The organism is Variovorax sp. Soil_C_26, from assembly GCF_057657075.1.
On the sequence record NZ_JBDGJC010000006.1, the window covers coordinates 330,243 to 384,524 of the forward strand.

60 protein-coding genes and 1 tRNA gene (1 of these 61 cut by a window edge) are annotated in these 54,282 nt (G+C 67.6%); 36 read left to right on the top strand and 25 right to left on the bottom strand.

The window, feature by feature from the left end:
* Window positions 1-38 precede the first annotated feature (38 nt).
* The 5 genes from AC3A6G_RS19340 to AC3A6G_RS19360 all read left to right on the top strand — a co-directional run bounded on the left by AC3A6G_RS19340 (window position 39) and on the right by AC3A6G_RS19360 (window position 4,038).
* Window positions 39-890: a PA4780 family RIO1-like protein kinase gene (locus AC3A6G_RS19340; protein WP_487874372.1), complete on the top strand. Its 852-nt coding sequence runs from the start codon at window positions 39-41 to the stop codon at window positions 888-890.
* Window positions 891-979: 89 nt separating this feature from the next.
* Window positions 980-1,945 carry a LysR substrate-binding domain-containing protein gene (locus AC3A6G_RS19345; RefSeq protein ID WP_487860958.1) on the top strand — a complete coding sequence of 322 codons (966 nt, stop codon included), beginning with the start codon at window positions 980-982 and terminating at the stop codon, window positions 1,943-1,945.
* 143 nt (window positions 1,946-2,088) lie between these two features.
* Window positions 2,089-2,664: a Dps family protein gene (locus tag AC3A6G_RS19350; protein WP_487860959.1), complete on the top strand. Its 576-nt coding sequence runs from the start codon at window positions 2,089-2,091 to the stop codon at window positions 2,662-2,664.
* Complete coding sequence (ubiA, locus tag AC3A6G_RS19355; RefSeq protein WP_487860960.1) at window positions 2,661-3,560, top strand: 4-hydroxybenzoate octaprenyltransferase; 900 nt, start codon at window positions 2,661-2,663, stop codon at window positions 3,558-3,560. The genes AC3A6G_RS19350 and ubiA overlap by 4 nt, the downstream gene beginning before the upstream one ends.
* Before the next feature lie 10 nt (window positions 3,561-3,570).
* Window positions 3,571-4,038 carry a MaoC/PaaZ C-terminal domain-containing protein gene (locus AC3A6G_RS19360; RefSeq protein WP_487874373.1) on the top strand — a complete coding sequence of 156 codons (468 nt, stop codon included), beginning with the start codon at window positions 3,571-3,573 and terminating at the stop codon, window positions 4,036-4,038.
* Window positions 4,039-4,044: 6 nt separating this feature from the next.
* On the opposite strand, the gene proC is transcribed toward AC3A6G_RS19360, so the two are convergent.
* On the bottom strand, window positions 4,045-4,902 hold the full coding sequence (proC, locus tag AC3A6G_RS19365) for a pyrroline-5-carboxylate reductase (RefSeq protein ID WP_487864606.1): 858 nt from the start codon (window positions 4,900-4,902) through the stop codon (window positions 4,045-4,047).
* Window positions 4,903-5,313: 411 nt separating this feature from the next.
* Between proC and rplN the strand changes: the two genes are divergently transcribed.
* The 18 genes from rplN to AC3A6G_RS19455 all read left to right on the top strand — a co-directional run bounded on the left by rplN (window position 5,314) and on the right by AC3A6G_RS19455 (window position 14,212).
* Window positions 5,314-5,682 (top strand): 50S ribosomal protein L14, encoded by a 369-nt coding sequence (rplN, locus tag AC3A6G_RS19370; protein WP_009124801.1) that lies wholly within the window; start codon window positions 5,314-5,316, stop codon window positions 5,680-5,682.
* A 12-nt stretch (window positions 5,683-5,694) separates the two neighbouring features.
* Window positions 5,695-6,027 carry a 50S ribosomal protein L24 gene (gene rplX, locus AC3A6G_RS19375; protein ID WP_487860963.1) on the top strand — a complete coding sequence of 111 codons (333 nt, stop codon included), beginning with the start codon at window positions 5,695-5,697 and terminating at the stop codon, window positions 6,025-6,027.
* Window positions 6,028-6,038: 11 nt separating this feature from the next.
* Window positions 6,039-6,578 carry a 50S ribosomal protein L5 gene (gene rplE, locus AC3A6G_RS19380; RefSeq protein ID WP_487860964.1) on the top strand — a complete coding sequence of 180 codons (540 nt, stop codon included), beginning with the start codon at window positions 6,039-6,041 and terminating at the stop codon, window positions 6,576-6,578.
* A gap of 8 nt (window positions 6,579-6,586) precedes the next feature.
* Window positions 6,587-6,892 carry a 30S ribosomal protein S14 gene (rpsN, locus tag AC3A6G_RS19385; RefSeq protein WP_021012929.1) on the top strand — a complete coding sequence of 102 codons (306 nt, stop codon included), beginning with the start codon at window positions 6,587-6,589 and terminating at the stop codon, window positions 6,890-6,892.
* A 20-nt stretch (window positions 6,893-6,912) separates the two neighbouring features.
* Window positions 6,913-7,308: a 30S ribosomal protein S8 gene (rpsH, locus tag AC3A6G_RS19390; RefSeq protein WP_487860965.1), complete on the top strand. Its 396-nt coding sequence runs from the start codon at window positions 6,913-6,915 to the stop codon at window positions 7,306-7,308.
* A gap of 24 nt (window positions 7,309-7,332) precedes the next feature.
* Window positions 7,333-7,866 (top strand): 50S ribosomal protein L6, encoded by a 534-nt coding sequence (rplF, locus tag AC3A6G_RS19395; protein ID WP_487874374.1) that lies wholly within the window; start codon window positions 7,333-7,335, stop codon window positions 7,864-7,866.
* Window positions 7,867-7,880: 14 nt separating this feature from the next.
* Window positions 7,881-8,246: a 50S ribosomal protein L18 gene (rplR, locus tag AC3A6G_RS19400; RefSeq protein ID WP_487861094.1), complete on the top strand. Its 366-nt coding sequence runs from the start codon at window positions 7,881-7,883 to the stop codon at window positions 8,244-8,246.
* Window positions 8,247-8,264: 18 nt separating this feature from the next.
* Window positions 8,265-8,783 carry a 30S ribosomal protein S5 gene (gene rpsE / locus AC3A6G_RS19405; RefSeq protein ID WP_319428114.1) on the top strand — a complete coding sequence of 173 codons (519 nt, stop codon included), beginning with the start codon at window positions 8,265-8,267 and terminating at the stop codon, window positions 8,781-8,783.
* A gap of 35 nt (window positions 8,784-8,818) precedes the next feature.
* A complete protein-coding gene (gene rpmD, locus AC3A6G_RS19410; RefSeq protein WP_009124818.1) occupies window positions 8,819-9,004 on the top strand; it encodes a 50S ribosomal protein L30 in 186 nt (61 codons plus the stop codon).
* Between the two features lie 11 nt (window positions 9,005-9,015).
* Window positions 9,016-9,447, top strand: a complete 432-nt coding sequence (rplO, locus tag AC3A6G_RS19415; RefSeq protein WP_487860967.1) for a 50S ribosomal protein L15 — start codon at window positions 9,016-9,018, stop codon at window positions 9,445-9,447.
* A 26-nt stretch (window positions 9,448-9,473) separates the two neighbouring features.
* Window positions 9,474-10,787, top strand: coding sequence for a preprotein translocase subunit SecY (gene secY, locus AC3A6G_RS19420; RefSeq protein WP_487860968.1), 1,314 nt, complete (start codon window positions 9,474-9,476; stop codon window positions 10,785-10,787).
* 50 nt (window positions 10,788-10,837) lie between these two features.
* Window positions 10,838-10,951 (top strand): 50S ribosomal protein L36, encoded by a 114-nt coding sequence (gene rpmJ / locus AC3A6G_RS19425; protein ID WP_038201958.1) that lies wholly within the window; start codon window positions 10,838-10,840, stop codon window positions 10,949-10,951.
* Window positions 10,952-10,975: 24 nt separating this feature from the next.
* Window positions 10,976-11,341, top strand: coding sequence for a 30S ribosomal protein S13 (gene rpsM / locus AC3A6G_RS19430; RefSeq protein ID WP_013544105.1), 366 nt, complete (start codon window positions 10,976-10,978; stop codon window positions 11,339-11,341).
* Window positions 11,342-11,353: 12 nt separating this feature from the next.
* Window positions 11,354-11,758, top strand: a complete 405-nt coding sequence (gene rpsK, locus AC3A6G_RS19435; RefSeq protein ID WP_009124825.1) for a 30S ribosomal protein S11 — start codon at window positions 11,354-11,356, stop codon at window positions 11,756-11,758.
* A 130-nt stretch (window positions 11,759-11,888) separates the two neighbouring features.
* Window positions 11,889-12,512: a 30S ribosomal protein S4 gene (rpsD, locus tag AC3A6G_RS19440; RefSeq protein WP_487860969.1), complete on the top strand. Its 624-nt coding sequence runs from the start codon at window positions 11,889-11,891 to the stop codon at window positions 12,510-12,512.
* 130 nt (window positions 12,513-12,642) lie between these two features.
* Complete coding sequence (locus AC3A6G_RS19445) at window positions 12,643-13,632, top strand: DNA-directed RNA polymerase subunit alpha (protein ID WP_056576973.1); 990 nt, start codon at window positions 12,643-12,645, stop codon at window positions 13,630-13,632.
* 86 nt (window positions 13,633-13,718) lie between these two features.
* Window positions 13,719-14,117 carry a 50S ribosomal protein L17 gene (rplQ, locus tag AC3A6G_RS19450; RefSeq protein ID WP_487860970.1) on the top strand — a complete coding sequence of 133 codons (399 nt, stop codon included), beginning with the start codon at window positions 13,719-13,721 and terminating at the stop codon, window positions 14,115-14,117.
* A gap of 18 nt (window positions 14,118-14,135) precedes the next feature.
* Window positions 14,136-14,212: transfer RNA gene (locus tag AC3A6G_RS19455), tRNA-Met, on the top strand.
* Between the two features lie 135 nt (window positions 14,213-14,347).
* Here the strand turns inward: AC3A6G_RS19455 and AC3A6G_RS19460 are convergent.
* From AC3A6G_RS19460 to AC3A6G_RS19490, 7 genes are all read right to left on the bottom strand, one after another.
* Complete coding sequence (locus tag AC3A6G_RS19460) at window positions 14,348-14,746, bottom strand: RidA family protein (protein ID WP_487874375.1); 399 nt, start codon at window positions 14,744-14,746, stop codon at window positions 14,348-14,350.
* Complete coding sequence (locus AC3A6G_RS19465) at window positions 14,743-16,368, bottom strand: AMP-binding protein (RefSeq protein ID WP_487860972.1); 1,626 nt, start codon at window positions 16,366-16,368, stop codon at window positions 14,743-14,745. The genes AC3A6G_RS19460 and AC3A6G_RS19465 overlap by 4 nt, the downstream gene beginning before the upstream one ends.
* A 4-nt stretch (window positions 16,369-16,372) precedes the next feature.
* Window positions 16,373-17,566, bottom strand: coding sequence for an acyl-CoA dehydrogenase family protein (locus AC3A6G_RS19470; RefSeq protein ID WP_487860973.1), 1,194 nt, complete (start codon window positions 17,564-17,566; stop codon window positions 16,373-16,375).
* 4 nt (window positions 17,567-17,570) lie between these two features.
* The gene (locus AC3A6G_RS19475; protein ID WP_487860974.1) at window positions 17,571-18,425 is read right to left on the bottom strand and encodes an enoyl-CoA hydratase family protein; all 855 of its coding nucleotides are present in this window, start codon (window positions 18,423-18,425) and stop codon (window positions 17,571-17,573) included.
* Window positions 18,422-18,898: a MarR family winged helix-turn-helix transcriptional regulator gene (locus tag AC3A6G_RS19480; RefSeq protein WP_487860975.1), complete on the bottom strand. Its 477-nt coding sequence runs from the start codon at window positions 18,896-18,898 to the stop codon at window positions 18,422-18,424. The genes AC3A6G_RS19475 and AC3A6G_RS19480 overlap by 4 nt, the downstream gene beginning before the upstream one ends.
* An 86-nt stretch (window positions 18,899-18,984) precedes the next feature.
* On the bottom strand, window positions 18,985-21,333 hold the full coding sequence (locus tag AC3A6G_RS19485) for a bifunctional salicylyl-CoA 5-hydroxylase/oxidoreductase (RefSeq protein WP_487860976.1): 2,349 nt from the start codon (window positions 21,331-21,333) through the stop codon (window positions 18,985-18,987).
* A gap of 71 nt (window positions 21,334-21,404) precedes the next feature.
* Window positions 21,405-21,575: a hypothetical protein gene (locus AC3A6G_RS19490; RefSeq protein ID WP_487874376.1), complete on the bottom strand. Its 171-nt coding sequence runs from the start codon at window positions 21,573-21,575 to the stop codon at window positions 21,405-21,407.
* Window positions 21,576-21,588: 13 nt separating this feature from the next.
* Here AC3A6G_RS19490 and AC3A6G_RS19495 point away from each other — a divergent pair, with 13 nt between their 5' ends.
* Window positions 21,589-22,752 (top strand): class I SAM-dependent methyltransferase, encoded by a 1,164-nt coding sequence (locus tag AC3A6G_RS19495; protein WP_487874377.1) that lies wholly within the window; start codon window positions 21,589-21,591, stop codon window positions 22,750-22,752.
* Between the two features lie 16 nt (window positions 22,753-22,768).
* Entirely contained in the window at window positions 22,769-23,092 is a 324-nt protein-coding gene (locus AC3A6G_RS19500; RefSeq protein ID WP_487860978.1) for a DUF1840 domain-containing protein, read from the top strand.
* A gap of 137 nt (window positions 23,093-23,229) precedes the next feature.
* Here the strand turns inward: AC3A6G_RS19500 and AC3A6G_RS19505 are convergent, their stop codons facing one another.
* Together AC3A6G_RS19505 and AC3A6G_RS19510 are read right to left on the bottom strand one after the other, a co-directional pair.
* Window positions 23,230-24,246, bottom strand: a complete 1,017-nt coding sequence (locus AC3A6G_RS19505) for a Bug family tripartite tricarboxylate transporter substrate binding protein (RefSeq protein WP_487860979.1) — start codon at window positions 24,244-24,246, stop codon at window positions 23,230-23,232.
* A 72-nt stretch (window positions 24,247-24,318) separates the two neighbouring features.
* Entirely contained in the window at window positions 24,319-25,248 is a 930-nt protein-coding gene (locus AC3A6G_RS19510; protein ID WP_487860980.1) for a LysR family transcriptional regulator, read from the bottom strand.
* A gap of 110 nt (window positions 25,249-25,358) precedes the next feature.
* On the opposite strand from AC3A6G_RS19510, the gene AC3A6G_RS19515 reads away from it, so the two are divergent.
* Complete coding sequence (locus AC3A6G_RS19515; protein ID WP_487860981.1) at window positions 25,359-26,120, top strand: SDR family oxidoreductase; 762 nt, start codon at window positions 25,359-25,361, stop codon at window positions 26,118-26,120.
* Here AC3A6G_RS19515 and AC3A6G_RS19520 read toward each other — a convergent pair whose 3' ends face one another.
* From AC3A6G_RS19520 to AC3A6G_RS19540, 5 genes are all read right to left on the bottom strand, one after another.
* Window positions 26,121-26,543: a MarR family winged helix-turn-helix transcriptional regulator gene (locus AC3A6G_RS19520; protein ID WP_487860982.1), complete on the bottom strand. Its 423-nt coding sequence runs from the start codon at window positions 26,541-26,543 to the stop codon at window positions 26,121-26,123.
* A gap of 16 nt (window positions 26,544-26,559) precedes the next feature.
* Window positions 26,560-27,543, bottom strand: coding sequence for an alpha-ketoacid dehydrogenase subunit beta (locus AC3A6G_RS19525; RefSeq protein WP_487860983.1), 984 nt, complete (start codon window positions 27,541-27,543; stop codon window positions 26,560-26,562).
* On the bottom strand, window positions 27,534-28,559 hold the full coding sequence (locus tag AC3A6G_RS19530) for a thiamine pyrophosphate-dependent dehydrogenase E1 component subunit alpha (protein ID WP_487860984.1): 1,026 nt from the start codon (window positions 28,557-28,559) through the stop codon (window positions 27,534-27,536). Before AC3A6G_RS19530 ends, AC3A6G_RS19525 begins: the two co-directional genes overlap by 10 nt.
* Window positions 28,560-28,633: 74 nt before the next feature.
* On the bottom strand, window positions 28,634-29,545 hold the full coding sequence (locus AC3A6G_RS19535) for a LysR family transcriptional regulator (protein WP_487874378.1): 912 nt from the start codon (window positions 29,543-29,545) through the stop codon (window positions 28,634-28,636).
* Window positions 29,546-29,610: 65 nt separating this feature from the next.
* Window positions 29,611-30,042, bottom strand: coding sequence for a VOC family protein (locus AC3A6G_RS19540; RefSeq protein WP_487860986.1), 432 nt, complete (start codon window positions 30,040-30,042; stop codon window positions 29,611-29,613).
* A 249-nt stretch (window positions 30,043-30,291) separates the two neighbouring features.
* On the opposite strand from AC3A6G_RS19540, the gene xylF reads away from it, so the two are divergent.
* The 5 genes from xylF (at window position 30,292) to AC3A6G_RS19565 (ending at window position 37,078) form a co-directional block, all read left to right on the top strand.
* Complete coding sequence (xylF, locus tag AC3A6G_RS19545; protein ID WP_487860987.1) at window positions 30,292-31,314, top strand: D-xylose ABC transporter substrate-binding protein; 1,023 nt, start codon at window positions 30,292-30,294, stop codon at window positions 31,312-31,314.
* An 8-nt stretch (window positions 31,315-31,322) separates the two neighbouring features.
* Window positions 31,323-32,516 carry a sugar ABC transporter permease gene (locus tag AC3A6G_RS19550; protein WP_487860988.1) on the top strand — a complete coding sequence of 398 codons (1,194 nt, stop codon included), beginning with the start codon at window positions 31,323-31,325 and terminating at the stop codon, window positions 32,514-32,516.
* Between the two features lies 1 nt (window position 32,517).
* Complete coding sequence (locus tag AC3A6G_RS19555; RefSeq protein WP_487874379.1) at window positions 32,518-33,294, top strand: ATP-binding cassette domain-containing protein; 777 nt, start codon at window positions 32,518-32,520, stop codon at window positions 33,292-33,294.
* Between the two features lie 28 nt (window positions 33,295-33,322).
* Entirely contained in the window at window positions 33,323-34,495 is a 1,173-nt protein-coding gene (locus AC3A6G_RS19560; RefSeq protein ID WP_487874380.1) for an ROK family transcriptional regulator, read from the top strand.
* Between the two features lie 120 nt (window positions 34,496-34,615).
* Window positions 34,616-37,078 (top strand): membrane-bound PQQ-dependent dehydrogenase, glucose/quinate/shikimate family, encoded by a 2,463-nt coding sequence (locus tag AC3A6G_RS19565; protein WP_487874381.1) that lies wholly within the window; start codon window positions 34,616-34,618, stop codon window positions 37,076-37,078.
* A 98-nt stretch (window positions 37,079-37,176) separates the two neighbouring features.
* Here the strand turns inward: AC3A6G_RS19565 and AC3A6G_RS19570 are convergent, their stop codons facing one another.
* The gene (locus AC3A6G_RS19570) at window positions 37,177-38,421 is read right to left on the bottom strand and encodes a helix-turn-helix domain-containing protein (RefSeq protein ID WP_487874382.1); all 1,245 of its coding nucleotides are present in this window, start codon (window positions 38,419-38,421) and stop codon (window positions 37,177-37,179) included.
* 142 nt (window positions 38,422-38,563) lie between these two features.
* On the opposite strand from AC3A6G_RS19570, the gene AC3A6G_RS19575 reads away from it, so the two are divergent.
* On the top strand, window positions 38,564-40,708 hold the full coding sequence (locus AC3A6G_RS19575; protein WP_487864617.1) for a PQQ-dependent dehydrogenase, methanol/ethanol family: 2,145 nt from the start codon (window positions 38,564-38,566) through the stop codon (window positions 40,706-40,708).
* Between the two features lie 79 nt (window positions 40,709-40,787).
* Here the strand turns inward: AC3A6G_RS19575 and AC3A6G_RS19580 are convergent, their stop codons facing one another.
* Complete coding sequence (locus AC3A6G_RS19580) at window positions 40,788-41,762, bottom strand: tripartite tricarboxylate transporter substrate-binding protein (protein ID WP_487860994.1); 975 nt, start codon at window positions 41,760-41,762, stop codon at window positions 40,788-40,790.
* 163 nt (window positions 41,763-41,925) lie between these two features.
* Between AC3A6G_RS19580 and AC3A6G_RS19585 the strand changes: the two genes are divergently transcribed.
* Both AC3A6G_RS19585 and AC3A6G_RS19590 read left to right on the top strand, forming a co-directional pair.
* The gene (locus tag AC3A6G_RS19585) at window positions 41,926-43,389 is read left to right on the top strand and encodes an NAD-dependent succinate-semialdehyde dehydrogenase (RefSeq protein WP_487874383.1); all 1,464 of its coding nucleotides are present in this window, start codon (window positions 41,926-41,928) and stop codon (window positions 43,387-43,389) included.
* Window positions 43,390-43,558: 169 nt separating this feature from the next.
* Entirely contained in the window at window positions 43,559-44,128 is a 570-nt protein-coding gene (locus AC3A6G_RS19590) for a type 1 glutamine amidotransferase domain-containing protein (protein ID WP_487860996.1), read from the top strand.
* Here AC3A6G_RS19590 and AC3A6G_RS19595 read toward each other — a convergent pair.
* Window positions 44,073-45,317 carry a citrate synthase gene (locus AC3A6G_RS19595; protein WP_487874384.1) on the bottom strand — a complete coding sequence of 415 codons (1,245 nt, stop codon included), beginning with the start codon at window positions 45,315-45,317 and terminating at the stop codon, window positions 44,073-44,075. The two genes, AC3A6G_RS19590 and AC3A6G_RS19595, sit on opposite strands and share 56 nt — an antisense overlap.
* 81 nt (window positions 45,318-45,398) lie before the next feature.
* On the opposite strand from AC3A6G_RS19595, the gene AC3A6G_RS19600 reads away from it, so the two are divergent.
* Complete coding sequence (locus AC3A6G_RS19600; RefSeq protein ID WP_487874385.1) at window positions 45,399-46,520, top strand: citrate synthase/methylcitrate synthase; 1,122 nt, start codon at window positions 45,399-45,401, stop codon at window positions 46,518-46,520.
* 91 nt (window positions 46,521-46,611) lie between these two features.
* Window positions 46,612-47,658: a hypothetical protein gene (locus tag AC3A6G_RS19605; protein ID WP_487874386.1), complete on the top strand. Its 1,047-nt coding sequence runs from the start codon at window positions 46,612-46,614 to the stop codon at window positions 47,656-47,658.
* Here the strand turns inward: AC3A6G_RS19605 and AC3A6G_RS19610 are convergent.
* The 7 genes from AC3A6G_RS19610 to AC3A6G_RS19640 all read right to left on the bottom strand — a co-directional run.
* On the bottom strand, window positions 47,649-48,896 hold the full coding sequence (locus AC3A6G_RS19610; protein WP_487874387.1) for a phenylacetate--CoA ligase family protein: 1,248 nt from the start codon (window positions 48,894-48,896) through the stop codon (window positions 47,649-47,651). The genes AC3A6G_RS19605 and AC3A6G_RS19610 overlap by 10 nt on opposite strands.
* Before the next feature lie 17 nt (window positions 48,897-48,913).
* On the bottom strand, window positions 48,914-49,726 hold the full coding sequence (locus AC3A6G_RS19615; protein WP_487861001.1) for an ABC transporter ATP-binding protein: 813 nt from the start codon (window positions 49,724-49,726) through the stop codon (window positions 48,914-48,916).
* 128 nt (window positions 49,727-49,854) lie between these two features.
* Complete coding sequence (locus AC3A6G_RS19620) at window positions 49,855-51,171, bottom strand: ABC transporter substrate-binding protein (protein ID WP_487861002.1); 1,317 nt, start codon at window positions 51,169-51,171, stop codon at window positions 49,855-49,857.
* Between the two features lie 50 nt (window positions 51,172-51,221).
* On the bottom strand, window positions 51,222-52,286 hold the full coding sequence (locus AC3A6G_RS19625; RefSeq protein ID WP_487861003.1) for a branched-chain amino acid ABC transporter permease: 1,065 nt from the start codon (window positions 52,284-52,286) through the stop codon (window positions 51,222-51,224).
* A 10-nt stretch (window positions 52,287-52,296) separates the two neighbouring features.
* Window positions 52,297-53,226 (bottom strand): branched-chain amino acid ABC transporter permease, encoded by a 930-nt coding sequence (locus AC3A6G_RS19630; RefSeq protein ID WP_487861004.1) that lies wholly within the window; start codon window positions 53,224-53,226, stop codon window positions 52,297-52,299.
* Window positions 53,227-53,240: 14 nt separating this feature from the next.
* Complete coding sequence (locus tag AC3A6G_RS19635; protein WP_487861005.1) at window positions 53,241-54,023, bottom strand: ABC transporter ATP-binding protein; 783 nt, start codon at window positions 54,021-54,023, stop codon at window positions 53,241-53,243.
* Window positions 54,024-54,043: 20 nt separating this feature from the next.
* Window positions 54,044-54,282, bottom strand: partial view of an AMP-dependent synthetase/ligase gene (locus tag AC3A6G_RS19640; protein ID WP_487874388.1) — the final stretch only. The gene runs 1,729 nt beyond the window's last position; the window shows 239 of its 1,968 coding nt (coding positions 1,730-1,968); its start codon lies off the right edge, out of view — the gene reads right to left on this strand; the stop codon is at window positions 54,044-54,046.

Genomic DNA, 54,282 nt, shown 5'->3' on the forward strand with positions numbered 1-54,282 from the left:
GCGCGGCAGTTCGCCCAGGCTTCGCCCGAGGTGCGTGCATGAAGACGCCCCAAAGACTTCGGGGCCTGGTCGACGAAGGCCTGATCGACAGCGTCGTTCGCCAGCTCATGAGCGGCAAGGAAGCGATGGTCTACGTCGTGCGCTGCGGCGAGGAGACGCGCTGCGCGAAGGTCTACAAGGAAGCCGACAAGCGCAGCTTCCGCCAGGCGGTCGACTACACCGAGAACCGGCGCGTGAAGAACTCGCGCGAGGCGCGCGCCATGGCCAAGGGCACGCGCTTCGGCCGCCAGGTCAGCGAGGCCAACTGGCAAAGCGCCGAGGTCGATGCGCTTTACCGCCTTGCCGCAGCCGGCGTGCGGGTGCCCACGCCGCACAACTTTCTCGACGGCGTGCTGCTGATGGACCTGGTGACCGATGCCGCCGGCGACGCCGCCCCGCGCCTGAACGACGTGGCCTTCTCGCCCGAAGACGCACTGCAGCACCACGCGAGCCTGCTCAAGGAAGTGATGCGCATGCTCAGTGCCGGCGTGGTGCACGGCGACCTGTCGGAGTTCAACGTGCTGCTGGCGGCAGACGGCCCGGTGATCATCGACCTGCCGCAGGCGGTGGATGCGGCGGGCAACAACCACGCCAAGCGCATGCTGCTGCGCGACGTCGAGAACCTGCGCAACTTCTTCGGCCAGTTCGCACCCGCGCTGCTGCACACGCACTACGGCGATGAGATCTGGCAGCTCTACGAGCGCGGGCTGCTGCGGCCCGAGACTGAATTGACGGGGTTGTTCGAGCGCGACGACCGCCCAGTCGATGTGGGCGCCGTGCTGCGCGAGGTGGACGATGCGCGCGCGGAGGAGGCGGCGCGGCTGCTGCGGATGCAGGCGCCGCGGCCATAGCGCACCTGAAGGCGGATTCGACGTTCGGCAGGGCGATTCCCGCGCTGGGGAACGCCGGTCACGCCCCTTGCGCATAATTGACGCAAGCTATGACTCTGACCGAACTCAAATACATCGTTGCGGTGGCCCGGGAGCGGCACTTCGGCAAGGCCGCCGAAGCCTGCTACGTCTCGCAGCCGACCCTCTCCGTGGCCATCAAGAAGCTCGAGGACGAACTCGAGGTCAAGCTCTTCGAGCGCAGTGCCGGCGAAGTCACCGTCACGCCGCTCGGCGAGCAGATCGTGCAGCAGGCGCAGAGCGTGCTCGACCAGGCCGCGAGCATCAAGGAGATCGCCAAGCGCGGGAAAGACCCGCTCGCCGGCCCGCTGAACCTGGGCGTGATCTACACCATCGGCCCCTACCTGCTGCCCGACCTGGTGCGCCAGGTGATCGCGCGCACGCCGCAGATGCCGCTGGTGCTGCAGGAGAACTTCACCGCCAAGCTGCTCGAGATGCTGCGCGCCGGCGAGATCGACTGCGCGATCATGGCCGAGCCCTTTCCCGACACCGGCCTGGCGATGGCGCCGCTCTACGACGAGCCCTTCATGGCGGCGCTTCCGGCGAAGCACAAGTTCGCCGACCGCGAGGCCATCACCTCCGAGGAACTGCAGAACGAGACCATGCTGCTGCTCGGCACCGGCCACTGCTTTCGCGACCACGTGCTCGAGGTCTGCCCCGAGTTCGCGCGCTTCTCGAGCAATGCCGAAGGCATCCGCAAGAGCTTCGAGGGTTCGTCGCTCGAGACCATCAAGCACATGGTGGCCTCGGGCATGGGCGTGACGCTGGTGCCGCGCCTGTCGGTGCCGGCCGAGGCGCTCAAGCCCAAGGCGAGGGGGCGCAAGGACAGCGAGCAGATGGTGCGCTACCTGCCGGTGCGCGACGCGAACGATCGTGATCCGCCGACCCGGCGCGTGGTGCTGGCCTGGCGGCGCACCTTCACGCGCTACGAGGCGATCGCCGCGCTGCGCAATGCCATCTATGCCTGCGAGCTGCCGGGCGTCAAGCGGCTGTCATAGGAAGTGCGCAGAACGCGAACTTTGCCTACGCCGGCACCGTTCGAATTCGTTGATCGCTGGGATAGAGTGACGCTGTTGCGAAGCTGCGCGCCGGCTTTCACAATCACGAGTCCCCTCAAAGCCTGAAGAAAGAGATTCACGCCATGGCAAAAACCCCCAAGAAAACACCGTCATCCTCCTCGTCGGGCAAGGTGCCCAAGAAGGGCGACGCCTCCGTGGCCCAGGAGTCCGGCAGCCGCAATGCGCCGATCATCAACATCGGCATCGAGCGCCAGGACCGCGCGGCCATCGCCGAGGGCCTGAGCCGCGTGCTCGCCGACACCTACACGCTCTACCTGACCACGCACAACTTCCACTGGAACGTGACCGGTCCGCACTTCAATTCGCTGCACGCCATGTTCATGACGCAGTACACCGAGCTGTGGGGCTCAACCGACGTGATCGCCGAGCGCATCCGCGCGCTGGGCCACTACGCGCCCGGCTCGTATGCCGAGTTCAGCAAGATCGCCACTGTGCCCGACGTGCCGCAGCAGCCGCCCAAGGCGATGGAGATGGTGCGCATCCTCGTGAAGGGCCACGAGACCGTGTCGCGCATCGCGCGCGAGTTCATCCCCGTGGCCGAAGAGGCCGGCGACGACCCGACGGCCGACATGCTCACCGCGCGCTGCACGGTGCACGACCAGACCGCCTGGATGCTGCGTTCGCTGCTCGAAGATTGACGACCCGGCCTGCACCCCACGGCCTCACGCCCGCGCCGCGCCGCGGGCGTTTTGCCGTGTACCTCGACCTGATCCGCTGGAACCGGCCCGCGGGCTGGCTGCTCCTGCTGTGGCCCACGCTCGGCGCGCTGTGGTTTGCCGCCGACGGCTGGCCCGGCTGGCACCTGCTCGCGGTGTTCGTGCTCGGCACCGTCCTGATGCGCAGCGCGGGCTGCTGCGTCAACGATGTGGCCGACCGCGATTTCGACCGCCATGTGAAACGCACCGCAGCGCGCCCCGTGACGAGCGGCGCGGTCTCGGTGCGCGAGGCGCTGGCCGTCGGCGCGGTGCTCGCGCTCGGCGCCTTCGCGCTGGTGCTCACGACCAACCGGCTCACCGTGTACGCATCGTTCGCGGCGCTTGCGGTCACGCTGATCTATCCGTATGCCAAGCGCTTCGTGTCGATCCCGCAGGCGGTGCTCGGCATCGCGTTCAGCTTCGGCATCCCGATGGCCTTCGCCGCGGTGCAGGCCTCGGTGCCGGCTTTTGCCTGGTGGCTGCTCGCGGGCAACCTGTTCTGGGTGCTGGCCTACGACACCGAGTACGCGATGGTCGACCGCGACGACGACCTCAAGATCGGCATGAAGACCTCGGCCATCACCTTCGGCCGCTTCGACGTCGCGGCGGTGATGGCGAGCTACGCCGTCTTCCTGGCTATCTGGGCCTGGGCCGGCGCCAGCCGCTCGCTGGGCGTGGCGTTCTTCGCAGGCATCGCCGTTGCCGCGGGGCAGGCGCTGTGGCATTGGCAACTCATCCGCGGGCGCACGCGCGACGGCTGCTTCAAGGCCTTCCGGCTCAACCACTGGCTGGGCTTCGCCGTGTTCGCGGGCATCGTGGCCGGCTATGCCCTCGGCTGAAACGGCCCCCATGCTTGAGCGTCTCCTTCAGAAGGTCGGCCGGGAAGGGAGTTCCGAATGGCATGCCATCAGCCAGGCCATGGTCGACCGGTACGCGGCGCTGTCGGGCGACGGCGAAGGCGAGTGGATCCACCTCGATCCCGAGCGCGCGGCGCGCGAGGCCGGCTACGGCGGCACGATCGTGCCGGGCTTCTTCCAGGTCTCGCACCTGATCCGGCTGACCGCCGAAGCCATGCGCACGCTGCTGCCCTTCGACGCGAACCATGCGCTGAACTACGGTTTCGACCGCCTGCGCTTCGTCCGGCCGATGCCGGTCGGCGCGCGCTTTCGGGCGCGGGTGCGCATTCTCGGCGCGACGCCCAAGGGCGACGACGGATTCCTGCTGAAGGAAGAGGTGCTGCTCGAGCTCGAGGATGGCACCGTCACGCTCGCGGCCGAGTGGCTGTTCTTTCTCGGGCCGGGCGCGCTGCCGGCGTGACCGGGCTCAGCTGCGCCCGAACTCCTCGCCGAGCTCGATGGCCCGCTGCTGCGCGGCCCGGATCGCGGTCTTGAATTGCGACTTGACGTCGGCGCCCTCCAGCGACGTGAGGGCCGCGTAGGTCGTGCCGCCCTTGGACGTCACGCGCTCCCGCAGCACCGAGGGCGGTTCGGTTGCGCTGTGCGCCAGCGCCGAGGCGCCAGTGAACGTGCCGATGGCCAGGCGCTGCGCCTGCTCGGGCGAGAGGCCCATTTCGACGCCGGCCTCGGTCATCGCCTCGATGAAATAGAAGACGTAGGCCGGCCCCGACCCCGACATGGCGGTGACCGCATCGAGCGCCGGTTCGGCGTCGACCCAGAGCAGCTCGCCCGTGGGCGCCAGCAGCTGGTCGACCAGTGCGCGGTCGTCCGCACTGACGCCCGCGCGCGCGTAGAGGCCGGTCATCCCCTGGCCGACCAGCGCCGGGGTGTTGGGCATGGCGCGCACCACGCGCTCGGTGCCGAGCCAGCGCGCGATGCTCCCCGACGGAATGCCGGCCGCCACGCTCAGGTGCAGCGCGTTCCCGGCGAAGGGCCGCACCGGCCCCGCGGCATCGGCGAAAGCCTGCGGCTTCACGGCCCAGACCACCACGGCGCAGCGCGCCAGGGCTTCGCCGGCCTCGGCCTGGGCCGCGATGCCGAACGACTGCGCGAGCTTCGTGCGCGCGGCTTCGAAGGGCTCGACCACCTCGAATGCGCCGGGCGACATGCCTTGCTGCACCAGGCCGCCGATGATGGCGCTGGCCATGTTGCCGCCGCCGATGACGGCGATCGGGGGAAGGGATGCTGGTTCGAGGCGCGAGAGGAAGGGGGCGGCGATGGTCATGGTCGATCTGAAGTGGCGAATGTGCCGCAAGGCGGGTTGTCTTCGGCGGATGGAAATTGTCGTCGCACCGGCCGCTTCTGCATCTGTTTGCCAGCGGACCGACGGGCGGCGAAGACGTCTGCAAGTGCACGCTTCTTCCTTTCGCCTTAAAATCTCGGGTCTTCTTGCCTTTCGAGCCCGTGGAATGCGCAAAGACGCGCAGCAAACGGGGGCAAAAGAAAAGTCCGCACAGAAGGCAGTTGACATGCCTCGTTGTGCGTGCCACAATCGTGGGCTTCGCTTCAAAAAGGCGAAGCTTTCAGCCCAAAGCGGAAATGCCTCGAGTGGTTCGAGGTGTGGACGACGGGCCCAAGACTGACCGAAGTGCATCCCTTTTGGATGTGCAACGGTACAAGTTGGGAACTACTAGCAATGATCCAAACTGAATCCCGGCTCGAAGTGGCCGACAACACGGGCGCGAAATCCGTCCTGTGTATCAAGGTGCTCGGTGGCTCCAAGCGGCGTTATGCCAGCGTGGGCGACGTCATCAAGGTCAGCATCAAGGAAGCCGCTCCGCGTGGTCGCGTCAAGAAGGGCGAGATCTACAGTGCAGTGGTGGTCCGCACCGCCAAGGGCATCCGTCGCGCCGACGGTTCGCTCGTCAAGTTCGACGGCAATGCCGCCGTGCTGCTCAATGCCAAGCTGGAGCCGATCGGCACCCGCATCTTCGGACCGGTGACGCGCGAACTGCGCACCGAGAAGTTCATGAAGATCGTGTCGCTGGCACCCGAAGTTCTCTAAGGACACAACGCCATGAACAAGATTCGCAAAGGCGACCAGGTCATCGTGTTGGCCGGGCGCGACAAGGGCAAGCGTGGCACCGTCACGCTGCGCAAGGACGATTCGCACGTGATCGTCGAAGGCGTGAACATCGTCAAGAAGCACGCCAAGCCGAACCCCCTCAAGGGTACAACCGGCGGCATCGTCGAGAAGACCATGCCCATCCATCAATCCAATGTGGCGATCTTCAATGCCGCGACCGGCAAGGCCGACCGCGTGGGCATCAAGGTCACCCAGGGTGCCGACGGCAAGCGCGTGGCTGTTCGCGTCTTCAAGTCGAGCGGCGACGAAATCAAGTTCGCCTAAGAGGTACTCACATGGCACGTCTCCAACAACACTATCGCGAGAAAGTCGCGAAAGACCTGACCGAGAAGTTCGGCTACAAGTCGCCGATGCAGGTCCCTCGCCTCACCAAGATCACCCTGAACATGGGTGTCGGTGAAGCTGTCGCCGACAAGAAGGTCCTCGACAACGCCGTTGCCGACCTGACCAAGATCGCCGGCCAGAAGCCCGTGGTCACCAAGTCGAAGAAGGCCATCGCCGGTTTCAAGATTCGCGAGAACCAGCCGATCGGCTGCATGGTCACGCTGCGTGGCGTGCAGATGTACGAGTTCCTGGATCGTTTCGTGACCATCGCGCTGCCGCGTGTTCGCGACTTCCGTGGTATCTCGGGTCGTGCCTTTGATGGCCGTGGCAACTACAACATCGGCGTCAAGGAACAGATCATTTTCCCTGAGATCGAATACGACAAGGTCGATGCCCTGCGCGGTCTCAACATCAGCATCACGACGACGGCCAAGACTGACGAAGAAGCCAAGGCGCTTCTCGCTGGTTTCCGTTTTCCGTTCAAGAACTGAGGCGCACCGTGGCTAAACAATCCCTGATCCAACGCGAACTCAAGCGCGACAAGCTGGTCGCCAAGTACGCTGCGAAGCACGCGGAACTGAAGGCAATTTCCAACGACGTGAAGAAGAGCGACGAAGAGCGCGCTGCTGCCCGCCTGGGCCTGCAAAAGCTCCCGCGCAACGCGAATCCCACGCGTCAGCGCAACCGCTGCGAAATCACCGGTCGCCCGCGTGGCACCTTCCGTCAATTCGGTCTGGCCCGCGCCAAGATCCGCGAACTGGCTTTCAACGGCGACATCCCCGGTGTCACCAAGGCCAGCTGGTAAGCCAGGCAGGAGCAAACAACATGAGCATGAGTGATCCCATTGCCGACCTGCTGACGCGTATCCGCAACGCGCAGATGGTGGCGAAGCCCACTGTGTCGGTCCCGTCTTCGAAGGTGAAGATCGCGATCTCGCAGGTCCTGAAGGACGAAGGCTACATCGACGGTTTCCAGGTCAAGACCGAAGACGGCAAGACCGAGCTTGTCATCACCCTGAAGTACTACGCTGGCCGTCCGGTCATCGAGCGCATCGAGCGCGTGAGCCGTCCCGGCCTGCGCGTCTACAAGGCCAGTGCTTCCATTCCGCAAGTCCAGAACGGCCTGGGCGTCGCGATCGTCACGACCCCCCAGGGTGTGATGACCGACCGCAAGGCGCGCGCTACCGGTGTCGGTGGCGAAGTGCTGTGCTACGTCGCCTAACCGAGACATCGAGGAGTCACTGAAATGTCCCGAGTAGGAAAAATGCCGGTCACCATCCCCGCAGGCGTGGATGTGTCGATCAAGGAAGACCAGATCAGCGTCAAGGGTGCGGGCGGCACGCTCAACCTGGCGCGCAATGCCCTGGTCAAGGTCGTCAGCAATGACGGCAAGCTGAGCTTCGAGCCGGCCGACGAATCGCGTGAAGCCAACGCGATGAGCGGCACGATTCGCCAGCTGGTGAACAACATGGTGGTTGGCGTGACCAAGGGCTTCGAGAAGAAGCTCAACCTGGTCGGCGTCGGCTTCAAGGCTGCAGCGTCCAACAACAAGTTGAACCTGCAAGTCGGCTATTCGCACCCGGTCAACATCGACATGCCGCAAGGCATCACGGTGGCCACTGCGACCCCGACCGAAATCGTGATCAAGGGTGCTGACCGTCAGCGCGTTGGTCAAATCGCCGCTGAGATTCGCGCTGTTCGTCCGCCTGAGCCCTACAAGGGTAAGGGTATCCGTTATTCGGACGAGAAGATCGTGATCAAAGAGACCAAGAAGAAGTAAGGGGCAGCAAAATGATGTTGACCAAAAAAGCACAGCGCCTTCGCCGCTCGCGCCAGACCCGCATCCGCATCGCGACGCAAGGTGTGGCCCGTCTGACGGTGAACCGTACCAACCTGCACATCTATGCCACCGTCATTTCCGACGACGGCACCAAGGTGATTGCCACCGCATCGACGGCCGAAGCCGAAGTGCGCGCTGCAATCGGCGGTTCGGGCAAGGGCGGCAATGCCGCCGCTGCAACGGCGATCGGCAAGCGCATCGCTGAAAAGGCGAAGGCTGCCGGCGTCGAGAAGGTCGCCTTCGATCGCGCTGGTTTCGCGTACCACGGCCGCGTCAAGGCGCTGGCCGACGCTGCCCGCGAAGCCGGCCTGCAGTTCTAAACGGACACGAGATTCAAAATGGCAAAGATTCAAGCAAGAACGCAGAACGAAGGCCCTGAAGACGGTTTGCGCGAGAAGATGATCGCGATCAACCGCGTCACCAAGGTGGTGAAGGGCGGTCGTATCCTCGGTTTCGCAGCACTCACCGTCGTGGGCGACGGCGATGGCCGCGTCGGCATGGGCAAGGGCAAGTCCAAGGAAGTGCCCGCTGCAGTGCAGAAGGCGATGGAAGAAGCCCGTCGCAACCTGGCCAAGATCTCGATCAAGAACGGCACGCTGCATCACCGCGTGACGGGCCATTGGGGCGCTGCCTCGGTGGTCATGATCCCGGCCCCCAAGGGTACCGGCATCATCGCCGGCGGCCCGATGCGCGCCGTGTTCGAAGTCATGGGCATCACCGACATCGTGGCCAAGAGCCATGGTTCGTCGAACCCCTACAACATGGTTCGTGCCACGCTCGACGGGTTGAAGAACTCGACGACCGCGTCCGCAGTGGCTGCCAAGCGCGGCCTGACCGTCGAAGAAATCTTCGCCTGAGCGCAAGCTCTCGCAAGGCTGAAGGAAGCATTCAAATGACGACGCAACAACAAACCCTCAAGGTGCAATTGGTCAAGAGCCCGATTGGCACCAAGGAATCGCATCGCGCGACGGTGCGCGGCCTCGGCCTGCGCAAGCTCAACAGCGTGAGCGAGCTGCAGGACACCCCGGCGGTGCGCGGCATGATCAACAAGATCAGTTATCTGGTCAAAGTTCTGTAAGAGAGACTGATATGGAACTCAATGGCATCAAGCCGGCAGCCGGCGCCAAGCACGCCAAGCGCCGTGTCGGTCGCGGTATCGGCTCCGGTATCGGCAAGACCGCAGGCCGCGGTCACAAGGGTCAGAAGTCGCGCGCAGGCGGTTTCCACAAGGTCGGCTTCGAAGGCGGTCAAATGCCGCTGCAGCGCCGTCTGCCGAAGCGCGGTTTCAAGTCGCACCTGCTGAAGTTCAACGCCGAAGTCACGCTGACTGCCCTCGAGCAGCTCGGCCTGGCCGAAGTCGACGTCCTGGCGCTCAAGCAAGCCGGCCTCGTGGGCCAGCTCGCCAAGGTCGTCAAGATCATTAAGACCGGTGAACTCACCAAGGCCGTCAAGCTGACGGGCGTGGGTGCGACCGCTGGTGCCAAGGCTGCTATCGAAGCAGCCGGCGGCAGCGTCGCCTGATCACACTGGACTGAAAGAAGTTCTTCGTGGCAACTAACGCGGCAACGATCGCAAAGACAGGCAAGTTCGGTGACCTGCGTCGCCGGCTCGTCTTCTTGCTGCTCGCGCTCGTGGTCTATCGGATCGGCGCGCACATTCCTGTGCCGGGCATCAACCCGGACCAGCTGGCAGCGTTGTTCCAAGGCCAGCAGGGCGGCATCCTGAGCCTGTTCAACATGTTCTCGGGCGGGGCGCTGTCGCGCTTCACCGTGTTCGCGTTGGGGATCATGCCGTACATCTCGGCGTCGATCATCATGCAGTTGATGACCTACGTGGTTCCTACCTTCGAGCAATTGAAGAAGGAAGGCGAGGCTGGCCGCCGCAAGATCACGCAGTACACGCGCTACGGTGCACTCGCCCTGGCGGTGTTCCAGTCGTTCAGTATCGCGGTGGCGCTCGAGTCGTCGGCCGGCCTGGTGATCTCGCCCGGTTTTGGCTTCCGCATCACTGCCATGGTGAGCCTGACGGCGGGTTCGATGTTCCTGATGTGGCTCGGCGAGCAGATCACCGAGCGTGGGCTGGGCAACGGCATCTCGATCCTGATCTTCGCGGGCATTGCAGCTGGTCTGCCGTCTGCCATCGGCGGACTGCTGGAACTGGTGCGCACCGGTGCCATGCATGTGATCGTCGCACTCCTCATCGTCGCGGTGGTGGCCCTGGTGACCTACTTCGTGGTGTTCGTCGAACGCGGCCAGCGCAAGATCCTCGTGAACTATGCGCGGCGCCAGGTGGGCAACAAGGTGTATGGCGGCCAGTCGTCGCACCTGCCCCTGAAGCTCAACATGGCCGGCGTGATTCCGCCGATCTTCGCGTCGTCGATCATCCTGCTGCCGGCCACGGTGGTGGGCTGGTTCAGCACCGGCGAAGGTGGTTTCAGCTGGATCAAGGACATTGCGAGCGCACTGCGCCCGGGCGAACCGATCTACGTGCTGCTGTACGCTGCTGCGATCGTTTTCTTCTGCTTCTTCTACACGGCACTCGTGTTCAACAGCAAGGAAACGGCCGACAACCTGAAGAAGAGCGGTGCGTTCATTCCGGGCATTCGCCCGGGTGACCAGACGGCGCGGTACATCGACAAGATCCTGGTTCGCCTGACGCTGGCCGGTGCGGTGTACATCACCTTCGTCTGCCTGCTGCCCGAGTTCCTGATCCTGAAGTACAACGTTCCGTTCTACTTCGGCGGTACCTCCCTGTTGATCATCGTGGTCGTCACGATGGACTTCATGGCTCAGGTGCAGAACTACATGATGTCCCAGCAGTACGAGTCGCTGCTGAAGAAGGCCAATTTCAAGACTTCGTAAGGCACAGGGCACTGGGCCCGCCGGGTTGAACAGAGTTTTAGGAGAATGAAATGAGAGTTTCGGCTTCGGTCAAAACCATTTGCCGTAATTGCAAGATCATCCGCCGCAAGGGTGTGGTGCGCGTGATCTGTACCGACCCGCGCCACAAGCAGCGCCAGGGTTGATTGAAAGAGTATTAGAGGACGCACATGGCACGTATTGCTGGCATCAACATTCCGCCGCACAAGCACGCTGAAATCGGCCTGACGGCCATCTTCGGCATCGGTCGCACCCGCGCCCGTCAGATCTGCGAAGCGAGCGGTATCGAATATTCGAAGAAGATCAAGGACCTGACCGACGCCGATCTCGAGAAGATCCGCGATCAGATCGCCTTGTTCACCATCGAAGGCGATCTGCGTCGCGAGACGACGATGAACATCAAACGCTTGATGGACATCGGCTGCTATCGCGGCTTCCGTCACCGTCGCGGCCTGCCGATGCGCGGTCAGCGCACGCGCACCAATGCCCGCACCCGGAAGGGTCCGCGCAAGGCTGCGCAGTCCCTGAAGAAATAAGGATAGACCAGCATGGCTAAAGCACCTGCAAACAACGCCGCACAGCGCGTTCGCAAGAAGGTTCGCAAGAACGTCGCGGACGGTATCGCCCACGTGCATGCCTCGTTCAACAACACCATCATCACGATCACCGATCGCCAGGGCAACGCCCTGTCGTGGGCTTCGTCGGGTGGCCAGGGCTTCAAGGGCTCGCGCAAGTCGACCCCGTTCGCTGCGCAGGTGGCTTCCGAAGTGGCCGGCCGTGCTGCGGTCGAACAAGGCATCAAGAACCTCGACGTCGAGATCAAGGGCCCAGGCCCCGGTCGCGAATCGTCGGTGCGCGCACTGGCTGCGCTCGGCATCCGGATCAATTCCATTGCCGACGTGACGCCCGTTCCGCACAACGGCTGCCGTCCCCAGAAGCGTCGCCGCATCTGAGCGTCAGTCCGCAAGGCGCAGCCGGCTTTTGAGCGGCTGCGCATTTGTTTTTTTACTAAGCCCACCGCCATCCGCGCCCGCGCCGATGGCTCCCGCAGGCAACTGCGGCAGATGACACAAAGGAAAACTCGTGGCACGCTACCTCGGCCCCAAGGCCAAACTCTCTCGCCGTGAAGGCACCGACCTCTTCCTGAAGAGCGCCCGTCGCTCGATCCAGGACAAGGCCAAGTTCGACTCCAAGCCGGGCCAGCACGGCCGCACTTCGGGCCAGCGCACTTCCGACTACGGCCTGCAGCTGCGCGAGAAGCAGAAGGTCAAGCGCATGTACGGCGTGCTCGAGAAGCAGTTCCGCCGCTACTTCGAGGAAGCCGATCGTCGCCGTGGCAACACCGGCGCCAACCTGCTGTTCATCCTCGAATCGCGCCTGGACAACGTGGTCTACCGCATGGGCTTCGGCTCGACGCGCGCCGAAGCACGCCAGCTCGTGTCGCACAAGGCCATCACGGTGAACGGCCAGTCGGTCAACATTCCGTCGTACCTCGTGAAGACCGGCGACGTGATCGCCGTTCGCGACAAGTCGAAGAAGCAGACCCGCATCGCCGAAGCGCTCCAGCTGGCCCAGCAGGTCGGCATGCCGGCCTGGGTCGAAGTGAACGCCGACAAGGCCGAAGGTACCTTCAAGAAGGTGCCGGACCGTGACGAGTTCGCAGCAGACATCAACGAATCGCTGATCGTCGAACTGTATTCGCGTTAAACGCACGACGACGGGCCGCTTCGCGGCCCGCACTTGTATTTTTTGTTCCCATCGGGAGGCCCCTTCTCCCGACGGGTGCTTCACCAGCCTTACCGGTGTAACGAGCCGGGGGTATTGAGAGGAAGTCTGCATGCAAACCACCCTGCTGAAACCCAAGACCATTCAGGTCGAGCAACTCGCCGCCAACAAGGCCAAGGTCACGCTCGAACCTTTCGAGCGCGGCTACGGCCATACGCTCGGCAACGCGCTGCGCCGCGTTCTGCTGTCGTCGATGGTCGGTTATTCGGCCACCGAAGTCACGATCGCAGGCGTTCTGCATGAGTACTCGTCGATCGACGGCGTCCAGGAAGATGTCGTCAACATCCTGCTGAATCTCAAGGGCGTGGTGTTCAAGCTCCACAACCGCGACGAAGTCACGCTGAGCCTGCGCAAGGACGGCGAAGGCCCGGTGCTGGCCTCGGACATCCAGACCCCGCACGATGTCGAGATCATCAATCCCGACCACGTGATCGCGCACCTGTCGCAAGGCGGCAAGCTCGACATGCAGATCAAGGTCGAGAAGGGCCGCGGCTACGTGCCCGGCACGATGCGCCGCTATGCCGACGAGCCGACCAAGTCGATTGGCCGAATCGTGCTCGACGCTTCGTTCTCGCCCGTCAAGCGCGTGAGCTACACGGTCGAAAGCGCCCGTGTCGAACAGCGTACCGACCTCGACAAGCTGCTGGTAGAGATCGAGACCAACGGTGCGATCTCGGCCGAAGACGCGGTGCGCGCCTCGGCTAAAATCCTGGTCGAGCAACTCGCCGTGTTCGCACAGCTCGAAGGTGGCGAACTGGCCGCATTCGATGCGCCGGCACCGCGCAGCGCACAGCAGTTCGATCCAATCCTGCTGCGCCCTGTCGACGAGCTCGAGCTCACCGTGCGTTCGGCCAACTGCCTGAAGGCCGAGAACATCTACTACATCGGCGACCTGATCCAGCGTACCGAGAACGAGCTGCTCAAGACCCCGAACCTGGGTCGCAAGTCGCTCAACGAGATCAAGGAAGTGCTCGCCTCGCGCGGCCTGACCTTGGGCATGAAGCTCGAAAGCTGGCCGCCGGCCGGCCTCGACAAGCGTTGATTTTTTAGAGGCCCTCCCAAAGGGGTCAGTGCACCGGGCAGTACCTGATACGGCTGCCTGTTTTTATAAAGTTAGGAAAAAGCACCATGCGTCACGGACACGGACTCCGCAAACTCAACCGCACCAGCTCGCACCGCCTTGCGATGCTGCAGAACATGATGAACTCGCTCATCGAGCACGAAGTCATCAAGACCACGGTCCCCAAGGCCAAGGAACTGCGCCGGGTCATCGAGCCGATGATCACGCTCGCCAAGAAGCCCACGCTCGCCAACAAGCGCCTGGCCTTCGACCGCCTGCGCAACCGCGACAGCGTCGTCAAGCTCTTCGGAGACCTTGGCCCGCGTTTCGCAGCGCGTCCGGGCGGCTACACCCGCATCCTGAAGATGGGTTTCCGCGTGGGCGACAATGCACCCATGGCGCTCGTCGAACTGGTCGACCGTCCTGAAATTAAAGAAGAAGCAGCCGAGCAAAGCGCTGCCGAATAAGGTATAATTCCATCTTGCCGCGCGATGGAGCAGCCTGGTAGCTCGTTGGGCTCATAACCCAAAGGTCGCAAGTTCAAATCTTGCTCGCGCAACCAATTTAAAAAGCCCTTTGAGAAATCAAAGGGCTTTTTTTCTTTGCAGGGCAGAAGGCGCCGAATTGCGCTTCGATTTGTCAAACAACAAGCCCTCGCAATGAGGGCTTTGTCATTTCCGACGGGCGTGGGCCGGGCTCAGTCCGGAACGACGGCCGTGACCTCGATCTCGACCTTGGCCCGCTGTTCCACCAGCGCCGCCACCTGCACACAGGTCATTGCCGGGAAGTTGCGGCCCATCGCGTCGCGGTACACCGGCCCGAGTTCGGCGAGACGGCGGCTGTACTCGTCGCGGTCGGTCACGTACCAGGTCATGCGCACCATGTGCTCGGGACCGGCGCCGCCCGCGCGCAGCACCTCGGCGATGTTGCGCAGCGCCTGGCCGCACTGGTCGATGAAGTCGTCCGACTCGAACTGCTGCTGGCCGTTCCAGCCGATCTGCCCGCCGACGTACAGCGTCGTGCCGCGCGCGGCGATGCCGTTCGCGTAGCCCTTGGGAGGCAACCAGCCCTCGGGCTGAAGAAGTGTGTGGATCATGGTGTGGTGTTGTTCAGTTGTCTCAGTTTGAATCGCTGGAGCTTGCCGGTTTCGGTGCGCGGCAGTACAGCCACGAACGCGATCTCCCGCGGGTATTTGAATGGCGCGATGGTTGCCTTCACATGGTCCTGCAGCGCCTTGACGAGTACCGCATCGCCCACGTGGCCGGGCTTGAGCACGCAGAACGCCTTCACGATCATGCCGCGGTCGTCGTCGGGCTTGCCGACCACGCCGCACTCGGCCACGGCCGGGTGCTTGAGCAGGGCGTCTTCCACTTCAGGCCCGCCGACGTTGTAGCCGGCCGTGATGATCATGTCGTCGGCGCGCGCCTGGTAGAAGAAGTAGCCGTCGTCGTCCTGCACGAACGAGTCGCCGGGGTAGTTCCAGCCGTTCTTCACGTAGTCGGACTGCCGCGGGTCGTCGAGGTAGCGGCAGCCCACCGGCCCCTGCAGCGCAAGCTTGCCGACGGTGCCGCGCGGCACTTCGTTGCCGTCGTCGTCCACCACCTTGGCGGTGAAGCCGGGCACCACCTTGCCGACGGCGCCGCGGCGCACCTGGTCGCCTGCGGCGGAGATGTAGATGTGGAACACCTCGGTGCCGCCGATGCCGTCGAGCATCTCTATGCCGGTGGCCTCCTTCCAGAGCTGGCGTGTCGCGTCGGGCAGCGCCTCGCCGGCGCTCACGCAGATGCGCAGGCCCGGCGCGCCGTGTTGGCGCACGAAGGGCGCCATCTGGCGATAGAACGTGGGCGCGGTGTAGCAGATGGTCGCGCCGACCTCGTTGATCAGCTTCACGAGCCCTTCGGGCGTGAACGGCGCATCGGCAAAGTACACCGACGCGCCAGCCCACATCGGGAATACCAGCAGCCCGCCGAGCCCGAAGGTGAAAGCCAGCGGCGGCGAGCCGATCACGATGTCGTCGCTGCGCGCTTGCAGCACATGGCGCGGCCAGGTATTGCACATCGCGAGCACGTCGCGGTGCGTCGTTACCGGCGCTTTCGGCTTGCCCGTGGTGCCCGAGGTGAACGCCAGCAGCGCAATGTCGTCCGCCGCCGTGGGGCAGGCCGTGAACACGCCGCTCTTCTTGGCTGCACGCGCCGACAGCGAATCCGGCGCGTCGGGCTGGTTGAACGCGATCACCGACGCGAGCACCGGATGCTCGCGCTGAGCGAGCACCAGTTCGTCGAGCAGGCGCGCGTCGCACAGCGCAGCCACGGGCCGCGCCTTCTCGATGATCTCGCCCAGTTCCTTGGCGCGCAGCAGCGGCATGGTCGCGACCGCGATCAGGCCGGCCTTGACCACCGCCAGCCACGCGAGCGCCATGGCCACCGAATTGCCGCCGCGCAGCAGCACGCGGTTGCCGGGCACCAAACCCAGGTCGTCGGTGAGCACCTGCGCGATGCGGTTGACCTCGATGGCCGCCTGCGAATACGTCAGCACGCCCGCGGGCGAGCGCAGCATGGGCCGGTCGCCGAAGCCCTTGGCGGGCGCCTTGTCGAGCAGTTCTTCGACCAGGTTCAGCTGGTCGGGCAGCTGCAGCTCAGGCAGCTCGTAGCGAAAGACCGGCAACTGCCCGGCAGGCGGCAGGCGGTCATGAACGAAGCGGTCGACTTGGGCAGACACGGCATCACCCCCGCAGCACGGACTTGCCGATGATGAGTTGCTGGACCTCCGTCGCGCCTTCGTAGATGCGCAGCGAGCGGATGTCACGGTAGAGGCTTTCGATCTTCGTGCCCACCTTCACGCCGAGGCCGCCGTGCATCTGCAGCGCCATGTCTATCACGCGGCTCGCGTTTTCAGTGGCGCACATCTTGGCCATGGCCGCGGCGGCCGACACGTCGCCCACGGCCGGTGCGCCACGCTGCTCGGCGTCGTCGCGCATCCATGCCGCGCGGTAGGTCAGCAGTGCCGCACCGTCGATCAGCGCGGCCATCTCGCCGAGCTTGGCCTGCGTGAGCTGGAAGTCGGCGAGCGTCTGGCCGAACATGCGCCGGCCCTTGGCATGCGATACGGCTTCGGCGAGCGCGCGGCGCCCCATGCCGAGCGCAGCGCCCGCCACCGAGGCGCGAAAGATATCGAGCGTGCGCATCGCAAGCTTGAAGCCGCCATTGAGTTCACCCAACTGCGCACTGCGCGGCACGACGCAATCGTCGAAGCGCAGCGTGGCGAGCGGATGCGGCGCCATCACGTCGATGTGCGCCGACGTGTCCAGGCCCTTCGCCGTGGCATCGACGATGAACGCGGTGATGCCGCGCGTGCCCGCCGTCGGCTCGGTCTTCGCGAACACGCAATAGAAGTCGGCAATGCCGCCGTTGCTGATCCAGGTCTTCTCGCCGTGGAGGCGCCAGCCGTCCGCGGTAGCTTCGGCGCGCATTGCCATGGCAGCCACGTCGGAGCCCGCCTCGGGTTCGCTCAGCGCGAAGGCTGCGATCTTCTCGCCCTTGCCCACCGCGCCGAGGTACTGCGACTGCTGCTCGGGCGTGCCCGCGAGCGTGATCGCGCCGCTGCCCAGCCCCTGCATCGCGAACGCGAAGTCGGCCAGCGGCGAGTGGTAGCCGAGCGTCTCGCGCAGCAGCACGAGTGCACGCGAGTCGAGCCGGTCGAGCGCGCCGCCCGCGCTGCCGGGCACGGCATAGCGCAGCCAGCCGGCGTCGCCGAGGCGGCGCACCCATTCGCGACAGGCCGCGCGGTCGTCGCGCTCGTCGATCTCCTGTGCGGCGCACCAGGGCAGCAGGTCGCGTGCGAGCGCGCGATGGGCCTCGTCGAAGAAGGGCAGCGCGAGGTGCGTCGTCGAGGGCGGCGCGGGAATCTTGGTCATCATGGTTTCAGTCCCCACCGAACACCGGCTTCTGCTTGGCCGAGAAGGCCTCGTAGGCGCGCCGGAAGTCCTCGGTCTGCATGCAGATCGCCTGCGCCTGGGCCTCGGCCTCGATCGCCTGGTCGATCGTCATCGACCATTCCTGCGCGAGCATCGTCTTGGTCATGCCATGCGCGAAGGTCGGGCCTTCGGCAAGGTCGCGCGCCACCTTGGTGGCGGCCGCGAGCAGCGCATCGCTTTCGTGCAGCGCGTTGAAGAAGCCCCAGGCATGGCCCTCTTGCGCGGTCATCGCGCGGCCGGTGAACAGCAGCTCCGACGCGCGGCCCTGGCCGATCACGCGCGGCAGCAGCGCGCAGGCGCCCATGTCGGCACCCGCGAGGCCCACGCGCGTGAAGAGGAAGGCTGTGCGCGTGGCCGGCGAGCCGTAGCGCAGGTCGCAGGCCAGCGCGATCATCGCGCCGGCGCCGGCGCACACGCCGTCGATCGCGCCCACGATGGGTTGCGGGCAGGCGCGGATCGCCTTGACCAGGTCGCCCGTCATGCGCGTGAACTCGAGCAGCTCGGGCATGCGCATGCCGGTAAGCGGTCCGATGATCTCGTGCACGTCGCCGCCCGAGCAGAAGTTGCCGCCTGCGCCGGTGACCACGATCGCCTTCACGTCGGTGGCGTAGGCCAGCGCGCGGAACAGGTCGCGCAGTTCGGCGTACGAGTCGAAGGTCAGCGGGTTCTTGCGCTCGGGGCGGTTCAGCGTGACGGTGCCCACGCCGTTCTCGCAGTGCCAGGCGAAGTGCTTCGCGGTATAGGCCGCCTTGGCCTCGAATTGCGCGCGCATGGGATTGCCTGCGCCGATGTAGTGCTTCATTCGGTCTCCACCAATGGGTTCTGTGAGTGTTGCTTGACCTTGCCGAGCAGCTTGTGAAGCTGCGCGATCTCCTTGCCGCTGAGGCCCGCGAAGGCATCGACGATCCAGTCCTCGTGCTGTTCGGCCATCTCGTTGAAGAGCTTGCGTCCGCGCGGCGTGAGCCGCACGCGCCAGGCACGGCGGTCGCCCTCGACGTCGACGCGCTCCACCAGCCCTTCGGTCACGAGCTGGTCGGTGATGCCGGTGACGTTGCCGCCCGTCACCATCATGCGGCGCGAGAGCTCGTTCATCTTCAGGCCATCGGGCGCGCGCTCGAGCTGCGCCATCAGGTCGAAGCGCGGCAGCGTGGTCGCGAACTGCGCGCGCAGGCCATTGCGCACCTGCTTCTCGACCAACTGGGTGCAGGTGAGAAGCCGCAGCCAGAGGCGCAGGGCCTCGGGGTGCTCGCTGTGGGCGCGTGCTTCGAGGTCCATGTCAGTGCCGCCCGGCCGCCCGTAGGCACTGACGCGCCCCCTCGGGGGGAAGCGATACGCGAAGCGATGAGCGTGGGGGCGTCATATCAGAGGGTCTCTTCGGCGTTCTGCGCGGCGATCGCGGCATTCGCCGCCGCAGCCATCTGCTGCTGCTTGGCGATCTCGCGGTACATCTGGTCGCGCCCGCTCAGGTACTGCTTCGGCCAGTCGACGTCGCGGCTCTGCAGCTTGGCGGCCTCGTGCAGCGTCCAGGCCGGGTCGGCCAGGTGCGGCCGCGCGATCGCGCAGAGGTCGGCGCGCCCGGCCGCGATGATGCTGTTGGCCTGGTCGGCCTCGGTGATCGCGCCGACGGCGATGGTCGCGATGCCGACCTCGTTGCGGATGCGGTCGGCGAACGGCGTCTGGTACATGCGGCCGTACACCGGCTGGGCGGCGCGCGTGGTCTGTCCCGACGACACATCGATGAAGTCGGCGCCGGCTTCCTTGAAGAGCCGGGCCACCGCCACTGCCTCGGCATCGGTGTTGCCGCCCGGCGCCCAGTCGTGCGCCGAGATCCGCACGCTCATCGGCTTGTCCTCGGGCCAGGCGGCGCGCATGGCGCGGAACACCTCGAGCGGATAGCGGCAACGCGCCTCGATGCCGCCGTTGTATTCGTCGGTGCGCAGGTTGGTGAGCGGGCTGATGAAGGACGACAGCAGGTAGCCGTGCGCGCAGTGCAGTTCGAGCCAGTCGAAGCCGCATTCGACCGCGCGGCGGGTGGAGGCGACGAACTGCTCGCGCATCTCGTCCATCTGCGCGCGGGTCATTTCGGCCGGCAGCTGGTTCTGGTCGCCGTAGGCCACGGCGCTGGCGGACAGCAGCGGCCAGTTGCCGCTCTCGAGCGGCTCGTCGGTGCCTTCCCAGCCCACGCGCGTCGAGCCCTTGGCGCCGCTATGGCCGATCTGGATCGCGATCTTCGCACTCGATTGCGCGTGCACGAAGTCGACGATGCGCCGGAACGCCGCCTGCTGTGCGTCGTTGTAGAGGCCGGTGCAACCGGGCGTGATGCGGCCTTCGGGTGTCGGGCTGGTCATTTCGACGAACACCATCGCGGCACCGCCGAGCGCGCGTGCGCCCAGGTGCACCAGCAAGAAGTCTTGCGGCACGCCGTCGACCGCGCTGTAGGTGGCCATCGGCGAGACCAGGATGCGGTTCTTCAGCGTGAGGCCGCGCACCTTGTAGGGCAACAGCATCGGCAGCGTCGGCTTGCCGCCCGCCAGCCACTGCTCGTAGCCGCCGAGCCAGGCGGTGTCGCGCAGCCGCAGGTTCTCGTGGCTGATGCGCTGCGAGCGCGTGAGAAGCGAATAGGCGAACTGCTCGATCTGCATGCCGGTGTAGCGCGGCACGTTCTCGAACCACTCGGTCGAGTTGCGTGCGGCATTCTGGATCTTGAGCACCTCGACGCTGCGACGCGCCTCGTAGCCTTCGAGCACATGGTCGACCGTGCCGCCCGCGGCAAACTCATCGGCCAGGTCGATGGCGTCCTCGAGCGCGAGCTTGGTGCCCGAGCCGATCGAGAAATGCGCCGTATGCGCCGCGTCGCCCATCAGCACCACGGGCACCGAGCGGCCTTCGACGTCGATGCGGTGCGTCCAGCGCTCGCACACCACGCGCGGAAAGCGGATCCAGTTGGCCGAGCCGCGCAGGTGCGTGGCGTTGCTGATGAGCGCATGGCCGCCGAGGTATTTGGCAAACAGCTTCTCGCAGAAGGCGACGGCCTCGGGCTGCTCCATCTGGTCGAGCCCATGGGCCTTCCATACGGCCTCGGGCGTCTCGACGATGAAGGTCGATGTCTTGTCGTCGAACTGGTAGGCGTGCGCCTGGAACCAGCCGTGCTCGGTTTCTTCGAAGGCGAAGGTGAAAGCGTCGAAGGTCTGGTGCGTGCCGAGCCACACGAAGCGGCAGTTGCGCAGGTCGACGTCGGGCTTGAACACATCGGCATAGCGCTGGCGGATGCGGCTGTTGAGGCCATCGCTCGCGATCACCAGGTCGGCGTTGTATTTGGCGGCCATGGCCTGGTCGTCGGCCACGTCGGTCTCGAAGACCAGCTGCACGCCAAGCGCGAGGCAGCGCTCCTGCAGGATGTTCAAGAGCCGCTTGCGCCCGATGCCGCAGAAGCCGTGGCCGCCCGAGCGCACCTGGCCGCCCTTGAAGAACACCTGGATGTCGTCCCAGTGGTGGAACTCGTTGCCGATGAGCTCCGCGGTGTCCGTGTCGGCGGCGGCCAGGTTGGCGAGCGTCTGGTCGCTGAGCACCACGCCCCAGCCGAAAGTGTCGAAGGGCCGGTTGCGTTCGACCACGGTGATCTCGAGTGCGGGGTTGCGTGCCTTCATCAGCAGCGCGAAGTACAGGCCGGCGGGGCCGCCGCCGATGCACAGGATGCGTTGGAGGTCCATGGCGGGGGCGGCAGAGGCGCCGGGGGCAAGGCTGTTCATGGTTGAATAGTTTAGGCATAAACAATCTGCTGTCAATCGGTGCACTCATCCGTGATGCTGGCGCGGGCAACTGCATGCAAAAGAATCAAAAAATCAATACCATGGCGCACCATGCAAAGCTTGATACCCAAGATCGAGTCGCAGCTTGCGTCGCTGCCGGTGCCTATCGCACTTGAATTGCCTGACGGGCGCAGGGTTTCCAAACCGGGGTCGCGTGTGACCCTGGCATTCAGGGAGTGGTCGGCCCTGGCCCAGCTCGCCGCGCGCCAGGTGGGCGCCATCGGCGAGGCCTATGTGGAGGGCAAGGTCCAGATCGAAGGCGCGATGCGCGACATCATCGATGCGACGGTCGGCATGCTGCCGGGCAACCCGGCCGAAACAGACACCATCTGGTGGACCCGCCTGCTGCGGCTCGCCAAGTCCCGCGGCTCGCATTCGCTCCACAAGGACGCGGAGCAGATCCAGTTCCACTACGACGTCTCCGACGATTTCTACGCGCTGTGGCTCGACCCGCGCCGGGTCTATTCGTGCGCCTACTTCCGAACGCCCGACCTCACGCTGGCCCAGGCGCAGGAGGCCAAGCTCGACCACATCTGCCGCAAGCTGATGCTGCAGCCGGGCGAGCGCTTCCTCGACATCGGCTCGGGCTGGGGCGGGTTGCTGCTCTGGGCGGCCGAGCACTACGGCGTGGACGCGACCGGCATCACCCTGTCGAAGAACCAGCATGCGCACGTGCAGCGGCTGATCGAAGAAAAAGGCCTGCAGCATCGCGTGCGCGTCGAACTGCGCGACTACCGCGAGCTTCCGCTCGACGCGCCCTTCGACAAGATCTCATCGGTTGGCATGTTCGAGCACGTGGGTTCGGCCAACATGCCGACCTATTTTCGCCAGGTCTACGCACTGCTCAAGCCGGGCGGCCTGGTGCTGAACCACGGCATCACCTCGGGCCAGCTCGACTACCGCCAGCTCGGGGCGGGCATGGGCAACTTCATCGAGAAGTACATCTTCCCGGGCGGCGAGCTGCTGCACGTGACGCACGTGCTGCGCGAAACGGCTGCCGCGGGCCTCGAGATGGTCGACACCGAAAGCCTGCGTCCGCACTATGCGCGCACGCTCTGGGCCTGGTCGGATGCGCTCGAGGCGCAGCTCGACACCGCGCTCGAGGTGCTCAGGCGAACCGGTGGGCGCCAGGGCGAGAATGCCGAGCGCATCGTGCGCGCCTACCGGCTCTATCTCGCGGGTTCGGCGATGAGCTTCGAGCAGGGCTGGATCTCGCTGCACCAGATGCTTTCCACCCGGCCCGACGGCAAGGTCGACCGCGGCGCGCTGCGCGGCGCGCAATCGGTGTACCCTTTTGCCCGTGACTACATCTACAAGTGATCAAGGAAGGACCTGCATGCTCTATCGATTCCAGTCCCGCGCCACGCCGGAGTTCGTGATGCTCGAGGCGCACGCGCGCCAACTGCTCGACGTCGTCGGCAAGCCGGCTGCGCCCCAGGGCGTCATCACTGTCGAACAGATCCCGGCCGCCATTGCCGCACTGGAGTCCGCTGTGGCCCGCGAGTCCGGCAATGCGCACAACCATGACGACCACGTCGTCGAAGGCCATGACGACGATGCCGAAAAGCAGCATGTCGGCCTGCACCAGCGCGCGGCCCCGTTGCTTCACATGCTCAAGGATTCACTCGCCGAGCAAAAGGACGTCACCTGGACGACCTGACGCGGGAAAAAGGCCCTCGCGCCGCGCAAGCCGCGGCCTGAGCCAGGGCACCCGTGGAACCGGCTTTGCCGGGCCACTGGGTGCGCCCCCCAGTGGGGGAGGCGGCTACACGAAGTGAGCCGCTTCGGGGGGTGTCCTTAGTCCACTTTCGCGCCGGAGTCCTTCACGACCTTTGCCCACTTCACGTGCTCGCTGGCGATCAGCTTCGTGAAGTCGGCCGGCGTGTTGCCGCTCGGGATTGCGCCCTGGGCGAGCATCTTCTCCTTGATGGCCGGCGTGGCGAGCGACTTCGCCACTTCCTGCTGAATGCGGTTCACGATCTCGGGCGACGTGCCGGCCGGTGCGAGCAGGCCGAACCACGAACTCGCCTCGAAGCCCTTGAGTGCCGGTCCGCCCGCCTCTTCGACGGTCGGAACGTCGGGCAGGGCCGGTGAGCGCTGCGCGCTGGTCACGGCCAGGGCGGTGAGCTTGCCGCCCTTGATCTGCGCCATCGATGAAGGCAGGTTGTCGAACATCACGTCGGCGTTGCCGGCCACCATGTCGAGCAGCGCCGGGCCCGAGCCCTTGTACGGGATGTGCGCCATGAAGGTGCCCGTCATGCTCTTGAAGAGTTCGCCCGCCAGGTGGATCGAGGTGCCGTTGCCGCTCGACGCCATGTTGAGCTTGCCCGGGTTCGCCTTGGCGTACTTGATGAAATCCTGCACGTTGCGGATGTTCAGTTCCTTCGCTTTCTCGGCATTCATCTCCATCACGTTCGGCACCGCGGCCACCAGCGTGACGGGCGCGAAGTCCTTGATCGGGTCGAACGCCAGCTTGGGATAGAGCGCCCGGTTGATGCCGTGCGTGCCCACGGTGCCCATCAACAGCGTGTAGCCGTCGTTCTGCGAACGAGCCACGATCTCGGCGCCCACGTTGCCGCCGGCGCCGGCACGGTTGTCGACGATGAACTGCTGGCCGAAGGCCTTCGAGAGCTCGGGCGCCACGGCGCGCGCGAGGATGTCGGTGGTGCCGCCGGCCGCAAAGGGCACGACGATGCGCACCGGCTTGGTGGGCCAGGTGCCCTGGGCCCACGAGGGCATGGCCACGAGGGCTGCTACGGCTGCGGCGGAGGCTGCAAGTGCAGCGCGGCGGGTCGGTTTGAATGAAAAAGTCATACGGCGTTTGTACAGGCTAACGATGGCAGGCGCCGCAGGTAAAACCCCGGGCGTCCGGTGGGAAATTCTTCTTCAGGCCGCGTGCATGCGCGCGGCGAAGCCTTCGCTTCGAAAGCGTTCCAGGATGAAGTCGATGAACACGCGCGTCTTGGCGGGCAGCAGCTTTTTGCTGGGGTAGTAGAGCCACAGCGCGCCCGCGTCGAAGTGCCAGGCGGGCAGCAGGCGCACCAGCGCGCCGCTTCGCAGGCCGCGCTCGACGAAGGGCATCGGCAGCATCGCCACGCCCAGGCCCATGAGCGCGGCATGCGCGATCGCCTCCGGGTCGTTGAAGATCGCGCGCGGGCGCGGCTGCTCGACCGTGGCCCGGCGGCCATCGGCATGCTGCAGCGTCCAGCTGCGCAGGCGGCCCGTCGGCGAGGAGCGGCGCACCAGCGCATCGAGCTGGGCAAGGTCGGCCGGCTCCGCGGGCAGGGCGCGGTTCGCGAAGTAGGCGGGCGCGGCCACCGCGACCACATGGATGCGCGCCAGCTCGCGCGCCACCAGCCCGGGCGGGAGCTCGATGCCGCCGCCGATCGCCGCGTCGAAGCCTTCGCCCACGAGGTCCACCTGCCGGTTGTCGAAATGCCAGTCGGGCAGGATCGCCGGATAGCGTGCCAGGAAGTCGCCCATCATCGGCAGCACATGCTCGCGGCCGAAGGCCTGGCCCATGCTGACCTTGAGCGTGCCGGCGGGTTGGCCGTCCTGGTGCGTGATGCCGGCCACCGCGTCCTGCAGCGTCGCGAGCGCCCCGCCGATCTGCCGCAGGAAGCGCTCGCCGCCTTCGGTCAGCGTGAGGCGTCGCGTGCTGCGCTGGAACAGCCGCACGCCGAGACTGGCCTCGAGCCGTGCCACGTTCTTGCTGACGGCGGCCGGCGTGAGCCCGAGCCGCCGCGCCGCGGCCGAGAAGCTGCCGCTATCGGCACTCTGCACAAAGGATTCGAGGTGGTTGAGAGGGGGCGCCATCACGCTATTTTTCAACCCTTGGTTGAATCTGATTGCGCTGATTATGGGCTACCGCAAAGGTAATCGAATGCCCAAACTGAGCCTGTCCATTCACAAAACAAGGAATCCACATGGCTCCCAATTCGACCCTTTCCCGGCCCCTTTCGGGCAAGACCGCTTTCGTGACCGGCGGCTCGCGCGGCATCGGTGCCGCCATCGTGCGCCGGCTCGTCCAGGACGGCGCGGCCGTCGCTTTCAGCTATGCCAGCTCGGCCGGCCCGGCCGAGGCGCTCGTGCGCAGCATCGAGGCCGAGGGCGGCCGCGCGCTGGCGCTCAAGATCGACAGCGCCGACGCCGCCGCGCTCACCGCGGGCATCGACGATGCCGCGCGCCGGCTCGGCCGCATCGACGTGCTGGTCAACAATGCCGGCGTCTTCCTGCCCGGCACCGTCGACGACATGCCGCTCGCCGATTTCGACCGCACCTGGCAGGTCAACGTGCGCGCGGTGTTCGTCGCGGCCCAGGCCGCCGTGCGCCACATGGGCGAGGGCGGCCGCATCATCAACATCGGCAGCACCAATGCCGAGCGCGCGCCCTGGCCCGGCTTCAGTGCCTATGCCATGAGCAAGTCGGCACTCAAGGGCCTGGTGCAGGGCCTCTCGCGCGACCTGGGACCGCGAGGCATCACGGTCAACAACGTGCAGCCAGGTCCGGTCGACACCGACATGAACCCGGTCGATGGCCCCAACGCCGCCGCGATGCACGGATTGATGGCCGTGGCGCGCCATGCGCGGCCCGAAGAGATCGCCGCGATGGTGGCCTACCTCGCAGGGCCCGAGGCGGGCTTCGTGACCGGCGCCAGCCTCAACATCGACGGCGGCTTCGCGGCCTGATCAACCGGCGCGCTGCACGGCCGCGACGAGCTTGTCGAGCGTGGCGTCGAGCCGCGCCAGCTCGTCGCCCGACACGCCCGCGAACAGCTCGGCCTCGCGCTCGCGCCCCAGCGCACTCACGATGGCATGCAGCGCCTTGCCGGCCGCCGTGAGGTGAAGCCGCGCGCGGCGCTGGTCGGTCGGGTCGTGGTGGCGCTGCATGCGCTTGTGGCGCCGGAGGCCCGCGAGCGCGCGGCTCACGGCCATCTTGTCGAGCCCCGTCAGTTCGGCCACCTGCGTGGCGGTGAGCCCGGGCTGCGCGCCGAGCACTGCCATCGCGCGCCATTCGTTGAGCGTGAGCTGGTGCTCGCGCCCCACGCGCTCATGAAAGGGCCGCGCGGTCAGGTTGACCACCCGCACCAGCTTGAAGAACAGCGGGTCCACGGCGCCACGGGCCTGTTCAGCGCCCCTGGCCGACCAGCTTCCTCGCCGCCGCCGCGATGGCTTCGGCGCCCACGCGCGACGCGGCCTCGAGCACCGGCGCATAGCCGACCGGGATGCGCGGCGCACCGAGCCGCGCCACGCGGCAGCCCGTCGCCTCGGCGGCGCTCGCGGCGATCTCGGCGCCGAAGCCAGCCACCTGCACCGCCTCGTGCACCACCAGCAGGCGCCCGGTGCGCGTGCACGAACCGAGCACCGTCTCGCGGTCCCAGGGCCAGAGGGTGCGCAGGTCGATCAGGTCGACCGCGATGCCTTCGGCCGCCAGCGTTTCGCAGGCGGCGGCGCAGGCCTGCATCTGGCGGCTCCAGCTCACGAGCGTGAGCGCATCGCCTTCGCGCACGCGGCGCGCCAGGCCGAGCGGCACGGCCAGATCTTCGTCGACCTCGCCGCGCAGGCCCCAGAGCGTCTTGTGCTCGATGTAGGCCACCGGATCGCCGCACTGCATCGCCGCGCGCAGCAGGCTGTAGTTGTCTTGCGGCGTCGAGGGGCACACCACCACCAGCCCCGGCAGGTGGGCGAACCAGGCTTCGAGCGATTGCGAATGCTGCGCGGCCGACGCATCCCAGATGCCGCCCGGCATGCGCGCCACCAGCGGCACGCGGCCCTGGCCGCCGAACATGAAGCGGTTCTTGGCGGCCTGGTTCACGAGTTCGTCCATGCCGCAGAGCGCGAAGTCGACCACGCGCATCTCGACCACCGGGCGCAGGCCCGCGAGCGCCATGCCGACGCCGGCGCCCATGATCGCGGCCTCGCTGATCGGCGTGTCGATCACGCGGCCTTCGCCGAAGCGCTGCTGCAGCCCCTTGTACTGGCCGAAGATGCCGCCGCGGCCCACGTCCTCGCCGAGCACCACCACGCGGGCGTCGGCCTGCATCTCGCGCGCCACCGCGCGCACCGCGGCCTCCGAATAGCTGAGTTCCTGCTTGTCGATCGTCAATGCCATTGCCCGGCTCCGGTGGTCTGCACGTCGGTGAATGCGGCGCCGGGCTCGGGCCAGGGCGCCGCGTCGGCCGCGGCCAGCGCGGCGGCGACCTCGTCGCGCGCCGCGTTCTCGATCGCGTCGAGCACGGCCGCATCGACGCCGGCCGCGAGCAGCCGGCCGCGGGCGCGCGCGATGGGATCGGTCTCGAGCGCCGCGGCCAGCTCGGCCGGGTCGCGGTACGCCGCCACGTCGACCGACACGTGCCCTTTCACGCGGTAGGTCAGCGCATGCAGCAGGCGCGGCCCGCCGCCGCCGCGCACCTCGCCCACCAGCGCCGCCGCGGCCTCGTGCACCGCGAACACGTCGTTGCCGTCGACCTGCGTGGCCGCGATGTCCATCGACGCCGCGCGCGCCGAGGCGCCGTCGCCGGCCCTCATCGGCCCGCTTGCCGTGGTGGCGCTCCAGCGGTTGTCCTCGCAGACGAAGAGCACGGGCAGCGCATACACCCGCGCCCAGTTCAGGGCTTCGAGGAACGGGCCGCGGTTGATCGCGCCGTCACCGAAGAAGCAGGCGGTGATGCCGCCGTCCACCGCGCCCAGCAGCTTCTGCGCATGCGCCGCGCCCACGGCGATCGGCAGGCCCGCGGCCACCACGCCGTTGGCGCCGAGCATGCCGACCGAGAAGTCGGCAATGTGCATCGAGCCGCCCTTGCCGCCGTTGAAGCCCGAGGCTTTGCCGAACAGCTCGCACATCATGCGAGAGAGGTCGGCGCCCTTGGCGAGCGTGTGGCCGTGGCCGCGGTGCGTGGAGGTGAGGTAGTCGCTTGTGCGCAGGTGCGCGCACACGCCCGCGGGCACCGCCTCCTGGCCGGTCGACAGGTGCAGCGGCCCGCGCACATGCGCGCTGCCGGCGGCTTCCTGGCCATAGGCGCTCACGCCGCCCTGGCTGGCCGTCTCGGCGGCATTCTCGAACGCTCGGATGCGCACCATCGTTCGGTAGAGCGCCTCGCCGGCGGGGATGTCGTTGCGCTTGTCCATCTTGTCTCCAGCGCCTGTGGGATCGGCGTTGCGGCAAAAATCGTATCAAGCGTGACGAGGTGGCGAAACCGGGCTTACCCCGTGCCCTTGCTGTTGCGGCCCGCTGCCGCCGAACCCTTGCGCACTGCCTCCTGCAGGCATTGCGCAAGCCGGCCCACCACGGCCGGGCTGGACTGCGGCGCGCGCTGCAGCAGGCCGACCTCGCGGTGGAAGGTGGCCTGGCCGAGCGAGATCGTGCGCACGCCGGCCGGCAAAGGCAGGTGCGCCTCGACCATCGGCACGAGCGCCACGCCCAACCCCTTGGCTGCCATGTGGATGAGCCCCGGGATCTCGTCGACCTCGATCGACTCGTTGACGGCGATGCCCTCGCGCCGCAGGAACCGCTCGACCATGCGCCCGCCGAAAGAGGCGCGGTCGTAGCGCAGGAAGGGCTGTTCCTGCAGCAGGCGTCGCCAGTCCCTTCCCGGCAGTGCCTCCGGTGCGGCGAGCACGTAGCGCTCGCGCACCAGCGTCTGCCAGCGCAACTCCGGCGGCATGCCGAAGGGCGGCCGGATGATCAGCGCCGCGTCGATCGTGCCCGCGTCGAGGTCGTCCATCAACCGCATCGACACGCCCGGCGACACGTGCACGCGCAGCGACGGCGCAGCCTTGCGCAGCTTCGCGAGTGCGCGCGCAAGGAGCGTCGACTGGGTCGAGGCAATGGCGCCGATCCGCAGCAGCCCGCCTTCTGCACCATCGTCCGCCGGAGGCTCGCCGAGTCGGTCGTACAGGGCACAGATCTCCACCGCACGCGCCAGCGTGCTCTCCCCGGCCGCATTCAGCGTGGCGGAGCGGCCGGTCCGGTCGAAGAGCGCGAAGCCGAGCGAGTCTTCGAGCCGCTTGATCTGGCTGCTGACGGCCGACTGCGTCAGCCCGATCCGCTCGCCCGCCGCGACGAAGGTGCCGTGGCGGCAGACGGCGATGAAGGTCTTGAGTTCACTGATCATCCACCGAGCATCGCAAGGATCGATGCCCAACTCAAGGATCGATCGACATGCATGATCGATGCGCCTCAGGTCGCGAACAGCGCATCGAGGTTGGCGAACGATTTCATCTCGATCGCATTGCCCGAGGGATCGAGAAAGAACATCGTGGCCTGTTCCCCGGGCTCGCCCTTGAAGCGGATGTAGGGCTCGATGATGAATTCGACGTGGCGTGCCGCGAGCCTGTCGGCCAGGGCCTGCCACTGGTCCATCGGGAGGATGGCGCCGAAGTGCCGCACCGGCACAGCGTGCCCGTCGACCGCGCCATGCGCCTTGTGGCCGCATTCGTCGGGCGCGAGGTGCGCCACGATCTGGTGGCCGTGAAAGTCGAAGTCCACCCATTCCGGCGCGCTACGGCCTTCGGGGCAGCCGAGCAGCCCGCCATAGAAGGCGCGGGCTTCGGCGATGTCGCGCACGGGAAAAGCCAGGTGGAACGGAATGCGGGCGGGGGAGGGGTGCATGGTTCGGCTCCTGTGTGGAATGCGGAAACCCGAAACTCTACGCAGCGCAAGGCATGAATGAAAACGATATGTTTCGTTGCTGAGCATCACCGATTTCGATGAAACGAAAGTTGGCGTGCGCCCGAAAACCGGGCACCGCCGCCCCGGGAATTCCCGGGTGCCCAGCACCTCCGCACGATGGGATAGTTAATTCGCCGGTCGAACTAACTAATTTCTTACATTGTTGGGCGCGCGCCCAAGGAGACACCGATGCACCTCAAGCACTCCCTGGCCGCCATGGCCTTCGGCCTCACTGCGGCGAGCGCGCTGGCGCAGACCGTGGTCGGCGTGAGCTGGTCCAACTTTCAGGAAGAGCGCTGGAAGACCGACGAGGCCGCGATCAAGGCCCAGCTCGAGAAGCTCGGCGCCAAGTACATCAGCGCCGACGCGGGCGGCTCGCCCGAGAAGCAGCTCGGCGACATCGAGGGCCTGATGGCCAAGGGCGCCAAGGCGCTGATCGTGCTGGCGATGGACAAGGACGCGATCCTGCCCGCCGTCACCAAGGCCACGCGGCAGAAGGTGCCGGTGGTGGCGTACGACCGCCTGATCGAGGCGCCCGGCGTCTTCTACATCACCTTCGACAACGTCGAGGTCGGGCGCATGGAGGCGCGCGAGGTGTTCAAGGTCAAGCCCAAGGGCAACTACGTGATCATCAAAGGCTCGCCGAGCGACCCGAACGCCGACTTCCTGCGCGCAGGCCAGCAGGAGGTGCTCGATGCCGCGGTGAAGAAGGGCGACATCAAGATCGTGGGCGACGAATACACCGAGGGCTGGAAGCCCGAGGTCGCGCAGAAGAACATGGAGCAGATCCTCACCAAGGTCGGCAACAAGGTCGATGCCGTGGTGGCGGCCAACGACGGCACCGCGGGCGGCGCAGTGGCGGCGCTCACGGCCAAGGGGCTGCGCGGCATTCCGGTGTCGGGCCAGGACGCCGACTTCGCGGCGCTCAACCGCATTGCGCTCGGCACCCAGACCGCGACCATCTTCAAGGACTCGCGCGAACTCGGCCGCGAGGCCGCCAATGCCGCGATCGCGCTGTCGCAGGGCAAGCCGGCCGAGAAGGCCGCGACCTGGAATGCCGGGCCGAAGAAGATCGCGCTGCAGTCGCGCCTGCTCACGCCGGTGCCGATCACGCGCGACAACCTCGACGTGGTGGTCAAGGCCGGCTGGATCAAGAAGGACGAACTCTGCAAGGGTGTGCCCGCGGCCAACGCGCCGGCCGCCTGCAAGTAAGCAGGCAGATGGGCGATCCAACGACGCCGGGCCTCTGGCGGCGCACCGGCATCGACCTGCGGCTGGCGCTGATGAGCGTGCTGCTGGTCGCGATGGGCGTGGTCTTCAACATGCTCTCGGGCGGCGTGTTCCTGTCGCCCGAGAACCTCTACAACGTGGCGCAGCAGACGGCGGTGGTGGGCATCGTGTCGACCGTGATGGTGCTGGTCATCGTGGCGCGCCACATCGACCTGTCGGTCGGCTCGGTGATGGGCTTCGTCGGCGTGCTGATCGCCTACCTGCAGTACACCTCGGGCTGGTCGTGGCCCGCGGCCTGCCTCGCGGGGCTCGCAGTGGCGCTCCTGGTCTCGATCTACCAGGGCTGGCTCACGGCGATGCTCGGCGTGCCCTCGTTCGTCGTCACGCTCGGCGGACTGATGTCGTTCCGCGGTGCGGCGTTCCTGGTGGCCGACGGCAAGACCCAGCCGGTGAACGACGAGTTCTTCCAGCGCCTGGGCGGCGGCTACGACGGCGGCATCGGTACCGCCGCCACATGGGCGCTCGCGGGCTTCGTGGCGCTGGTGCTGTTTGCGCGCATGCTGCAGAAGCGCCGCGCACGCGCGCACCACGGCATGCCCAACGAGCCGCTCTGGCTTGCGCTGCTGCTCACGGCCGTGCCGGCGGCGGTGGTGCTCGGGTTCGCGGCGGTCATGAACAGCTACCAGATCGCCTCCAAGGACGCGCCGCAGGGCCTGCCGATCCCGGTGCTGATCTGGGCCGTGGTCGCCGTGGTGCTGTCGTTCATCGTGCACCGCACGCGCTTCGGCCGCTACGTGTTCGCGATGGGCGGCAACCCCGATGCGGCGGCGCTGGTGGGCATTCCGGTCAAGCGCGTCACGCTGATGCTGTTCGCGCTGCTCGCGGTGCTGGTCACGGTGGCAGCGATCGTGTCGATCGCGCGGCTCAACGCGGGCACCAATTCGCTCGGCACCGGCATGGAGCTCTACGTGATCGCGGCGGCCGTCATCGGCGGCACGGCGCTCGCGGGCGGAACCGGCTCGATCTTCGGCTCGGTGCTCGGCGCGCTGATCATGCAGTCGCTCGACAGCGGCATGCTGCTGCTCGACGTGCCGATCGGCAAGCGCATGGTGATCATCGGGCAGGTGCTGATCGTGGCGGTGGTGTTCGACGTGCTGTACCGCCGCAGGTTCGGCGAGAACTGACATGATGGCCACCGATACATCCCGGCCGCTCGTCGAATTGCGCGAGATCCGCAAGGCCTTCGGCGGCGTGAAGGCCGTCGACGGCGTGAGCGTGAACCTGCATGCCGGCGAAGTGGTCGCGCTGCTCGGCCACAACGGCGCGGGCAAGTCCACGCTCATGAAGATGCTCGCGGGCGCCTACCCGGTCGATGCGGGCGAGACGCTGGTCGCGGGCGAGACGGTGCAGATCCGCACCCCCTCCGAAGCGCAGGCGCTCGGCATCGAAACCATCTACCAGACGCTGGCCCTGGCCGACAACCTCGACGCGGTGGCGAACCTGTTCCTGGGCCGCGAGAAGATGACGCGCTGGAACACGCTCGACGACCATTTCATGGAGGTCGAGGCGCGCAAGGTGTTCCAGCGCCTCAACCGCAACTTCAGCAACATCCGCACGCCCGTGCGGCGGCTCTCGGGTGGCCAGCGGCAGGTGGTGGCGATCTCGCGTGCGCTGTACTTCAACGCCCGCATCCTCATCATGGACGAGCCCTGCGCCGCGCTCGGCCCGGAAGAGACGGCGATGGTCGGCGGCCTCGTCAAGCAGCTCAAGGCCGATGGCGTGGGCATTTTCCTCATCACGCACGACATGCCCGACGTGTTCGCGCTCAGCGACCGCGTGGCGGTGATGAAGAACGGCCGGTTGGTCGGCACCTACCGCACCGCCGACGTCACCGAGGACGAGGTGCTCGGCATGATCATTGCCGGCAAGCGCCCCGAGGGAAAGGAACAGGCCCCGCGGTGAACCCTGGCCCTCCCGTGGAAGCGGCTCCGTGAACATCGGCGACCAGCAGCTGCTCAAGCGCATGAACCGCAGCGTGCTGCTGCGGTTGCTGCGCGCGCAGCCCGGCCTGTCGCGCGCGCGGCTGTCGGGTGCGAGCGGGCTCACCAAGTCCACCGTGAGCCTGCTGGTGCGCGAGCTGCTCGACGAAGGCTGGCTCAGCGAGGCCGGCGCCATCGCGGCCGACGGGCTCGGCCGGCCTTCGACGCCGCTGCGCATCAACACCGGCGTGCGCGCGCTGATGGGCGTGGAGATCGCGGTCGAGACGGTGCGCCTGGCCTGCGTGTCGCTGCAGGGCGAGGTGCTCCATGCCGAGCGCCAGGCGCTGGCCGACAGCGCGCCGGCCGGCGTGTGTGCGCAGGTTGCGCGCATGGCTGCCGCTGCGCACCGGCAACTGCGCCGGGCCGGACTGCAGCTGTCGAGCATCGGCGTGGGCGTGCCCGGCGCGGTGGACGACTGCACCGGCGTGGTCCGCTTCGCGCCCAACCTCGGCTGGCGCAACGTGAGCCTGCTGCCCGCGCTCGAGCAGGCGCTGGCCGAGGCGAAGCTGCCCGGCGTCACCGTGCAGCTGCAGAACGACGCCGACGCCGCAGCGCTCGGCGAGTACGAGTTCGGAAGCGATGGCAGCGATGGCGGGGGTGAGGGCGGCGAGCCGCTGATCTTCGTCAGCTGCGACGTGGGCGTGGGCGCGGGCGTGGTGCTCAACGACCGGCTCTTCACCGGTGCGCAGGGCATGGCAGGCGAGATCGGTCACACCATCCTGCAGCGTGATGGGCCGCGCTGCTCGTGCGGGCGCAACGGCTGCGCCGAGGCGTTCTTCGGATCGCGCGCGCTCGAGCGCGAAGCGCCCGGCGTGGCGCAGGCGGGCGCCTTTCTCGGCGTGCTGCTGCAGAACCTCTGGGTCACCTTCGATCCGCGCGCGATCGTGCTCGGCGGCAAGTCGTGCACCGGCGACGCGCGTTTCGCGGAGGCCGCCTTCGCGCAGGTGCAGCGCCATGCCGAGGCGGCCGGCATGCCCGCGCCCGCGCTGCGCATTGCGCGCTACGGCGAGCTGGCCGCGGCCGTGGGCGCCGCGGCGCTCGCATTGCATGAGTACCTGCGGCCGCTCCAGCCCGATGCGCGTGCGCGCCGGGCCCGCGCCGCACGCATCGCTGCGCCGGCCTGAGCAGCCATCCGCGCACAATTGCGCGCTCGGCCTACGCACAAGGCCCTGTGCTTTACCTAGTCTGGGGTGTCCATCAATGGCGCGCCCCGCCCTCGCGCCTGGCATCGAAAGCGCCTCGCCATGACCGACACTGCTGTGCATCCCCGTGCGTCTTCTTCCACATCCGAACCGCCACACACCAGGCGGTCGGCGTTGCTAATTGCCACGGCCGTGGTCATCGGCCTGGCCGGCCTCGGCCTTGCAGCCGCCGGCGCTTGGCTCGTCATGCTCGGCGGCTCGTGGTACTACCTCGTCGCGGGGCTGGGGCTGCTCGTGGCGGCGCTGCTGCTGCCGCGCGGCGGCGGCGCCGGCCTCTGGGTCTACGCCATCGTGGTCGCGTTCACGCTCGGCTGGGCGCTGTGGGAAGTCGGCTTCGACTGGTGGCCGCTCGCGGCGCGCGGCGATGTGTTCTTCGTCATCGGCGCGTTCCTGCTCACGCCCTGGGTCGCGCGTGCGTTGGCACGGCGCAGCACCGCGGGCGTGGCGCCCGCGCGCGGCTTTCTCGGCGTCGTGCTGCTGGTCTTCCTGGCTGCCGCAGTGGTGGCCATGACGCGCCAGCCGCATCGCATCGAAGGCACGGCCACGCCGCCCGCAGCAACTGCCGCGCCGGGCGTTGCCGCAGCTGCCGGCAGCCCGGCCCCGCCCGCGGACGACTGGACCGCCTACGGCGGAACCGGCATGGGCCAGCGCTATTCGGCGCTCGACCAGATCACGCCGGCCAACGTCGGCCAGCTCGAGGAGGCGTGGCACTTTCGCACCGGCGACGTGCGCGGCCAGCCCGGCGATCCGGAGGAGACGACCTTCGAGGTCACGCCACTGAAGATCGGTGAGCGGCTCTTTCTCTGCACGCCGCACCAGTCGGTGGTGGCACTGAACGCCACCACGGGCGAGCAGCTCTGGCGCTACACGCCCGAGATCCGGCGTCCGCTCGCGCTGCAGCACCTGACCTGCCGCGGCCTGTCTTACGACCCCGGCAGCGCCGTGCGCCCTGACGCCACAGCCAGCGCGGGCGCCGACTGCGATGCCAAGCTCTTCATGCCCACGGCCGACGGCCGCGTCATTGCGCTGAACCCCGAAAGCGGCAAGCCCTGCATGCGCTTCGGCGGCGGCAGCGGGCAGATCGACCTGTGGAAGAACATGCCCAACGTGAAGCCCGGCGCGTACTACTCGACCTCGCCGGTGGTGGTGACGAAATCGCTCATCATCGTAGGCGGCACGGTGCTCGACAACGTCTCCACCGAGGAGACCTCGGGCGTGATCCGGGCCTTCGACATCGACACCGGCGCACTGGTCTGGAACTGGGACGCGGGCAACCCCGACGAGACCGCGCCCATCGCGCCCGACCGCACCTACACCGCCAACTCGCCCAACAGCTGGTCGATCTCGAGCGTGGACGAGGCGCTTGGCATGGTCTACGTGCCCATGGGCAACCAGCCGCCCGACCAGTGGGGCGGCAATCGCACCGAAGGCGCAGAGCGCTATTCGTCCGCGGTGGTGGCGCTCGACCTGGCCACCGGCCGCGTGCGCTGGAGCTTCCAGACCGTGCACCACGACCTGTGGGATTACGACGTGCCGTCGCAGCCCACGCTCACCGACCTGCGCGTGGGCAACGACACCGTGCCCGCGCTGGTGCAGCCGACCAAGCAGGGCGAGCTGTTCGTGCTCGACCGGCGCAACGGCGAACCGGTGGTGAAGGTCTATGAGCGCCCCGCGCCGCAGGGCGCGGCCGAGGGCGACCACACATCGCTCACGCAGCCGGTATCGGCCCTGTCGTTCGATCCGCCCGCGCTCACGCCGGCCGACATGTGGGGCGGCACGGTGTTCGACCAGCTCGCCTGCCGCATCGCGTTCCACCGGCTGCGCTACGAGGGCCGCTACACGCCGCCGTCCACGCAGGGCTCGCTCATCTATCCGGGCAACTTCGGTGTCTTCAACTGGGGCGGCATCGCGGTCGATCCGCAGCGGCAGCTCGCTTTCACCACGCCGGCGTCGCTGGCCTTCGTGTCGAAGCTGATCCCGCGCGCCGACGACACCACGCTCTACGTGCAGGGCAAGGCTCGGCCGAGCGACAGCCTGCCCGCGCTCAACGAGAACTTCGGCGCGCCCTTCGCGGTGCAGCTGCGCGCGTTCACCTCGGTATTCGGCCTGCCCTGCCAGGCACCGCCCTGGGGCTATGTGGCGGGTGCCGACCTGCGCACCGGCCGCGTGGTGTGGATGCACAAGAACGGCACCGTGCGCGACAGTTCGCCGTTGCCGCTGCCCTTCGCGATGGGCGTGCCGAGCCTCGGCGGGCCGCTCATGACGGCCGGCGGCGTGGCCTTTCTATCGGGCACGCTCGACTACTACATGCGCGCCTACGACGTGACCAACGGCAAGGAGCTCTGGCGCAGCCGCCTGCCGGCGGGCGGACAGGCCACGCCCATGAGCTATCGCGGCGCCGACGGGCGGCAGTATGTGGTGGTGGCCGCGGGCGGCCACGGCTCGCTTGGAACGAAGACGGGCGACAGCGTCATTGCTTACGCGTTGCCGAAGCGCTCGAATTGATCGCCGTATTGAGCCAGCGCACCCGCGGAACCGGCTTCGCCGGGCCGCCGGGTGCGCCCCCCAGTGGGGGGAGGCGCCGAAGGCGCTTCGGGGGGCGTCTATCCTTCGCGCCAGCCGCGCAGCCGCCGGTAGAGCGTGCCGCGCGACACGCGCAATTGGCGCGCGGCCTGCGACACGTTGCCGCCGTGCGCGGCGAGTGTTTCCTCGATGAGCTTGCGGCTGTGTTCGCGCAGCGTGCCGGCCTGGGTGGATGAGGCCGGTGCGTCCTGTTCGTCCTCTTCCATTGCCGCCGCCATGTCGCCGTGCGGCACGCTCGGCGTCACCAGCGCCGGCGCCGCCGCATCGCCCGGCACCGCGACCGCATGGCGGAAGTCGGCGCCGTCGGCGGCCTTCAGGCTAGCCTGCACCCACACGCCCAGGCCGCTCGCAAGCCGCAGCGGCTGCGCGGCGTCGCGCCGCTGCAGCCGCAGCAGGCTCGCCAGGTCGTGGCCCAGCATCGACTCGACGTCGCGCTCGCCCGCAGCCTCGGGCAGGCGGCCGATCAGGCGCGCGCCGGCGCCGTTGAGCCAGGCGATGGTGCCGTCGGGCGCCACGCCGGCCAGTGCCTCCATCGGGGTGCCGAGCAGGTTCGGGCTGGCCTGGAAGCGCAGGATCAGGTGGTCGCGCGACTGCGCCTGCAGCAGGCGGTTCTCGATGATCGTGGCATAGAGCGCGACCATCGACGCGGCGTCAAAGCCGAAGCGCCGCGCCTCCGCCGTGAGGTCGAGCACGCCCGCGAGCCGGCCGCTCACGTCGCGGATCGGCGCCGCCGCGCACTGCATCTGCGACAGCACCTCGAAGTAGTGCTCCGCGCCGTCGACCGTGCAGGCTTGTCCCGTGGTCGCCACGATGCCGGGCGCCGTGGTGCCGACGATGCGTTCGGAGATGTTCACGCCCACGCGCGCCGTCTTGCGCAGCACCGGCTGGTGGGCCGCGGCGGGGTGCTGCGTCACATGCACCACCACGCCTTCGCGGTCGGTGAGGATTACGCGGCAGTCGGTGCCCGCGAGCGCGCTCTCCATGCTCGCGAGCTCCTGCCGCGCCACGTCGAGCAGCTCGCGGTTGCGTGCCAGCGTGGCATGCAGCCGGCTCGGCGTGACCGCGTCGAACGGCACGATGCGGCGGCGGTCGCTGTGGTTGCGGTTGCAGCGCAGCCACGACTGGATCACCGCCTCGCCGACCAGGCCCGAGGGGCGCACGCCTTCCTCGAAGAACTGCTGCCGCGCGAGCGCCACGCGCTGCGCCGGCGTGGTGGAGAAGAGTTGGCGCGGCGCATTCGCCGTGCCCAGCCTGTCGAATGCCATGGGGTTGCTGCTCCTCGTGGGGTTCTGCTTGCTGCTGCCCCGTCGAATGTGTTCCGCAATGGAACAGCGCCGGACTGGGGAAATCCCGAAGGTGAACGCGGACGCGACGCAAACGATCCTTGCGGCACAAAGGAGACCCACGATGACAAGAACGATCCACCCCGGGCTGCGTCTGCTCGCCGGCGCGCTGCTGTGCCTTGCCAATGCGGCGCCGGTTGCGGCGCAGCAGCAGCAACAACAGGGCACGGCCTCCGATCCGCAGGCGCGCGCCGCAGCCGCCGTGCAGCGCGTCGACGGCAACTTCATCCGCGCCAACGCCGCGCAGAAGAAGACGCCCGACTGGCCGAGCTACGGGCTGGACCACGCCGAGACGCGGTTCAGCCGGCTCGACCAGGTCAACGCCGGCAACGTCAAGCAGCTGGGCCTGGTCTGGTCGTACAACCTCGAATCCACGCGCGGCGTCGAGGCCACGCCGCTGGTGGTCGACGGCATCATGTACGTCACGGCCTCGTGGAGCGTGGTGCATGCGATCGACACGCGCACCGGGCAGCGCCTCTGGAGCTTCGACCCGCAGGTCGACCGCTCGAAGGGCTTTCGCGGCTGCTGCGACGTGGTCAACCGCGGCGTGGCGCTGCACCAGGGCAAGGTTTTCGTCGGCGCCTACGACGGCCGGCTCATCGCGCTCGACGCCGCCAGCGGTCGCAAGCTCTGGGAAAAGAACACCATCGAGGGCCAGAAGGGCAGCTACACCATCACCGGCGCGCCGCGCGTCATCAAGGGCAAGGTCATCATCGGCAACGGCGGCGCCGAGTACGGCGTGCGCGGCTATGTCACCGCCTACGACGCCGCCACGGGCGAACAGAAATGGCGCTGGTTCACCGTGCCGGGCGATCCCTCCAAGCCCTTCGAAGACGAGTCGATGGCGCGCGCCGCCAAGACCTGGGACCCGTCTGGCAAGTACTGGGAGGCTGGCGGCGGCGGCACCGCGTGGGACACCATGGCGTTCGACGCCGACCTCAACCTGATGTACATCGGCACCGGCAACGGCTCGCCATGGGCGCACAAGAAGCGCAGCCCGCAGGGCGGCGACAACCTTTACCTGAGCTCGATCGTGGCGCTCGACCCCGACACCGGCAAGTACGTGTGGCACTACCAGGAGACGCCCGGCGACAACTGGGACTACACCGCCACGCAGCCCATGATCCTGGCCGACCTCAAGGTCAGCGGCAAGCTGCGCAAGGTGATCCTGCATGCGCCGAAGAACGGCTTCTTCTTCGTCATCGACCGCACCAACGGCAAGTTCATCTCGGCGAAGAACTTCGTCGAGGTGAACTGGGCCACCGGCTACGACGCCAACGGCCGTCCCATCGAGGTGGCCGCCGCGCGCCAGAACCAGAAGCCCGGCGACAGCATTCCCGGGCCGTTCGGCGCGCACAACTGGCACCCGATGTCGTTCAACCCGCAGACCGGGCTGGCCTACATCCCGGCGCAGCATGTGCCGCTGAACCTCATGGACGACAAGGACTGGTCCTTCGACCAGAACGCGCCCGGCCGGCCGCATGCCGCGCTCGGCTGGAACACCGCCATGTTCCTCAATGCGGAGGCGCCCAAGTCGAAGCCCTTCGGCCGCCTCGTCGCCTGGGACCCGGTGAAGCAGAAGGAAGCCTGGGGCGTCGACTACGCCTCGCCGTGGAACGGCGGCACGCTCACCACCGCGGGCAACCTCGTGTTCCAGGGCACGGCCGACGGACGCCTGGTGGCCTACAACGCCAAGACCGGCGACAAGCTCTGGGAAACGCCCACCGGCACCGGCGTGGTCGCGGCACCGTCCACCTACATGGTCGACGGCAAGCAGTACGTGTCGGTGGCCGTGGGCTGGGGCGGCGTGTACGGCCTCGCGCAGCGCGCCAGCGACCGCCAGGGGCCGGGCACCGTCTACACCTTCGCGGTCGGCGGAAGCGCCAAGATGCCCGAGTTCGTGGAGTACCGGCTGGGCAAGCTGCTGCAGGGCGTCAAGTACGACCCCGCCAAGGTGCAGGCCGGCACCATGCTCTACGTGAGCAACTGCGTCTTCTGCCACGGCGTGCCCGGCGTGGACCGCGGCGGCAACATCCCGAACCTCGGCTACATGGACGCCGCCTACATCGAGAACCTCGACAAGTTCGTGCTCAAGGGCCCGGCCATGTCGCGCGGCATGCCCGACTTCACGGGCAAGCTCTCGGCCGACGACATCGAGAGCATCAAGGCGTTCATCCAGGGCACGGCCGACGCGATACGGCCGAAGTAGCAGGCGCCGTGCCAAAGAAAAAGCCGCCGGCCCGGGAGGGCGGCGGCTTTTTCGCCGAGGGGTCTTAGCTCAGAGGGCTTCAGTCTGCATAGACGCCGGCAGCCTTGATGATCGGGCCCCACTTGGCGATCTCGGCCGCGACGAACTTCTTGTGTTCGGCGGGGTCGGTGCGGTTGTCGGTGACGATCACGGCGCCGAGGCCTTCCTGGCGCTTGATGAAGCCTGGGTCCTTCATCGCGGCCTTGATTGCATCGTTGAGCTTCTTCAGCACCGGGGCCGGCGTGCCCTTGGGCGCATACACGCCGTGCCAGATCGACACTTCGAAGCCCTTCAGGCCGGCTTCGTCGAGCGTGGGCAGATCCTTCAGGGCCGGAGTCGTCAGGCGCTTGGCCGTGGTCACGGCATAGGCCTTGACCTTCTTGGCTTCGATCTGCGGCGTGGTGTTGGTGGTCTGGTCGCACAGCAGGTCGATCTGGCCGCCGAGCAGGTCGGCGATCGCCGGCGCGGTGCCCTTGTAGGGAACCGTGGTCATCTCGAGCTTGACCGCGCTCTGGAACAGCAGGCCGCACAGGTGCGAGGCGGCGCCCAGGCCGGCGTTGCCGAGGTTGATCTTGCCCTTGTTGGCGGCCATCCAGGCGGTCAGTTCCTTGTAGTTGTTGGCCGGCAGCGTGGGCTTGCCGATCAGCGTCATCGGAACTTCGTTGACCATGCCGAGGTATTCGAAGTCGCTCTCGACCTTGAACGGCAGCTTGCGATAGAGCGCGGGCATCGTCGACATGCCGATGTGGTTCAGCAGCAGGGTGTGGCCGTCGGCGTTGGCGCGCGCCACCTTGGCGGTGCCGATCGAGCTGCCGGCACCCGCGGTGTTGTCCACCACGATGGTCGTGCCGAGCGTCTTCTGCAGTGCTTCGGCCAGGTCGCGGGCGACGCGGTCGGTGGGGCCGCCGGCCGCGAACGGGACGACGAGCGTGACGGTCTTGCCTGCCGGGAAGTCCTGGGCAAAGGCGCCGACGGCGGCGGTGGCGATTGCCGTGAAGGCGATGAGTTTTTTCATGGGATCTCCCAAAACGGTTAGACAGTGAAAAGCGGGCGCGATCTTACTGGCTGGCGGGGGCTGGACTCATCCCCAATAGCCCTTAGTTCCACCATCAATGGCCCTTTTGTGGTGAATGCCACGCCAAATAGCGGTTCAATTCCTATTTTTTGGAGACGATCCCATGCCATTGAAGCTCAAGGACCCGACCCTGCTGCGCCAGCAAGCCTGCGTGGCGGGCGCTTGGGTGGACGCCGACGACGGCGCCACCGTGCCCGTGACCAACCCCGCCAATGGCGAGCAGATCGGCACAGTGCCGATGTGCGGCACCGCCGAGACCGAACGTGCCATCGCCGCGGCCGAGAAGGCGCAGAAACCCTGGGCCCGCCTGCCCGCGAAGGAACGCTCGGCCATCCTGCGCCGGCTCAACGACCTGATGCTCGCGAACGTGGACGACCTGGCGCTCATCATGACCACCGAGCAGGGCAAGCCGCTGGCCGAAAGCCGCGGCGAGATCGCCTATGCCGCCTCGTTCATCGAGTGGTTCGCCGAAGAGGCGCGCCGCGTCTACGGCGACACCATTCCCGCGCCGCAGGCCGATCGCCGCATCCTCGCGCTCAAGCAGCCCGTGGGCGTCACGGCCGCGATCACGCCGTGGAACTTTCCCGCCGCCATGCTCACGCGCAAGGCCGGCCCCGCGCTCGCGGCCGGCTGCTCGATGGTGGTGAAGCCCGCCACGCAGACGCCGTTTTCGGCGCTGGCCTTCGCCGAGCTCGCGCAGCGCGCGGGCGTGCCCGACGGGGTGCTGTCGGTGCTCACCGGTTCGGCCAGCAAGATCGGCGGCGAGATGACGCGCAGCCCCGTCGTGCGCAAGCTCAGCTTCACGGGCTCCACCGAGGTGGGCCGCACGCTCATGAAGCAGTCGGCCGACACCATCAAGAAGCTCTCGCTCGAGCTCGGCGGCAATGCGCCTTTCATCGTGTTCGACGATGCCGACATCGACGCCGCGGTCGAAGGCGCGATGGTCTCCAAGTACCGCAACACCGGCCAGACCTGCGTCTGCGCCAACCGTATCTACGTGCAGCGCGGCGTGCTCGAGACCTTCACGCAGAAGCTGGTCGAGCGCGTGCGTGCGCTCAAGGTCGGCGACGGCACCCAGCCCGGCGTCAACCAGGGTCCGTTGATCGATGACAAGGCGATCGAGAAGATCGAGCAGCATGTGGCCGATGCCGTGGCCAAGGGCGCCAAGGTGCTGGTCGGCGGCAAGCGCCATGCGCTCGGCGGCCTCTTCTACGAGCCCACCGTGATCGGCGGCGCCACGCCCGCGATGCTGTTCGCGCGCGAGGAGAGCTTCGGCCCGCTCGCGCCGGTGTTCGCCTTCGACACCGAGGACGAGGCCATCGCAGCCGCCAACGACACCGAGTTCGGCCTTGCCGCCTACTTCTACAGCCGCGACATCGGCCGCATCATGCGCGTGGCCGAAGCGCTCGAATCGGGCATCGTCGGCGTCAACACCGGCCTCGTCTCCACGGCCGAAGCGCCCTTCGGCGGCGTGAAGCAGTCGGGGCTCGGACGCGAGGGCTCGAAATACGGCCTCGACGACTTCCTCGAGGTGAAGTACGTCTGCCTCGCCGGGCTCGACAAGTAGCTGACCGCCTTGCAGTTCGTCTGCGCCGTTAATCTGCGTAAGCGGAAATTTCCGCCCGTCGAGCTGTCCGACAGGCAGCCCCGGCAACGGCCGATGGGTGGAGGACGGCAAGGGCATACGGTGGAACTTCGTTGTCTCGGAAAACCACCCGGAAAAGGAGTTCTTCGCCATGCCCACCATCACCTCTTCGCTCGACGGAATGAAGGTTGCCATCCTTGTCGCGGACGGCTTCGAGCAGGCCGAGATGACCGAGCCGCGCAAGGTGCTCGAAAGCGCCGGCGCCGAGACGCTGATCGTCTCGCCGCTCGATGGCAGCGTGCGCGGCTGGCAGCAGCTCGCGGCGGCGGACACCTTCGAGGTCGATGTGCCGCTGCAGGGCGCGAACCCCGACGATTTCGACGCGCTGCTCTTGCCCGGTGGCGTGGCCAATCCCGATTCGCTTCGCACCGACGCCCAGGCCGTTGCCTTCGTGCGCGCCTTCGTCGAGAGCGGCAAGCCGATCGCCGCGATCTGCCATGGCCCGTGGACGCTGATCGACGCGGGCGGTGCCAGGGGCCGCAGGATGACCTCATGGCCCTCGCTGCGCGCCGACCTGGAGAACGCCGGTGCGCAATGGACCGACAAGGAGGTCGTGGTCGACCATGCGCTGGTCACCAGCCGCAAGCCCGACGACCTGCCCGCCTTCAACCGCGAGATGGTGAAGCTCTTCGAGCTTGCGAACGAGCCGGCGATCCATTGACAGCGGCCGCCGCCATCGGCGCCTCGCGCGGGCCGGTGTAGCGCGCCCGCGGCCGTATCAGTTGCCCCGAGGCCTGCTGCTCGAGCACGTGCGCGGTCCAGCCCACGCTGCGTGCCAGCGCAAACAGGGTCAGCGGCGCATCGGCCGGCAGCTTGTGCGCAGCCGCGAGCGCGGCCAGGGCGAAGTCGATGTTCACCGGCTCGCCGAGCAGCTTCTCGCCTGCGGCGCGCAGTGAAGCGAACGCGGGCGGCAGGTCGAACGCGCCAGCCAGCAGCGCTGCGCAGCGCGCATCGCCCGCGGGGTAGAGCGGATGGCCGAAGGCCGCGAGCGGTCGGTCGTGCGCGAGCCATTCGCGCAGCGTCGCTTCGCTGCCGATGTAGTCGGCGCTGCGCACCATCGCCTGCACGGCCGCCGCCGCACCGCCGTGCAGCGGACCGGTCAGCGTGGCCAGCCCCGTGAGCAGGCAGGCCGAGAGCGATGCGCCGGTCGATGCCGTCACGCGCGCGGCGAAGGTCGAGGCGTTGAGTTCGTGGTCGGCCAGCAGCACCAGCGCGCGGCGCAGCACGTCGGCCGCGCGCGGACGCCGCCAGGCCGCCGCCAGGCGCATGTGCAGCGGCACGGCGCGCGCAGCCCGCATGCCGAGCAGTGCATCGGCGAGCGTGCCGATCACTTCGGCCGCCTCCGCCTGCAGCACCGCGGGCGAACGGCCGCGCGTCGGTGCGTCGTTCGCGGCGCGGGCCGCGAGCGCGACCAGCCCGGCCTGCAGCGGCATCGCATGGCCCGGCTGCGGCGTTGCCGCAGCACCAGCACCGCCGTCGAAGTGCGGCGGCGCGCAGGCCCACAGCAGGCCGGCTGCTTCCTCGAGCGTCGCGTGCTGCGCGAGCGCGCAGGCATCGTGCCCGCGGTACAGCAGCCGGCCCTCGGCCACGGTCGACACGGCGGAGGGCAGCACCGGCTCGCCCCACTGGATCGCCTCGCTCGCCACCGCCTCGCTGCTGCGCCGGCCGCGCGTGCGCGCCGCGATGCGCTGCACGTCGTCGCGGTGGTAGAGGCTACGCCGCGGATCGGCCACATCGGGGCGGGCGCGCACGCGGCCGCGGCTCACGTTGGCATAGAGCGTCTGCGGCCGCACCTGCATCAGCGCGAGCGCGTCGGCGGCGGGGAGCCAGAGTGGTGTCTTGGTGGTCATGTTGATGCAATAAATCAAGATTGACGTCAATGCCAGTGTGGCCAGAATCGTCTCATCGTGCAATCACAAGGAGCAAGAACGATGAACCAGGACGATGGCAGCCTCGAAGGCGTGGTGGCCGCCCACACCGTGTTGTCCGAGGTCGACGGCGCCGCCGGGCGGCTGGTGATCCGCGGCCATGAACTCGGCGAGATCGCGGGCCGCTGGCAGTTCGAAGATGCGGTGGCGCTGCTGTTCGACGGCTTCTTCGACGCACTGCCCAAGGCAGCGGCCCTGCGCACCGCGCTGGGCCGTGCGCGCCGCGATGCCTTCGAGCGGCTGCAGCCCGGCGACGACGCCGTGCTGCGCAGGCTGCCGCCCATCGAAGCGGTGCGCGCGCTGCTTGCGCGCCTGCCCGATGGCGACGACCTGGCCACCGCGCTGCGCCTCGTGGCCGCGCCTGCCGTGTACACCGCCGCCGTCATGCGCTGGCGCCTCGGCGTGCCGGCGCTGGCGCCCGACGAAGCGCTGCCGCAGGCCGCCGACATGCTGCGCATGCTGCATGGCCGCTTGCCGACCCCAGCGCAGGCTGCGGCGCTCGACGCCTACCTCGTCACCGTCAGCGACCACGGCCTCAATGCCTCGACCTTCGCCGCACGCGTGGTCGCATCGACCGGCGCGGGGCTCGCCTCGGCCGTGCTCGCGGGCATCAGCGCGCTCAAGGGGCCGCTGCATGGCGGCGCGCCCGGGCCGGTGCTCGACGCGCTCGATGCCATCGGCAGTGCCGAGCGCGCGCGCGCATGGCTCGAGGCCGCCGTGGCCGACGGCCAGCGCCTGATGGGCTTTGGCCATCGCATCTACCGCGTGCGCGATCCGCGCGCCGATGCGCTCAAGGCCGCGCTGCAGCGGCTCAGTGCCGAAGGCGGCGTGGACGCCGCGCGCTTCGCGCTGGCCGAGGCGGCGGAGCAGGCCGCGCTCGCGATCCTGCGCGAGAAGAAGCCCGGCCGCGCGCTCGAGACCAACGTCGAGTTCTATACCGCGCTGCTGCTCGAGGCGCTGGGCTTCGGCCGCGAGAGCTTCACTTGCGTGTTCGCCGCGGGCCGCGTGAGCGGATGGCTCGCGCATGCGCGCGAGCAGGTGCAGAAGGGGCGGCTGATCCGGCCGCAGTCGGTGTACATCGGCCCCGCGCCCGAGCCGGCCGCCGAAGCCGCGCTCGCCGACTGACCGGCCCGTCGCCCCCGCTGCGGGGGTGGGCCGCGGTGTTCCGGTACGCTTCGCCGGTCGATCCGCAACGCGAAAGCACCGTTCCAACACCATGGCGGCCTCACCAGTTCCTTCTTCTTCCTCCCTCGATCGCGCGCAGCGCCTGCCCGTCCGCTTCGCGTGGACCGTGATCGCCGTCCACGCCGCGCTGTTCGTGCTGGGCATGGTGCTGCAGCTGCTGCCGACCTCGCCGAACAGCGAGCAGATGCGCGGCGTCTATGCGCAGCCGGGCGTGTGGATCCCGTTGCTGTCGCGCACCGTGACGGTGTGGCTGCTGGCCGCCACGCTCGCGTGGTGCCATGCGCGCCAGGCGCTCGATCTGCGTGGTTCGGCGCGCGTGTCGCAGCTGCGCGGCCCCGGCCGCCGCTTTGCGGCCATGTACCTGGCCGCGATGGTCGTCAACTACGTGGCGCTGAGCCCGCTGCTCTACCAGGTGCAGGTGCTCTTCATGCCAGGCGGTGCGCTGCATGAGCATGTGGCGATGTACGGCCTGCGCTCGATCCTCGGAGCCTCGATGCTGGTGCAGTCGGTGCTGCAGATGCTGCTGCTCGTCGCCATCGTGTGGCTCGCGGCCTGGTTCGCGCTGCGCGAGCGTGGCGCCGCTGCACCGGCTGCGGCCCCAGCGGATGTCGCAGCACCGCAGGCCAACATCGGCGCATCGCCGCGCCGTGCCATCGCACTCGTGGTGGGCACCACCTTCGTCGCGCTGCAGATGTGGGTCGGCAACATCGCGAGCGCCTGGGTCGACACCTCGCGCGACACGAACCTGCTGCCGCTGCTGCTCGGCTGGTTCGCGGTGCCGCTGCTGGTCTGGGCGCTGGCCGCCTGGGGCGGCTGGCTCGGCGCCGCGCCGGGGCCGGCACGGGCCCGCCCGTTCCGCGCCGTGGCGGCGGCTTCGGCGACCTTCGTGCTGCTGCAGGTGATCTGCGCCGCGGTCGCGCTCGGCGGGCTGTTGTGGGTCGCGAGCATGGGCTATTCGAGCGCCAGCAGCGATGCGCGCGCGCTCGGCCTGGCGATCGTGCTGGTGGTGGTCTACCTCGTGCTGCTGGTGGTGCTGGCGCGCGCGATGGTGCGCGGCTTCTACCGCCGCTACTTGTAGCTGCGCGCGTCCTCGATCACCTTGCCGTCGTTCGGCAGCGTGCCCGGCGCCACCAGTTCGATGGTGCCGCGCAGCTTGGTCACCTCGCGCACCGCATCGGCAACGCGCGCCGCCATGCCTTCGGGCGCGGCCGCGCATTCGAGCCGGAGCGTCATCTGGTCGTCGCCCATCTCGCCCGACACCACGAGCCGCGCGCGCACGATCTCGGGAAAGCGGCGCGCGACGTCGGCCACCTGCGAGGGGTGCACGAACATGCCGCGCACCTTGGTGGTCTGGTCGGCGCGCCCGAGCCAGCCCTTGATGCGCTTGTTGGTGCGGCCCGTGGGGCAGGCGCCCGCCAGCACGGCCGACAGGTCGCCGGTGCCGAAGCGCACCAGCGGGTAGTCGGGGTTGAAGGTGGTCACCACGATCTCGCCCACTTCGCCGTCGGGCACCGGGTCGCCGGTGCCGGGGCGCACGATCTCCAGCAGCACGCCCTCGTCGACCACCAGGCCTTCGCGCGCGTTCGTCTCGTAGGCGATGAGCCCGAGGTCGGCGGTTGCATAGCACTGCGTGCCCCGCACGCCATGTGCGGCGATCCAGTCGTGCAGGCTCGGCGGAAAGGCTTCGCCCGAGACCATGGCCTTGGTCAGCGAAGGCAGCTTCTGCGACCTTTCTTCGGCTTTCTCGAGCAGGATCTTCAGGAAGCTCGGCGTGCCCACGTAGCCACTGGGCTTCAGGTCGACGATGGCCTCGAGCTGCTGTTCGGTCTGGCCGGTGCCGCCCGCGAACACGGTGCAGCCCAGCGCGAGCGCGCCGCTTTCCATGATCGCGCCCGCGGGCGTCATGTGGTAGCTGAAGCTGTTGTGGATGAGCTCGCCGCCGCGAAAGCCCGCCGCATGCAGCGCGCGCGCGGTGCGCCAGTAGTCGCGCGCCTCGCCTTCGGGCTCGTAGATGGTGCCCGGGCTCGCGAACACGCGCGGCATGCGCGCGCCGCGCGCAATGGCCGAGAAGCCGCCGAAGGGGTCGCTTTCGCGGTGCTGCTTCTGGCGTTCGAGCAGTTCCGACTTGCGCGTGACGGGCAGCTTCGCGAGCGCCTCGCGCGTCGTGATGTCCGCAGGCTTCACCCCGTCGAGGATCTGCACAAAGGCCGGCGCCGCGGTCTGCGCCTGCGTGAGCTGCTTCGGCAGCGCCGCCAGCAGGTCGCGCTCGCGCTCGGCCGGGTCGCGGATTTCGAGGGCGTCGTAGAAATCAGTCATGGATCGAGTGCCCTTCTTCAAGCCAACCACCGCTTGCGGCGCTTGTAGCTCTTCACGTCGCGAAAGCTCTTGCGGTCCGTGCCGCCCATGCCGAGGTAGAACTCCTTCACGTCCTCGTTCTCGCGCAGGCTCTTCGCGGCGTCGTCCATCACGATGCGGCCGTTCTCGAGGATGTAGCCGTAGTCGGCATAGCGCAGCGCCATGTTGGTGTTCTGCTCGGCCAGCAGGAAGGTCACGCGTTCCTTGGTGTTGAGGTCTTTGACGATCTCGAACACCTCCTCGACGATCTGCGGCGCCAGGCCCATCGAGGGCTCGTCGAGCAGCACCATCGTCGGGTTGGCCATGAGCGCGCGGCCGATGGCGCACATCTGCTGCTCGCCGCCCGAGGTGTAGGCCGCCTGCGAAGTGCGCCGCGTCTTCAGGCGCGGAAAGTACGCGTATACCTTCTCGAGCGTCTGCTGCACCGCGGCCTTGCCGTCGCTGCGCGTGTAGGCGCCGGTCATCAGGTTCTCTTCGATGGTCAGGTGCGCGAAGCAGTGGCGCCCCTCCATCACCTGGATCAGCCCGCGCTGCACCAGCGCGGCCGGCGACAGCGCCTCGATGCGCTCGCCACGCAGCTCGATCGTGCCCTTGGTCACCGCGCCGCGCTCGCCCGCGAGCAGGTTGCTCACCGCGCGCAGCGTGGTGGTCTTGCCCGCGCCGTTGCCGCCGAGCAGCGCCACGATGCCGCCTTCGGGCACCGTGAGCGACACGCCCTTGAGCACCAGGATCACGTGGTTGTAGATGACCTCTATGCCGTTGACGTTGAGGAGGATGTTGGGTTCGCTCATGGTGTGGTCCGAAGCATGTGAAAGGCTTTGGCGTGCGTTGGTGCGTGCCTGCCTGCCTTTCAGATGCCGGCTCGCAGGGAGCCGACGAAAGAGGGCGCCGCGCTGTGCGCAGGCCGCCCTCGACGCGATCAGCAGGCGCGTGGCTTGACGTTCTTTTCCTTCGCGTACTTCTCCGCGTATTCCTTGATCAGCGGATCGATGTAGGTCTTCTCGGACTGGTACCAGTCGGACTTGATCTGCCACTTGGCGCCGTCCCACTGGATGATGCGTGCCCAGTCGTCGCCCATGTGGTTGCTGCACGAGGTCTTGACCGGCCGCATGATCTCGCCGAAGCCCAGCGCCTTGAGCTTGTCGGCCGTGAGGTTCAGGTTCTCGAAGCCCCAGCGCACCTGCTCGGGCGTGAGCGCCTTGCCCTTGCCGTACTTCTCCTGTGCGGCGCGGATTGCTTCGACCTGCAGCATCGAGATCATCATGCCGCGGGTGTGCGCGATCGAGCCGATGCCTTCGGCCGAGCCCGTGCCCTGGCCCTTGTCGTACACCATCTTCTTCAGGTCGTCGTGGACCTTGTCCTTGGCCGCGCTGTTGTGCAGCGTGATCGCGTTGTAGCCCTTGGCGCCGGCGCCGATGTCCTTCACGTCATGGTCCGAGCCGGCCCACCAGATCGCGTAGATCTTCTCGCGCGGATAGCCGCTGGCCTGCGCCTCGCGGATGCCGGCGGGCGTCATCACGCCGGCCGACCAGAACAGCACGTAGTCGGGCTTCTGCTGGCGGATCTGCAGCCAGGTCGACTTCTGCTCCACGCCGGGCGGCGTGACCGGGAACAGCGACACCTCGAAGCCCTGCGCCGCGGCACGCTTCTGCAGCAGCGGGATCGGCTCCTTGCCGTAGGGCGAGTCGTGATAGACCAGCGCGATCTTCTTGCCCTTGAGGTTGCCCTTCTCCTTCTTGGCGATGTCCTGGATCATCACGTCGGTGGCGGTCCAGTAGGTGCCCAGGAGCGGAAAGTTCCACTCGAACACCGTGCCGTCGGCCGACTGCGACAGGCCATAGCCCGGCGTCTCGACCGGCACCTTGTCGACGAAGGCCTTGTCGGTCACGGCAAAGGTGATGCCGGTCGACTGCGTGTCGAAGCCCGAGGCGCCCGAGCCCTTGCCCTTCAGGCGCTCGTAGCACTCCACGCCCTTGGCCGCGTCGTAGGCGGTTTCGCATTCTTCGTACGTCAGCTTGACGCCGTTGACGCCGCCGTCGCGCGCGTTCACCAGCTTCAGGTAGTCCTGCTTGCCGTCGGCCCATGGAATACCCAGCGGTGCGAACTGGCCGGTGCGGTACACCAGCAGCGGCACGAACTGCTCGGCCGACTGGGCCTGCGCGAGCGAGCCCGCGACGACCATCGAAAGCCCCGCAGCGGCAAGTGCCGCGGTGCGTGCGAGATTCCTGAATTGCATGGCTTGTCTCCTTGTAATGAGCACGGGTGTGCGTAGTGAAACGGGTTCGGTCAGTGAGGGAAGGGCCACAGCCGCAGCTTCTGCCGCGCGGTGGACCACAGGCGCGCGAGGCCGTGCGGCTCGACGATCAAGAAGAACACGATCAGCGCGCCGAAGATCATGTGCTCCAGGTGCGATGCCGTGGCCGTGGAGATCGACAGCCCAAGCCAGTGCGGCACGTAGTTCAGGAACAGCGGCAGCAGCACGATGAAGGCCGCGCCGAAGAAGCTGCCGGCAATGGAGCCCAGCCCGCCGATGATGATCATGAACAGCAGCTGCAGCGACTTGTCGATGCCGAAGGCCGCCGGCTCCCAGGCGCCCAGGTGCACGAAGCCCCACAGCGCGCCGGCCACGCCGACGATGAAGCTGCTCACTGCGAAGGCCGTCAGCTTGGCGTACACCGGCCGGATGCCGATCACCGCGGCCGCCACGTCCATGTCGCGCATCGCCATCCATTCGCGGCCGATCGCGCCGCGCACCAGGTTCTTGGCCAAGAGCGCGAACACCACCACCAGGCTCAGGCACAGCAGGTACTTCTGCATCGGCGTGCTCAGCTCGTAGCCGAACATCTGCAGCGTGTTGACGCTCACCGAGCCCGACGACGAATCGTTGGTGACCCACTTCACCCGGTTGGTGAACCAGTCCATGAAGAACTGCGCCGCCAGCGTGGCCACCGCCAGGTACAGCCCGCGGATGCGCAGGCTCGGAATGCCGAACAGCACGCCCACCAGCGTGGCGGCCAGCCCGCCGCCGATCAGCGCCACCAAAAGCGGCATGCCCTCGATGCGCACCTGCAGGTTGTAGGCCGCATAGGCGCCCACCGCCATGAAGGCGCCGGTGCCCAGCGAGATCTGCCCGCAGTAGCCGACCAGGATGTTGAGGCCGATGGCCGCCAGCGCCAGGATCAGGAAGGGGATCAGCACCGCGCGGAAGCTGTAGTCGCTCGCCAGCATCGGCACCGCGATGAAGGCGATGGCCGCGAAGGCCAGCATGGCCCATCGGTCTTGTGCGATCGGGAACAGCGCGAGGTCGGCGCGGTAGCTGCTCTTGAATTGGCCGTTTTCTCTGTAGAACATGCCTATACCTTCAGACGCGGTCGATGATCTTGTCGCCGAACAGCCCCTGGGGCCGGATCAGCAGCACCGCCAGTGCCAGGACGTAGGCGAACCAGTTCTCGATGCCGCCGCCGAGGAAGGGGCCGAGGTAGATCTCGGAGAGCTTCTCGCCCATGCCGATGATCAGGCCGCCGATGATGGCGCCGGGCACCGAAGTGAGCCCGCCGAGGATCACCACCGGAAAGGCCTTGAGCGCCACCAGCGAGATCGAGAACTGCACGCCCAGCTTGCTGCCCCAGATCATGCCGGCCACCAGCGCGACAATGCCGCCGATCGACCACACGATCACCCAGATGCGCGCCAGCGGAATGCCGATCGACTGCGCGGCCTGGTGGTCGTCGGCCACCGCGCGCAGCGCACGGCCGGTGCTCGTCTTCTGGAAGAACAGCGTCAGCGCCACCACCAGCGCCGCCGCGATCACCGCCGCGTAGAGGTCTTCCTTGCTCAGCAGCAGGCCGCCCTCGAACATGCTCTCGAGCACCAGCAGCGGCTCCTTGGGCATGCCGATGTCGATCTTGTAGGTGGCGCTGCCGAAGATCAGCTGGCCCGCGCCGTCGAGCACGTGCGAGATGCCCAGCGTGGCCATCAGCAGCGTGATGCCTTCCTGGTTGACCAGCCGGCGCAGCGCCAGGCGCTCGATCAGCCAGGCCACGATCACCATGCACAGCGCCGCGGCGATGAAGCCCAGCACCGCGCCGAGCACCGCGTTGTCGAAGCCGAGCCAGGACGGAATCCATTCGGCGAAGCGCGCCATGGCGAGCGCCGCGAACAGCACCATCGCACCCTGCGCAAAGTTGAAGACACCCGACGCCTTGAAGATCAGCACGAAGCCCAGCGCCACCAGCGCGTAGAGCATGCCGGCCATCAAGCCGCCGAAAACCGTTTCGATGAAGAAACCCATGGGGCCCGCCGTTCCTAGTGTTCCGCGCCGAGGTATGCCCGGATCACGTCTTCGTTGCTGCGCACTTCGTCGGGCGTGCCGTCACCGATCTTCTTGCCGTAGTCGAGCACCACCACGCGGTCGGAAATGTCCATCACCACGCCCATGTCGTGCTCGATCAGCACGATGGTGGTGTTGAACTCGTCGTTCACGTCGAGGATGAAGCGGCTCATGTCCTGCTTCTCTTCCACGTTCATGCCGGCCATCGGCTCGTCGAGCAGCAGCACCTGCGGCTCCATCGCGAGCGCGCGACCCAGGTCGACGCGCTTCTGCAGGCCGTAGGGCAGCTGGCCCACCGGCGTCTTGCGGTACGACTGGATCTCCAGGAAGTCGATGATCTGCTCGACGAACGCGCGCTGCTGCAGCTCTTCGCGCTCGGCCGGCCCCCAGCGCAGCGCCTGCGCCAGCAGCCCGCTCTTCATCTTCAGGTTGCGCCCCGTCATGATGTTGTCGAGCACGCTCATGCCCTTGAAGAGCGCCAGGTTCTGGAACGTGCGCGCCACGCCCATCTCGGCCACCTGGCGCGAGTTCATGTGCTTGAAGGTCTGGCCGCGAAAGGTGATGGAACCCTGCTGCGGCCAGTACACGCCGTTGATGCAGTTGAGCATCGAGCTCTTGCCCGCGCCGTTCGGGCCGATGATGGCGCGCACCTCGTGCTCGCGCACGTCGAAGCTGATGTCCGTCAGCGCCTTCACGCCGCCGAAGCTCAGCGAGATGTTCTGCACGTCGAGGATGACGTCGCCGGTTTTTCTAGCCATGGAGTTGCCCCAGATTCATCTCACGCTGCCTTCGCCATGACGGGAAACCGATTCGCATCGACGATCGACAGCGTGGCGCTCACCATGCCCGTGCGGCCGTCCTCGAACTTCACCTGCGTCTCGATGAACTGCTCGGCCTTGCCGCCGTACAGCGCATCGACCAGCACCGCGTACTTCTCGGCGATGAAGCCGCGCCGCACCTTGCGCGTGCGCGTCAGCTCGTCGTCGTCGGGGTCGAGCTCCTTGTGCAGCACCAGGA

Coding starts and splice junctions, on each gene's coding strand:
- AC3A6G_RS19535 (WP_487874378.1), bottom strand. CDS start 29,545: ATGATCAGTGAACTCAAGACCTTCATCGCCGTCTGCCGCCACGGCACC.
- xylF (WP_487860987.1), top strand. CDS start 30,292: ATGCACCTCAAGCACTCCCTGGCCGCCATGGCCTTCGGCCTCACTGCG.
- rplO (WP_487860967.1), top strand. CDS start 9,016: ATGGAACTCAATGGCATCAAGCCGGCAGCCGGCGCCAAGCACGCCAAG.
- rpmD (WP_009124818.1), top strand. CDS start 8,819: ATGACGACGCAACAACAAACCCTCAAGGTGCAATTGGTCAAGAGCCCG.
- AC3A6G_RS19525 (WP_487860983.1), bottom strand. CDS start 27,543: ATGGCATTGACGATCGACAAGCAGGAACTCAGCTATTCGGAGGCCGCG.
- AC3A6G_RS19625 (WP_487861003.1), bottom strand. CDS start 52,286: ATGTTCTACAGAGAAAACGGCCAATTCAAGAGCAGCTACCGCGCCGAC.
- rpsH (WP_487860965.1), top strand. CDS start 6,913: ATGAGCATGAGTGATCCCATTGCCGACCTGCTGACGCGTATCCGCAAC.
- AC3A6G_RS19445 (WP_056576973.1), top strand. CDS start 12,643: ATGCAAACCACCCTGCTGAAACCCAAGACCATTCAGGTCGAGCAACTC.
- AC3A6G_RS19530 (WP_487860984.1), bottom strand. CDS start 28,559: ATGGACAAGCGCAACGACATCCCCGCCGGCGAGGCGCTCTACCGAACG.
- AC3A6G_RS19480 (WP_487860975.1), bottom strand. CDS start 18,898: ATGGACCTCGAAGCACGCGCCCACAGCGAGCACCCCGAGGCCCTGCGC.
- rpmJ (WP_038201958.1), top strand. CDS start 10,838: ATGAGAGTTTCGGCTTCGGTCAAAACCATTTGCCGTAATTGCAAGATC.
- rplE (WP_487860964.1), top strand. CDS start 6,039: ATGGCACGTCTCCAACAACACTATCGCGAGAAAGTCGCGAAAGACCTG.
- AC3A6G_RS19615 (WP_487861001.1), bottom strand. CDS start 49,726: ATGAGCGAACCCAACATCCTCCTCAACGTCAACGGCATAGAGGTCATC.
- AC3A6G_RS19605 (WP_487874386.1), top strand. CDS start 46,612: ATGGCGGCCTCACCAGTTCCTTCTTCTTCCTCCCTCGATCGCGCGCAG.
- AC3A6G_RS19540 (WP_487860986.1), bottom strand. CDS start 30,042: ATGCACCCCTCCCCCGCCCGCATTCCGTTCCACCTGGCTTTTCCCGTG.
- AC3A6G_RS19475 (WP_487860974.1), bottom strand. CDS start 18,425: ATGAAGCACTACATCGGCGCAGGCAATCCCATGCGCGCGCAATTCGAG.
- AC3A6G_RS19595 (WP_487874384.1), bottom strand. CDS start 45,317: ATGACCACCAAGACACCACTCTGGCTCCCCGCCGCCGACGCGCTCGCG.
- AC3A6G_RS19460 (WP_487874375.1), bottom strand. CDS start 14,746: ATGATCCACACACTTCTTCAGCCCGAGGGCTGGTTGCCTCCCAAGGGC.
- rpsE (WP_319428114.1), top strand. CDS start 8,265: ATGGCAAAGATTCAAGCAAGAACGCAGAACGAAGGCCCTGAAGACGGT.
- AC3A6G_RS19580 (WP_487860994.1), bottom strand. CDS start 41,762: ATGAAAAAACTCATCGCCTTCACGGCAATCGCCACCGCCGCCGTCGGC.
- AC3A6G_RS19610 (WP_487874387.1), bottom strand. CDS start 48,896: ATGACTGATTTCTACGACGCCCTCGAAATCCGCGACCCGGCCGAGCGC.
- AC3A6G_RS19590 (WP_487860996.1), top strand. CDS start 43,559: ATGCCCACCATCACCTCTTCGCTCGACGGAATGAAGGTTGCCATCCTT.
- AC3A6G_RS19510 (WP_487860980.1), bottom strand. CDS start 25,248: ATGGCGCCCCCTCTCAACCACCTCGAATCCTTTGTGCAGAGTGCCGAT.
- AC3A6G_RS19575 (WP_487864617.1), top strand. CDS start 38,564: ATGACAAGAACGATCCACCCCGGGCTGCGTCTGCTCGCCGGCGCGCTG.
- rplR (WP_487861094.1), top strand. CDS start 7,881: ATGTTGACCAAAAAAGCACAGCGCCTTCGCCGCTCGCGCCAGACCCGC.
- AC3A6G_RS19485 (WP_487860976.1), bottom strand. CDS start 21,333: ATGGACCTCCAACGCATCCTGTGCATCGGCGGCGGCCCCGCCGGCCTG.
- AC3A6G_RS19550 (WP_487860988.1), top strand. CDS start 31,323: ATGGGCGATCCAACGACGCCGGGCCTCTGGCGGCGCACCGGCATCGAC.
- AC3A6G_RS19360 (WP_487874373.1), top strand. CDS start 3,571: ATGCTTGAGCGTCTCCTTCAGAAGGTCGGCCGGGAAGGGAGTTCCGAA.
- AC3A6G_RS19555 (WP_487874379.1), top strand. CDS start 32,518: ATGATGGCCACCGATACATCCCGGCCGCTCGTCGAATTGCGCGAGATC.
- AC3A6G_RS19500 (WP_487860978.1), top strand. CDS start 22,769: ATGCTCTATCGATTCCAGTCCCGCGCCACGCCGGAGTTCGTGATGCTC.
- rpsK (WP_009124825.1), top strand. CDS start 11,354: ATGGCTAAAGCACCTGCAAACAACGCCGCACAGCGCGTTCGCAAGAAG.
- AC3A6G_RS19620 (WP_487861002.1), bottom strand. CDS start 51,171: ATGCAATTCAGGAATCTCGCACGCACCGCGGCACTTGCCGCTGCGGGG.
- proC (WP_487864606.1), bottom strand. CDS start 4,902: ATGACCATCGCCGCCCCCTTCCTCTCGCGCCTCGAACCAGCATCCCTT.
- AC3A6G_RS19505 (WP_487860979.1), bottom strand. CDS start 24,246: ATGACTTTTTCATTCAAACCGACCCGCCGCGCTGCACTTGCAGCCTCC.
- rplQ (WP_487860970.1), top strand. CDS start 13,719: ATGCGTCACGGACACGGACTCCGCAAACTCAACCGCACCAGCTCGCAC.
- AC3A6G_RS19600 (WP_487874385.1), top strand. CDS start 45,399: ATGAACCAGGACGATGGCAGCCTCGAAGGCGTGGTGGCCGCCCACACC.
- AC3A6G_RS19340 (WP_487874372.1), top strand. CDS start 39: ATGAAGACGCCCCAAAGACTTCGGGGCCTGGTCGACGAAGGCCTGATC.
- AC3A6G_RS19345 (WP_487860958.1), top strand. CDS start 980: ATGACTCTGACCGAACTCAAATACATCGTTGCGGTGGCCCGGGAGCGG.
- AC3A6G_RS19570 (WP_487874382.1), bottom strand. CDS start 38,421: ATGGCATTCGACAGGCTGGGCACGGCGAATGCGCCGCGCCAACTCTTC.
- AC3A6G_RS19350 (WP_487860959.1), top strand. CDS start 2,089: ATGGCAAAAACCCCCAAGAAAACACCGTCATCCTCCTCGTCGGGCAAG.
- rplX (WP_487860963.1), top strand. CDS start 5,695: ATGAACAAGATTCGCAAAGGCGACCAGGTCATCGTGTTGGCCGGGCGC.
- AC3A6G_RS19635 (WP_487861005.1), bottom strand. CDS start 54,023: ATGGCTAGAAAAACCGGCGACGTCATCCTCGACGTGCAGAACATCTCG.
- AC3A6G_RS19630 (WP_487861004.1), bottom strand. CDS start 53,226: ATGGGTTTCTTCATCGAAACGGTTTTCGGCGGCTTGATGGCCGGCATG.
- rpsM (WP_013544105.1), top strand. CDS start 10,976: ATGGCACGTATTGCTGGCATCAACATTCCGCCGCACAAGCACGCTGAA.
- AC3A6G_RS19565 (WP_487874381.1), top strand. CDS start 34,616: ATGACCGACACTGCTGTGCATCCCCGTGCGTCTTCTTCCACATCCGAA.
- rplN (WP_009124801.1), top strand. CDS start 5,314: ATGATCCAAACTGAATCCCGGCTCGAAGTGGCCGACAACACGGGCGCG.
- AC3A6G_RS19515 (WP_487860981.1), top strand. CDS start 25,359: ATGGCTCCCAATTCGACCCTTTCCCGGCCCCTTTCGGGCAAGACCGCT.
- AC3A6G_RS19585 (WP_487874383.1), top strand. CDS start 41,926: ATGCCATTGAAGCTCAAGGACCCGACCCTGCTGCGCCAGCAAGCCTGC.
- rplF (WP_487874374.1), top strand. CDS start 7,333: ATGTCCCGAGTAGGAAAAATGCCGGTCACCATCCCCGCAGGCGTGGAT.
- AC3A6G_RS19470 (WP_487860973.1), bottom strand. CDS start 17,566: ATGATGACCAAGATTCCCGCGCCGCCCTCGACGACGCACCTCGCGCTG.